This is a genomic window from Micromonospora cabrerizensis, assembly GCF_022230955.1.
Classification (GTDB): Bacteria; Actinomycetota; Actinomycetes; order Mycobacteriales; family Micromonosporaceae; genus Micromonospora; species Micromonospora cabrerizensis.
Genome location: NZ_JAKKFI010000100.1, coordinates 1 through 54,908 on the forward strand (window position 1 = coordinate 1; position 54,908 = coordinate 54,908).

45 protein-coding genes are annotated in these 54,908 nt (G+C 72.8%); 30 read left to right on the top strand and 15 right to left on the bottom strand.

From position 1 onward, the window contains the following. Nucleotides 1-503: phage shock envelope stress response protein PspM (pspM, locus tag LADH09A_RS26545; RefSeq protein ID WP_443677161.1), on the top strand; the 503-nt coding region annotated here is incomplete at its 5' end. Between the two features lie 32 nt (nt 504-535). On the opposite strand, the gene LADH09A_RS26550 is transcribed toward pspM, so the two are convergent. Continuing rightward, entirely contained in the window at nt 536-4,138 is a 3,603-nt protein-coding gene (locus tag LADH09A_RS26550) for a hypothetical protein (protein WP_238648328.1), read from the bottom strand. Nucleotides 4,139-4,304: 166 nt separating this feature from the next. Next, a complete protein-coding gene (locus LADH09A_RS26555) occupies nt 4,305-5,141 on the bottom strand; it encodes a DNA-formamidopyrimidine glycosylase family protein (protein WP_238648329.1) in 837 nt (278 codons plus the stop codon). Nucleotides 5,142-5,250: 109 nt separating this feature from the next. Between LADH09A_RS26555 and LADH09A_RS26560 the strand changes: the two genes are divergently transcribed. Then, entirely contained in the window at nt 5,251-6,516 is a 1,266-nt protein-coding gene (locus LADH09A_RS26560; RefSeq protein WP_238648330.1) for a DUF8814 domain-containing protein, read from the top strand. A gap of 62 nt (nt 6,517-6,578) precedes the next feature. On the opposite strand, the gene LADH09A_RS32005 is transcribed toward LADH09A_RS26560, so the two are convergent. Beyond that, a complete protein-coding gene (locus tag LADH09A_RS32005) occupies nt 6,579-6,821 on the bottom strand; it encodes a CPCC family cysteine-rich protein (protein ID WP_110566168.1) in 243 nt (80 codons plus the stop codon). Nucleotides 6,822-6,903: 82 nt separating this feature from the next. After that, nucleotides 6,904-7,401, bottom strand: coding sequence for a GNAT family N-acetyltransferase (locus tag LADH09A_RS26570; protein WP_238648331.1), 498 nt, complete (start codon nt 7,399-7,401; stop codon nt 6,904-6,906). Nucleotides 7,402-7,547: 146 nt separating this feature from the next. Here LADH09A_RS26570 and LADH09A_RS26575 point away from each other — a divergent pair, with 146 nt between their 5' ends. Next, entirely contained in the window at nt 7,548-8,123 is a 576-nt protein-coding gene (locus tag LADH09A_RS26575) for a hypothetical protein (RefSeq protein ID WP_238648332.1), read from the top strand. Nucleotides 8,124-8,190: 67 nt separating this feature from the next. Here the strand turns inward: LADH09A_RS26575 and LADH09A_RS26580 are convergent, their stop codons facing one another. Then, nucleotides 8,191-12,858 (bottom strand): Lhr family helicase, encoded by a 4,668-nt coding sequence (locus tag LADH09A_RS26580; RefSeq protein WP_238648334.1) that lies wholly within the window; start codon nt 12,856-12,858, stop codon nt 8,191-8,193. A 178-nt stretch (nt 12,859-13,036) separates the two neighbouring features. Here LADH09A_RS26580 and LADH09A_RS26585 point away from each other — a divergent pair, with 178 nt between their 5' ends. The 10 genes from LADH09A_RS26585 (at nt 13,037) to LADH09A_RS26630 (ending at nt 23,488) form a co-directional block, all read left to right on the top strand. Then, nucleotides 13,037-13,426: a hypothetical protein gene (locus LADH09A_RS26585; RefSeq protein WP_238648337.1), complete on the top strand. Its 390-nt coding sequence runs from the start codon at nt 13,037-13,039 to the stop codon at nt 13,424-13,426. A 253-nt stretch (nt 13,427-13,679) separates the two neighbouring features. Further along, on the top strand, nt 13,680-16,514 hold the full coding sequence (locus LADH09A_RS26590) for a Na+/H+ antiporter subunit A (RefSeq protein WP_238648338.1): 2,835 nt from the start codon (nt 13,680-13,682) through the stop codon (nt 16,512-16,514). A gap of 55 nt (nt 16,515-16,569) precedes the next feature. Next, a complete protein-coding gene (locus LADH09A_RS26595; protein ID WP_238648340.1) occupies nt 16,570-17,049 on the top strand; it encodes a Na(+)/H(+) antiporter subunit C in 480 nt (159 codons plus the stop codon). Beyond that, nucleotides 17,049-18,554 carry a Na+/H+ antiporter subunit D gene (locus LADH09A_RS26600; protein WP_238648341.1) on the top strand — a complete coding sequence of 502 codons (1,506 nt, stop codon included), beginning with the start codon at nt 17,049-17,051 and terminating at the stop codon, nt 18,552-18,554. The genes LADH09A_RS26595 and LADH09A_RS26600 overlap by 1 nt, the downstream gene beginning before the upstream one ends. Continuing rightward, a complete protein-coding gene (locus LADH09A_RS26605) occupies nt 18,551-19,162 on the top strand; it encodes a Na+/H+ antiporter subunit E (protein ID WP_238648342.1) in 612 nt (203 codons plus the stop codon). Before LADH09A_RS26600 ends, LADH09A_RS26605 begins: the two co-directional genes overlap by 4 nt. Further along, entirely contained in the window at nt 19,159-19,422 is a 264-nt protein-coding gene (locus LADH09A_RS26610; protein ID WP_179782637.1) for an MrpF/PhaF family protein, read from the top strand. The genes LADH09A_RS26605 and LADH09A_RS26610 overlap by 4 nt, the downstream gene beginning before the upstream one ends. Further along, nucleotides 19,422-19,781, top strand: a complete 360-nt coding sequence (mnhG, locus tag LADH09A_RS26615; RefSeq protein WP_238648381.1) for a monovalent cation/H(+) antiporter subunit G — start codon at nt 19,422-19,424, stop codon at nt 19,779-19,781. Before LADH09A_RS26610 ends, mnhG begins: the two co-directional genes overlap by 1 nt. A gap of 183 nt (nt 19,782-19,964) precedes the next feature. Continuing rightward, nucleotides 19,965-21,320 carry a hemolysin family protein gene (locus tag LADH09A_RS26620; protein ID WP_238648343.1) on the top strand — a complete coding sequence of 452 codons (1,356 nt, stop codon included), beginning with the start codon at nt 19,965-19,967 and terminating at the stop codon, nt 21,318-21,320. A gap of 52 nt (nt 21,321-21,372) precedes the next feature. Beyond that, entirely contained in the window at nt 21,373-22,437 is a 1,065-nt protein-coding gene (locus LADH09A_RS26625) for a hemolysin family protein (protein ID WP_238648344.1), read from the top strand. 121 nt (nt 22,438-22,558) lie between these two features. After that, entirely contained in the window at nt 22,559-23,488 is a 930-nt protein-coding gene (locus tag LADH09A_RS26630; RefSeq protein WP_238648345.1) for a sporulation protein, read from the top strand. Between the two features lie 20 nt (nt 23,489-23,508). Here the strand turns inward: LADH09A_RS26630 and leuE are convergent, their stop codons facing one another. Both leuE and LADH09A_RS26640 read right to left on the bottom strand, forming a co-directional pair. After that, nucleotides 23,509-24,180 carry a leucine efflux protein LeuE gene (gene leuE / locus LADH09A_RS26635; RefSeq protein ID WP_238648346.1) on the bottom strand — a complete coding sequence of 224 codons (672 nt, stop codon included), beginning with the start codon at nt 24,178-24,180 and terminating at the stop codon, nt 23,509-23,511. Next, complete coding sequence (locus tag LADH09A_RS26640; protein ID WP_238648348.1) at nt 24,180-25,421, bottom strand: bifunctional pyridoxamine 5'-phosphate oxidase family protein/GNAT family N-acetyltransferase; 1,242 nt, start codon at nt 25,419-25,421, stop codon at nt 24,180-24,182. The genes leuE and LADH09A_RS26640 overlap by 1 nt, the downstream gene beginning before the upstream one ends. Nucleotides 25,422-25,457: 36 nt before the next feature. Here LADH09A_RS26640 and LADH09A_RS26645 point away from each other — a divergent pair, with 36 nt between their 5' ends. The 8 genes from LADH09A_RS26645 (at nt 25,458) to rny (ending at nt 34,810) form a co-directional block, all read left to right on the top strand. Beyond that, nucleotides 25,458-26,798, top strand: a complete 1,341-nt coding sequence (locus tag LADH09A_RS26645; RefSeq protein ID WP_238648349.1) for an aminotransferase class I/II-fold pyridoxal phosphate-dependent enzyme — start codon at nt 25,458-25,460, stop codon at nt 26,796-26,798. 355 nt (nt 26,799-27,153) lie between these two features. After that, complete coding sequence (locus LADH09A_RS26650; RefSeq protein WP_238648351.1) at nt 27,154-27,858, top strand: UdgX family uracil-DNA binding protein; 705 nt, start codon at nt 27,154-27,156, stop codon at nt 27,856-27,858. Nucleotides 27,859-28,249: 391 nt separating this feature from the next. Then, nucleotides 28,250-28,729 carry a hypothetical protein gene (locus LADH09A_RS26655; protein ID WP_238648353.1) on the top strand — a complete coding sequence of 160 codons (480 nt, stop codon included), beginning with the start codon at nt 28,250-28,252 and terminating at the stop codon, nt 28,727-28,729. Nucleotides 28,730-28,949: 220 nt separating this feature from the next. After that, entirely contained in the window at nt 28,950-30,320 is a 1,371-nt protein-coding gene (locus tag LADH09A_RS26660) for an MFS transporter (RefSeq protein WP_238648355.1), read from the top strand. Nucleotides 30,321-30,325: 5 nt separating this feature from the next. Further along, a complete protein-coding gene (locus tag LADH09A_RS26665; protein ID WP_238648357.1) occupies nt 30,326-30,526 on the top strand; it encodes a DUF3046 domain-containing protein in 201 nt (66 codons plus the stop codon). A 184-nt stretch (nt 30,527-30,710) separates the two neighbouring features. Beyond that, complete coding sequence (gene recA, locus LADH09A_RS26670) at nt 30,711-31,757, top strand: recombinase RecA (RefSeq protein ID WP_007456801.1); 1,047 nt, start codon at nt 30,711-30,713, stop codon at nt 31,755-31,757. 14 nt (nt 31,758-31,771) lie between these two features. After that, entirely contained in the window at nt 31,772-32,461 is a 690-nt protein-coding gene (locus LADH09A_RS26675; protein ID WP_238648358.1) for a regulatory protein RecX, read from the top strand. Nucleotides 32,462-33,043: 582 nt separating this feature from the next. Next, nucleotides 33,044-34,810 (top strand): ribonuclease Y, encoded by a 1,767-nt coding sequence (gene rny, locus LADH09A_RS26680; protein WP_238648359.1) that lies wholly within the window; start codon nt 33,044-33,046, stop codon nt 34,808-34,810. 39 nt (nt 34,811-34,849) lie between these two features. Here the strand turns inward: rny and LADH09A_RS26685 are convergent, their stop codons facing one another. The 5 genes from LADH09A_RS26685 to LADH09A_RS26705 all read right to left on the bottom strand — a co-directional run bounded on the left by LADH09A_RS26685 (nt 34,850) and on the right by LADH09A_RS26705 (nt 38,660). After that, nucleotides 34,850-35,179 carry a hypothetical protein gene (locus LADH09A_RS26685; protein ID WP_238648361.1) on the bottom strand — a complete coding sequence of 110 codons (330 nt, stop codon included), beginning with the start codon at nt 35,177-35,179 and terminating at the stop codon, nt 34,850-34,852. Nucleotides 35,180-35,258: 79 nt separating this feature from the next. Next, nucleotides 35,259-36,227, bottom strand: coding sequence for an amino acid ABC transporter permease (locus LADH09A_RS26690; RefSeq protein ID WP_238648363.1), 969 nt, complete (start codon nt 36,225-36,227; stop codon nt 35,259-35,261). Further along, on the bottom strand, nt 36,224-36,931 hold the full coding sequence (locus tag LADH09A_RS26695) for an amino acid ABC transporter permease (protein ID WP_238648365.1): 708 nt from the start codon (nt 36,929-36,931) through the stop codon (nt 36,224-36,226). The genes LADH09A_RS26690 and LADH09A_RS26695 overlap by 4 nt, the downstream gene beginning before the upstream one ends. A gap of 41 nt (nt 36,932-36,972) precedes the next feature. After that, nucleotides 36,973-37,848, bottom strand: coding sequence for a glutamate ABC transporter substrate-binding protein (locus LADH09A_RS26700; RefSeq protein WP_238648366.1), 876 nt, complete (start codon nt 37,846-37,848; stop codon nt 36,973-36,975). Between the two features lie 56 nt (nt 37,849-37,904). After that, the gene (locus LADH09A_RS26705) at nt 37,905-38,660 is read right to left on the bottom strand and encodes an amino acid ABC transporter ATP-binding protein (protein ID WP_238648368.1); all 756 of its coding nucleotides are present in this window, start codon (nt 38,658-38,660) and stop codon (nt 37,905-37,907) included. Between the two features lie 195 nt (nt 38,661-38,855). Between LADH09A_RS26705 and selD the strand changes: the two genes are divergently transcribed. Beyond that, entirely contained in the window at nt 38,856-39,845 is a 990-nt protein-coding gene (gene selD, locus LADH09A_RS26710) for a selenide, water dikinase SelD (protein WP_238648369.1), read from the top strand. 250 nt (nt 39,846-40,095) lie between these two features. Next, on the top strand, nt 40,096-40,575 hold the full coding sequence (locus LADH09A_RS26715; protein ID WP_238648370.1) for a hypothetical protein: 480 nt from the start codon (nt 40,096-40,098) through the stop codon (nt 40,573-40,575). Between the two features lie 60 nt (nt 40,576-40,635). Here LADH09A_RS26715 and LADH09A_RS26720 read toward each other — a convergent pair whose 3' ends face one another. Continuing rightward, nucleotides 40,636-40,890, bottom strand: coding sequence for a DUF2277 domain-containing protein (locus LADH09A_RS26720; RefSeq protein ID WP_238648371.1), 255 nt, complete (start codon nt 40,888-40,890; stop codon nt 40,636-40,638). A gap of 152 nt (nt 40,891-41,042) precedes the next feature. Between LADH09A_RS26720 and fxsA the strand changes: the two genes are divergently transcribed. The 6 genes from fxsA to fxsT all read left to right on the top strand — a co-directional run bounded on the left by fxsA (nt 41,043) and on the right by fxsT (nt 50,207). Further along, complete coding sequence (gene fxsA / locus LADH09A_RS26725) at nt 41,043-41,222, top strand: FxSxx-COOH cyclophane-containing RiPP peptide (RefSeq protein WP_238648372.1); 180 nt, start codon at nt 41,043-41,045, stop codon at nt 41,220-41,222. Between the two features lie 63 nt (nt 41,223-41,285). Beyond that, on the top strand, nt 41,286-43,553 hold the full coding sequence (locus LADH09A_RS26730) for an FxsB family cyclophane-forming radical SAM/SPASM peptide maturase (RefSeq protein WP_238648373.1): 2,268 nt from the start codon (nt 41,286-41,288) through the stop codon (nt 43,551-43,553). Further along, complete coding sequence (locus LADH09A_RS26735; protein ID WP_238648374.1) at nt 43,537-44,361, top strand: AAC(3) family N-acetyltransferase; 825 nt, start codon at nt 43,537-43,539, stop codon at nt 44,359-44,361. Before LADH09A_RS26730 ends, LADH09A_RS26735 begins: the two co-directional genes overlap by 17 nt. A 52-nt stretch (nt 44,362-44,413) precedes the next feature. Then, nucleotides 44,414-45,073: a TIR-like protein FxsC gene (locus LADH09A_RS26740; protein WP_238648375.1), complete on the top strand. Its 660-nt coding sequence runs from the start codon at nt 44,414-44,416 to the stop codon at nt 45,071-45,073. Then, nucleotides 45,070-46,341: a TIR-like protein FxsC gene (locus LADH09A_RS26745; protein ID WP_238648376.1), complete on the top strand. Its 1,272-nt coding sequence runs from the start codon at nt 45,070-45,072 to the stop codon at nt 46,339-46,341. Before LADH09A_RS26740 ends, LADH09A_RS26745 begins: the two co-directional genes overlap by 4 nt. Beyond that, nucleotides 46,338-50,207, top strand: coding sequence for an FxSxx-COOH system tetratricopeptide repeat protein (fxsT, locus tag LADH09A_RS26750; RefSeq protein WP_238648377.1), 3,870 nt, complete (start codon nt 46,338-46,340; stop codon nt 50,205-50,207). Before LADH09A_RS26745 ends, fxsT begins: the two co-directional genes overlap by 4 nt. A gap of 65 nt (nt 50,208-50,272) precedes the next feature. Here the strand turns inward: fxsT and LADH09A_RS26755 are convergent, their stop codons facing one another. After that, the gene (locus tag LADH09A_RS26755; protein ID WP_238648379.1) at nt 50,273-51,181 is read right to left on the bottom strand and encodes an alpha/beta fold hydrolase; all 909 of its coding nucleotides are present in this window, start codon (nt 51,179-51,181) and stop codon (nt 50,273-50,275) included. A gap of 220 nt (nt 51,182-51,401) precedes the next feature. Between LADH09A_RS26755 and miaB the strand changes: the two genes are divergently transcribed. Continuing rightward, complete coding sequence (gene miaB / locus LADH09A_RS26760) at nt 51,402-52,895, top strand: tRNA (N6-isopentenyl adenosine(37)-C2)-methylthiotransferase MiaB (RefSeq protein ID WP_308194694.1); 1,494 nt, start codon at nt 51,402-51,404, stop codon at nt 52,893-52,895. A gap of 110 nt (nt 52,896-53,005) precedes the next feature. Here miaB and LADH09A_RS26765 read toward each other — a convergent pair whose 3' ends face one another. Continuing rightward, on the bottom strand, nt 53,006-54,595 hold the full coding sequence (locus LADH09A_RS26765; RefSeq protein ID WP_238648380.1) for a cellulase family glycosylhydrolase: 1,590 nt from the start codon (nt 54,593-54,595) through the stop codon (nt 53,006-53,008). Nucleotides 54,596-54,908: the final 313 nt, after the last annotated feature.

The window sequence follows — 54,908 nt, forward strand, 5'->3', positions numbered from 1 at the left end:
CGGGGGGGCGGGCCCGGGTCGGCCCGGGCGTGCTGGCCGAGGTTCGCCGGGTCCGATCCCGGATAGCCCTGCGAGGCACCAGCGCGGGCGAGCAGTGGGCCCGACTGGATCGGGCGGCACTCACCCTGGCCGGGATGGCCCCCCGGCTCACCGGGCTGGCCGGGCCCGCCGTGCAGGAGGCCGCCGCCGCGGACGCTTCGCTGCGCGACCTGGCCGCACGGGTGGCCAGCGTCGAACGTGCGCTGCGGCTGGCCCCGGCCGACGCCCGGGCGCCGCTGGCCGAGGCGCACGCCGTGCTCACCGCCCAACTGGAGGGCGGGGTGGCCGCCTATGAACGGCTGGTGGTCGCCGCCGCCGGTTACCTGGCCGAGGACGCCCGACCGGAGACCGCCCACCCGGCCGCCGACCGGCTCACCGAGGCGACCGACCTGCTGCACGGCGTTGCCGGCGCCCTGGCCGAGCTGCGCGCCGTCGGCACGCCGCTGCGCGCGCCCACCCGCTGAGAGCAGCGCCGACGGCGGGCCCGTCGGGCCGGTCACGGTGGTGTCGTGACCAGCACCGGGCCGGTGTACGGCGAGTTGCCCACGACGTTGAACGACCGGATCCGGTAGTGGTAGGTCACGCCCCGCGACAGCCCGGTGTTGGTGAAGCCCCGACCGGTCACGGTGAAGGTGGCGACCTCTTGGTCGAACGCCGGGTCCAGTGCCCGCTGCACGGTGAACCCGGCCCCGGGGCCGGTGGGTGTGCTGGCCGCCCAGGCCAGGATCACCGTCGCCGTGTCCGGCCCGGGCGCGCTGGCCGTGGCGCTCACCTCGCTGGGGGTGCCGGGCGCGGGTGGGCAGCTCACCGTGGCGACTGTCGACCAGGCCGAGGCGGCACCCAGGTAGGTGGTGCGTACGCGGTAGTAGTACGTGGTGTCCGGTGCGACGGTGACGTCGAGGTGGTTGTCGCTGACCCCGATCGCCGTGGTGCCCGGGCCGCTGGTGAACGTCGGGTTGGTCGCCCGCTGCACGTCGATGCCGGTGGCGAACGACCGGTTCGCCCAGCGCAACGCCACCCGCAGGGGCGCGGCGGGCGGCAGCGCCGCGACCAGGCCGCTCGGGGCCGCCAGGTGCACCGATGCGGGCACCCCGTTCGACCAGGACGAGTAGCTGACCGCGTTCTCCGCCCGGATCCGGTAGTGGTACGTCACCCCGGGGGTGACGGTCGCATCGGTGTACCGGGTGGCGGCGGCCGCGACGGTGATCGTGGTGACCTCGCCACCGAAGGTCGCGTCGGTGGCGCGTTGCAGCAGGTGGCTGGTGGCGGGTGGTCGTCCGCCGTTGCTGGTCCAGGCCAGGGCGATCGCGGGTAGCGCGGTGGCCGAGCCGGGCGCCGGTGTGGCGGTCAGCCCGGTCGGTGCCTTCGGGGCCACCCGCAGCACCAGCGGCCGGGTCATCCCGCCGTCGCGGTGACCGGCGAGGTGGCTGTGCCAGCGGTACTCCCAGCCCAGGTTGACCAGTTGGTTGACCACCATGGCGGGCCGCCCGTCCGCCGGGCTGACCGGCGTCGACCCGGTGCGGGCCCCGGCCGGGAGACCCGGGTCGAGCAGCCGGACGCTGTCGCCCAGCTTGAACGGCAGCACCGGGGCGACCGGGCGCAGCGCCACCACGACGTCCTCCCGGGGGTTGACCCGGACGACGTCCTTCCAGCCCAGCTCCGTGCCGTGCGGCGGCCGCAGCGTGCCGTCCCAACCGACGCGGTTGACCACCTGCACGTCGCAGCCGCCGAAGTGCAGCGGCTCGGTCTGCCGGACGTTGCCACTGATCCGCCAGAGCTGGGTGCCGTCGGTCGGGGTGCCCACCGGCACGGCGGGGTCGGTGGCGAAGAGCACCTCGGTCACCGGGTCGGCCGGGCCCAGCGGCAGCGTCGTCGGGTTGAGCGGGCCGGCGTGCGGGTGCCCGACGCCGAGCCGGCCGGCCCACCGGCCGTGATCCGGCTCGAAGACCTGCTGAGCGGCCTTGACCGCGATCGGCAGGGTTACCGGGCCGGCACCGCCCGCCGGGGTGAACGTCACAGTGGTGGCGTGCACCGGCACCGCCGTCTCCGACGCCGTGCGCGTGCCGAACGCCGGGTCGTACGCCGGCTGCGGCACGATCGGCGGGCGCTGGCTGGCCGCGTACGCCAGGGGCAGCCGTTCGCGCAGGCGGGCCAGGTCGTACGGCGGCGCGGGCGTCCCGGTGACCCGCAACTGGAGCAGGGTGCGGGTGTTCGGGCCGTACCCCGGCTCGGTGGGGGGCGGGCCACCCTCGGCGCTCCGGTCCGCCGCGTCGGTGTGCTGGTCGTAGCGGGGGTCGTAGCCCGGCAGCGGAGCCGGGGCGTCGTTGTACAGGATCAGCGTGCTGCCCGGCGGCACGGCGGAGAAGTCGACCAGCACGTCGGCCCGCTCACCCGGGGCAAGCAGCAGGGTGTGCCCGTCGACGTTCAGCACGGTCGGGTCGAGCCGGTCGTACCGGTAGCCGATCGGCCGGTTCGGCAGCACCACCGGGGCGGGCAGCAGCCCGGCCTCGTTCCCGATCTGGATGAACTCGGGCCCTGCCGTGCGCGGGTCCGGCACACCGCCGTCGCGTCCGTCGGTCGGCCACCCCGGCGGCCGGTCCGCCGCCCGCACGGCGGGCACCATCGGCACCTCGCCGGCGTCGGCGTCGGCGAGCACGCCGTCGGCCGTCCACATCGCCGCGTCGGAGCAGGCGCGGTAGAGCTGGAGGTTGAGGCTGCGGTCCAGGCAGGCGTTGAGGATTCGGAACCGGTACGCCCGCGGGCGGACCTCCAGGTAGGGGTAGGCGACGCCGTTGACGAGCGGGGTGTCGCCGTACGCCTCGGGGACCGCCGACGGGTGCGGCAGTCCAGGGCTCAGCGGCGGTTCGTCCGGGGCGTCCACCGGGTCGTGGTGCGGGTTCGGGGCCCATCCGTCGGTGCGGGTGTCCGGGGTGGGGTTGCGCGACCAGGGGCCGTAGTCCCACCGGCCGGTCGGGTTGCGTCCGCCGGAGCGGTACGGGTTCTGCCGCGGTTGGTACACGTGGGGGTGCCAGAGGCTTCCCCGGGCACCCCAGCGTTCCCGGTCCCAGGTCGGGTCCTCGGCGGCGAGCTGGGTGTCGTCCGGCACGAACGTCTTGTCCTCGATCACCAGCGGCAACTGGTCGGCCGGCAGCACGTCGTCGGCGACGAGCTGGTCCTCGGCCGGGTCGGTGAGCAGGTAGAGCGCGAGCTGCCCGCCGTAGACGGTGAGCCGGGCCAGGCCGAGGGTGTTGTCGTGCAGCCACAGCAGCCGTCCGCTCTGCTCGTTCGGGTAGTAGAGGGTGGTGGCGCCGGCACCCGGCGCCGGCATGTCCGGCACGTGCGTCACGCCCACCCCGGTCGGGTACGGGGTGATCTCCCCGGCCGGAGTGATCCACTGACCGGGGTTGCCGGCGCTGGTCCAACCGGTCTGCGCCCCGGCCAGGTGCAGCACCGCCCGGTTCTGCGGGTACGGGGCCGGCCCGTCCAGCGGGCCGGGTCCGGCGCCCGCGAGCGTGTCGTCCACGGGCAGGAACAACTCGCCGGCCCGGCCGGTGGGGAGCTGGTTGATGAACTTCACCCGGACCGGTCGACCCCGGCGGGCGAGGATCATCGGGCCGAGGTGCCAGGGCCGTTCGGGGGGCGCCACGGTGTTGTGGCCCGTCGCGTCGGTGCCCACGTTGAGCTGCCGGTAGCCGCGCAGCCGGGTGGCCGGCAGGTCCCGGTGCAGCCGCTGCGCGTACTCCTGGAGGCCGATCTCGTAGTAGTCGCACCCTGGGTAGCTGATGGTGTCCGGGGCTGCCACCGGCAGGTGGCTGCCGAGGTCGGTGCGGCCCTGCTGGCCCGGAACGGGCAGCGGGTCGATGAACTTGCGCAGCCCGGTGCCCGGCACCACCCGCCCGGCGGGGTCACGCGTGGGGCGGGGACTGTGGGCGAAGTTCGGCACGGGACCGAAGCTGCGCGGCACCACGGCCGGGTCCAGGCTCGGTGCCGGCGCGGCCTCCTCGGCGGTACGCGCGGCGGGCACGGACGCCGCCCGGCCGTTGGTCTCGCGGGTGGTCCGCTCGAAGAAGGTGGAGCGGAGCCTGCGGAACATCGCCATGACTCTCCCCGGGGTCGGGGCACGACGTCCGCCACCCCGACGTGGCGAACCTCGGCACTCTGCTGACGGTCGGTGAGGGTTCAACCGCAGCATGCGACTCCGGAGGCCGGATAGGAATTACCCAATCGTCCGTTTCTGGCGCGACGTTGGCGAATCGCCTGCCTGGTCAGCCCGGCTCAGGCCGGCCCGCGTGCTCAGGCTGGCAGACCGGGCACCAGTAGGTGACCCGCTCGCCCAGCTCCTCCTTGCGGATCGCCGTGCCGCAGCGGCGGCATGGCTGGGCGCGGCGGCCGTACACGTAGCTGGTCTGCCCCCGGTGCAGGGACCCGGTGCTGCTCTGCGTCCACCGACCCCGGTTGGCCGCCAGCAGCCGTTGCGCGAGGGCCACCATGCCGGGCAGGTCCGACACCGCGCCGACCGGGGTCCACGGCGACACACCCCGCAGGAACAGCACCTCGCACTTGTAGAGGTTGCCCACCCCGGCCAGGTTGCGCTGGTCGAGCAGCGCCTCACCGATGGTCTGCTCCGGGTGGTCGCCGAGCCGGCGGGCCGCCTCGTCCGGGTCCCAGTCCGGCCCGAGCAGATCGGGGCCGAGGTGGCCGACCAGCCGGTCCTCCTCGGCGGTCGGCAGCAGGGACATCTCGTGCAGGTGGTAGCCGACCGCGACGGCGGCGGGGCTGTGCAGCACCACCCGGATCAGGTGCGCGGGCCGTCCGCCCCACCGTTCCCCCGGGGCGTACGCCCGCCAGGCGCCGTCCATCCGCAGATGTGAGTGCAGGGTCCAGAGGGTGTCGGTCGCGGGTTGCCCGGCGGGGCTCCGGCCGGGGGAGCTGAGGCGCAGCAGCAGGTGCTTGCCCCGGCTGGCGGACTCGCGCACCGTCCAGTCGCTGAGGTCGGTGGTCGCCAGTTGCGGCACCCGGAAGTCACTCCTGGTGATCCGCGCGCCGGCCAGCGCGCGGTGCAGCACGCGCGCGGTGTTCCAGACGGTGTCGCCTTCGGGCACCCTGCCATCCTCCCTCTTTTGAGCAGGATTCGCATGTGTCGCTATTTGTACAGAGGTTCCTCATGATCTCCCGACATGCGAGGGTCAGAGAGTTCTGAGGAGAATGCCCATGAAGCGACCTCATTGTCGTATCCCATCCGTCGCCCTCGTCGCCACTCTCTCCCTGTTGCTCGCCGCCGCGCTCCTGCCCGCCACCAGCGCAGGCCGCAGCACCCCCGCCGCCGGCACTCCGATCATCCTCACCGCCGGGGCACCCGGTGGCGAACGGTGGAACGCCGACATCTCGGTCGTCGACCGGGACGACGTCAACGTCCGCCGCGCCGCTGCCGGGCTGCGACTGCGGGACGTCCGGCCCACCGGCCACCGCGCTCGAAGCCCACACAGCGCCGTCGCCGAGGGAATGCTGCTGACCACACCCCGCACCCTGGCCCGGCCGGCCACCCGGGTCCACGCCGAGATCAGCGCCTCCATCCCCGCCGGGGCGACCGTGGAGGCGCAGGTCCGCGGCTGGCGGACGGCCGGCTGGACGGAGTGGCGGGCCGCCACCGACGGCGCGGTCTTCGACCGGCCGGTCACCCAGGTGCAGACCCGGGTGGTGCTGACCGCGCCCGACGGCGGCGCCACCGCGACCGTACGCGGCGTGCGGCTCACCGCCGACGCGACCGCCGCCGCCTCCGCCGCCACGCCCGGCCGCACCTACCGGGTGTACGCCACCCGCATCGGCCTGGTCGGCGAGGTGACCGCCAACGGCCGCACCGTGCAACCCCGGGACCACTTCGTGGCACTCCCGTCGCGGCGCGGCCTGTCCCCGCTCAACACCGGCGACTACACCGTGCGGGTCTGCACGACCAGCGGTGCCCGCTGCGAGTACGCCCCCGTCTGGGACGTCGGTCCGTGGAACACCCGCGACGACTACTGGAACCCCTCGTCAGTGCGGGAGAACTGGAAGAACCTGCCGCAGGGCCGGCCCGAGGCGCAGGCCGCGTACCAGTCCGGCTACAACGGCGGGCGGGACCAGTTCGGGCGTACCGTGCTCAACCCGGCCGGCATCGACCTGGCCGACGGCACCTTCTGGGACGGTCTGCGGCTCACCACCAACGCCTGGGTGGACGTCGCCTACCTGTGGACCGGCGGCGGACCGCGTGGTGTGGTCGGTGACGGCCCGCTCAACATCCGCTCCGGGGCCAGCACGTCGTACGCGGTCCGTGGTCTCGCCGCCCGGCTGGCCCACGTGCCGATCCAGTGCTACGTCACCGGCCAGTCGGTCGCCGGTCCCTACCGCACCACCACCCGCTGGAACCGCCTGGCGACCGGCCAGTACGTCAGCCACGCCTACATCTCGGGCGTGTACGGCGGCAGCGTGCCGGTCTGCTGACCCGTACCCGCCCCGTCGGGCGCTGCGTCAGGGGCGCTCGTCGGGGCGGGCCGGGCGCTGCGTCAGGGGCGCTCGTCGGGGCGGGCCGGGCGCACCATGTCCTGGTAGCGCGGGTGGCTGGCACCGTAGACGGCGTAGTTGAGTCGAGCGTGCGAGAGGCTCAGGTCGCCGTTGGGGCCACCCCGGACGGCGTCGGCGTCCGCGTCGGTCTGGCCGTCGTCGGTCCAGAAACAGACCGGGCAGGTCCCCCCGCCGGTCCGGGATGCACAGCAGGGACAACCCACGGGAACCACTTGTTCACCCACCGGGGCAGCATTCCACAGTCGAACATCAGCCCGATACCCGCAGGAGGTCCCTCGGGGCCGCCCCGGGGAGGCCCACCGTGGGCTAACGCTCGACGTTGGCGCGCCACTCCAGGACGAGCTCGTCGTGCAGGGGGATCCCGTCATCGCCCACCTCCGGGATCTCCGGCTTGAGCAGGCGGGCCCGATCCACCGCGCCCCGGTCCACGCCGACCAGCCGCATACCGCGCCGCTGGTAGAACCGCAGCGCCCGCAGGTTGTCGTTCGAGGTGACCAACCACACCCGGGACAGGCCCCTCGACACGGCGGTGGCCGTCGCCGCCGCGAGCAGCGCCGTGCCGCCCCCACTGCCGGGCACGGCCGCGACCAGGCTGACGACCTCCAGGCCGTCCCCGTCCGCGTGGTAGGTCAACGCGCCGGCCACCGCCCCGGTGTCGTCGACCGCCACCAGGGTCGGCAGGGTACGCAGGTCGTGGCGGCTGTCGTGGGCGACCACGTACGGGCCGCCCCACTCGCGCTCGTGCAGCGCGTCGACCGCTGTCCGTTCGTCGGGTCTGATCGCCCGTACCTCGAACTCACCCACGCCCCGGCCTCCGCTCGTCGCAGTGTCGCCCTGCCGGCCGGGATCGTACCCGCGTCGAGTGGTCCAGCGGTGGGTGCCGGATACGGGACAGCGCAGTGACCGACCGGCCCCTCCCGTCGCCGGAAGCCGTTGGGCAGACTGCTCTGGTGACAATTCGGAGCCTGCCCGCCGTCGGAGCCCTGCTGGTCGCCGTTGCCCTCACCGCCGGTTGCGGCAGTGACGACGACGGCCGGTCGAGCGCAGCCCCGTCGGCCTCGTCCGAGGTGACCCCCACCGGCCTTCCGAGCGCGCCGGGGTCCGCAGCGTCCCCCACCACCAGCGCGCTGGTCGCCCCGGGGGCGCCGTCCGCCGGGGCACAGGGTCCGACCCAGCGGCGGCCGGCCAGCCCGCCCCCGGTAGTGCTGCCCAAACGTCCGGCCAGTGCGCCCGGGGCGAAGCAGGTCGTCGACGCCTTCCGCGCCGCCGGCCTGAAGGTGCCCAACCCCAAGGACCGCTCCGTCGACTGTGGCCCGGACGGTCTCGGTCTGGGCTGCTCCGAGCTGATCGCCACCGGTGCCGTCACGGTCTACGTGTTCCCGGACGAGACCAGCGCCAGTGACATCGCGCAGACCTGGGGTGGCCAGTCGTACCAGCGTGGGGCGGTGGTGCTGAACTACCTGGAGGCGAAGACCCCGGCCGCTGACCGCCCGCGCTACGAGAAGGTGCTCGACGGCCTGCGCTGAGCACCGAACCTGGCATCACGCTCGAAGCGGCATCGCTGGCCGGGCGACCGGCGGCGGGTGGGGCGGCTCAGCCGCGCAGGCGCAGGCCGCGGGGAGTGGCCCGGAAACCGGCGGCGGTCAGCGCGTCGCGCAGCGGTGAGGAGTGCACCGCCTCGCCGTCGGCCCGCTCCACCGACATCGCGCCCAACGCCCCGGAGTGGACGGCGTCGGCGAGCGCCTTGCCGGCTGCGGCCAGGGTGTCGGTGTCGTCGCTGAAGGAGAGCAGCGTGCGGCCGCCGCGCTCGACGTAGAGGACGAGGTCGCCACCGACCTGCACCACCAGCGCACCGGCCTTGCGGCCGGCCCGGTGCCCGGTCGACGGAGCGGCACCGTCGCCGGAGTCGAGCACCCGTTCCGGCCAGGGCAGTGCCGCGCCGTACGGGTTGGCGGGGTCGGTGGCCGCGAGCACGGTGGCCGGAGTGCCCCGGCCCCGGGCACCGTCGGCGGGGTCGGCCAGGGCGCGCAGCCGGTCCACCGCCCCGGGCACCGCGAACTGCGCCGCGCCCAGCCCTTCGACGAAGTAACCCCGGCGGGCCGCGCCGCGCTCCTCCAGCGCCGACAGCACCGGGTAGACCGCCGAGAACCCGCCGACCACCTGCTCGGCCATCACCGCGCCGCGGGTGACCACCCCGTGCCGCTCCAGCAGGACGTCGGCGAGCGCGGCGGCACGTCGGGTCGGGTCGACGTCCCGCTCGGGGAGGCGCGACCAGCGGCCGGCGACGGTCGGCGGACCACCCCGGGTGGGCAGCGCCACCCGACCGGGCCGCCGGTAACGGGTGCGTGGCGCGGACGGCCGCGAGCGGTGCGCCCCGCCCGCGCCGAGCACCGCCCGCAGCGGGGCCAGGGTGTCGTTGGTGAGGTGCCCGGCCCACACCAGATCCCAGATCACGGTGGTCAACGCCGCGTCGTCGGTCGAGCCGACCCGGTCGGCCAGCGGCCGGAAGAACAGCGCCTGCCCGTCGCCGAGGGCGTCGAGCACCGCGTCGTGCAGCGGAGTGCGGGTCAGCGCCTCGTCGGGCGGCGGGAGCAGCAGCGGTGCGGCGTCCGCGTACGCCAGGGTGACCCAGCCGTCGCCGCCGGAGATCGCACCCGACCCGGCCCAGAGCACCTCCCCGCTGGCACACAACTCGTCGAGCTGGGCGGGGGAGTAGTCGGCGACCCGGCCGGGCAGCACCAACCGTTCCAGCGCGGACGCCGGCACGGCCGCGCCCTGCAACTGCTCCACCGTCGCGGCCAGCGCCTCCACCCCTCGGGCGGACGAGCCGATCTGCTGCCAGCGGGGCAGGAACGTGGCCAGCGCCCGGGGCGGCACCGGCTCGATCTCCCGGCGCAGCGCCGCGAGCGAGCGGCGGCGCAGCATCCGCAGCACCTCGGCGTCGCACCACTGTGGGCCGGCCGAATCCGGGGTGAACTCACCAGAGACCACCCGCCCGGTGGCGCCGAGCCGGCGCAGCGCCTGCTCGACGACGAACACGCCCAGCCCGAAGCGGGCCGCGCAGCTGGCCGCGGCGAACGGCCCGTGGGTGCGGGCGTAGCGGGCCACCAGGTCACCGAGCGGATCGACCACCGGGGCGAGGTACGCCTCGGCCACCCCGACCGGCAACGCCACGCCGAGGGCGTCGCGCAGACGGGCGGCGTCCTCGACACCCACCCAGCGCTGCTCTCCGGCGATGCGGACCCGCAGCACGCGGCGGGTCGCCTCCAGCTCGGTCAGCCAGGCCTCCGGCACACCCCGCTCGGTCAACTCGGCGTCGCTCAGGTCACCGAGCACCCGCAGCAGCTCGACCACGTCCTCCGCATCGCGGGGGCGGCGCTGCTCGGTCAGCCAGCGCAGCTGCCGATCGGTCTCGGTGAGCACGGCCGGGTCGAGCAACTCGCGCAGGTCGACCCGGCCGAGCAGCTCACCGAGGAGAGTGGAATCCAGGGCGAGCGCGGCGGCGCGACGCTCGGCGAGCGGCGCGTCGCCCTCGTAGAGGAACGCGCCGACATAGCCGAAGAGCAGCGACCTGGCGAACGGCGACGGCGCGCTGGTCTCGACCTCGACCAGCCGCACCTTGCGGGTGGCCAGGTCGCGCATCAGGCCGGCCAGCGCCGGCTGGTCGAAGACGTCCTGGAGGCACTCCCGGGCAGCCTCCAGGGTGACCGGGAAGTCCGCGTACTCGCGGGCGACGTCGAGCAGTTGCGCGGCGCGTTGGCGCTGCTGCCAGAGCGGCTGGCGGCGGCGCGGGTCGCGGCGGGGCAGCAGCAACGACCGGGCGGCGCACTCCCGGAAGCGGGCGGCGAAGAGCGCGGAGGTGCCGACCGACTCCTCCACGAGCTGGGTGATCTCGTCCGGCTCGAAGACCACCACGTCGGCGCCGGGCGGCTCGTCGGCGGTGTCCGGAAGCCGGACCACGATGCCGTCGTCGGAGGGCATCACCTGGGCGTCCACCCCATAGCGCTCGGCGAGCCGGCGGCCCACGGCGAGCGCCCAGGGCCCGTTGACGCGCGCGCCGAGGACGCTGTGCACGGCGAGCCGCCAGTCGCCCAGCTCGTCGCGGAACCGCTCGACCACGACCGTGCGGTCGTCCGGCAGCGAACGGGTGGCCTCTCGCTGCTCGCGCAGGTAAGCCATCAGGTTGCTGGCGGCCCAGTCGTCCAGACCACCGTCACGCAGGGCGGCCAGCGCCGCCTCGTCGGTCTGCCGCAGCAGGGTGCGCACCCGGGCGCCGATGGCCCGGCCCAGCTCCACCGGCCGGCCCAACTGGTCGCCCTTCCAGAACGGCATCCGCGCGGCCTGACCGGGGGCGGGCGAGACCAGCACCCGGTCGGGCGTGATCTCCTCGATGCGCCAGGAGGAGGAGCCGAGCAGGAAGACGTCCCCGACCCGGGACTCGTAGACCATCTCCTCGTCCAGCTCGCCCACCCGGGCGGCCCGCTCGGCACCGGCCAGGAAGACCCCGAACAGGCCCCGGTCGGGAATCGTGCCGCCGCTGGTCACCGCGAGCCGCTGCGCGCCGGGACGGCCGGTGAGCAGGTCGGTGGCCCGGTCCCACACCAGCCGGGGGCGCAGCTCGGCGAAGGCGGTGGACGGGTAACGACCGGAGAGCATGTCCAACACCGCGTGCAGCGCGGAGTCGGGCAGCTCGGCGAAGGGTGCGGCCCGGCGGACCAGCACGGCCAGGTCGCCGAGCGGCCACGGCTCCAGGGCCACCATCGCGACGATCTGCTGGGCCAGCACGTCCAGTGGGTTGCGCGGGTAGTGCAGCTCCTCGATCGCGCCGTCGGCCATCCGCTCGGCGACGACCGCGCAGGAGAGCAGGTCGCCGCGGTGCTTGGGGAAGACCACCCCGCGGGAGATCGCGCCCACCTGGTGCCCGGCACGGCCGACCCGTTGCAGACCGGAGGCCACGCTGGGCGGCGCCTCGATCTGCACCACCAGGTCGACCGCGCCCATGTCGATGCCCAGCTCCAGGCTGGAGGTGGCCACCACCGCCGGCAACTGGCCGGACTTGAGCGCCTCCTCGATGTGCTTGCGCTCCTCGCGGGAGACGCTGCCGTGGTGGGCGCGGGCGATCACCGGCGCCGCGCCGCTGGCCGCGCCGGCCTGGGCCATCACCTCGGCCGGCGGCCGGTTGCGCACCGGACCGGCCGGGCCACCCCACAGCTGCGCGCCGGAGGCCGGGTCGTCGTCACCCGCCGGCTCGTCGCCGGCCGGCAGCCCCTCCGGTACGCCGATCGCGCCGTCGCCCGACGCGGCGGCCACCGCCTCGGCGGCCAGCTCGTTGAGCCGGGCGCAGAGGCGCTCGGCGCTGCGGCGGGAGTTGGTGAAGACGATGGTCGAGCGGTGCTGCCCGATGAGGGTGAAGACCCGCTCCTCGACGGCCGGCCAGATCGAGGCGCGGCGTGGCCCGGGGCCGCCGAGGTCGTCCTCCGGTGGTTGCTCCTGCTCGTCCAGGCGGGTCATGTCCTCCACCGGGACCTGCACGCTGACCTCGATGGTCTTCGCGGTGGCCGGCTGCACCACGTCGACCGGGCGGGCCCCGCCGAGGAACTGCGCGCAGGCGTCGATCGGGCGGACGGTGGCGGAGAGCCCGATGCGCTGCGCCGGAGCGGGCAGCAGCTCGTCGAGCCGTTCGAGGGAGAGGGCGAGGTGGGCGCCGCGTTTGCTGCCGGCCACCGCGTGCACCTCGTCGACGATCACCGTCTGGACGCCGCGCAGCGAGTCGCGGGCCGCGGACGTGAGCAGCAGGAACAGCGACTCGGGAGTGGTGATGAGGATGTCCGGTGGGGTGCGGGCGAAGGCGCGCCGCTCGTCGGCCGGGGTGTCGCCGGTGCGCATGCCGACGGTGATGTCGGGCGGTGCGACGCCCAGCCGGGTCGCCGCCTGCCGGATCCCGGCGAGCGGGGCGCGCAGGTTGCGCTCCACGTCGACGGCGAGGGCCTTGAGAGGGCTGACGTAGAGCACGCGACACCGCTGGCGGGCCTCGGCCGGTGCCGGCTCGCGGGCCAGCCGGTCCAGTGACCAGAGGAAGGCCGCGAGCGTCTTGCCCGAGCCGGTGGGTGCCACCACGAGGGCGTTGCGACCTGCGGCGACCGAGCGCCAGGCGCCGGTCTGTGCGGCGGTGGGGGCGGCGAAGGCGGCGTCGAACCAGGCGCGGGTGGCCGGGCCGAACCCGGCGAGCACCGCGCCGGCGTCTGCATCTGCCCCGGTCACCGGTCCATCGTGCCCCGCCGGTACGACAACCACGAGCGACCTGCGGCGGAATGTGCACCGACATCAGTAAAAAGCGTGGAAGGTGCGCTTGATCCGTTAAGTCTCACTTAACTGCTTGCTTCTATGGAGCAACATAAAGTAACTTCACTCGCAACGCGAACCGGGGTGAGGGGATTTGATGACCGGCGAGCAGCGCACCATCGAACCGGGCACCGACGTGCTGATTCGCAAGGTCGACAGTCATCTTGCCGCGCTCCGCGGTGGCGGCCTGCACGGTCCCGAGCTGGAGCTTGCCGAACGCCTCGCCCGGTGCCTGCGTGAGCTGGTCCTCTGTACCGCCCAGGCGAGCGCCGCCGATCGCGGCCAGGTGCGCGTCGCCGTCCACTACTTCGTGCTGCGCCGGGAGAGCCGAGGTCGGTTGCTGTCGGTGCGGTCGCTGGCCGCCGCGGAACGGGTGGTCGACCGGGTCGCGCGTCAGCTCGGCCGCCTCGACCTGCTGGCCGACCTCCGCCGCGACCACCCCACCCCCGACACCCCCCACCCCCTCGCCAACACCCTCTTCCACTAAACCCGCCCCCCACCGCCCCCGGCCCCCACCCCGCACCGCACCCCCACCCGGGTCGATCATGGAGTTGTGGTGGGTGACAAAGGCCCCGGCGTGGAACGAAACCGGCACCACAGCTCCATGGTCGGCGAGGTGGCAAGGATCTTTGCCTGCGCACGAATTCCGGCAAAACCGCCCGGAGAGCCACGAACTGGCGTCTGATCGCTGCTAGGCGCCACCGCTGCACGGGCGTCGGCCACCTCGATCGGGAGCGCAGGTGCTGGTACTGCTCGTCCTCCACCTCGTGGCGGCTCTCGCCGCACCTCTGTTCGTCCGGTGGTGGGGACCCAGGGCGTGCTACCCGCTGGCGCTCGCGCCGGCCGCCGCGTTCTGCTGGGCGCTGGCCCGCACTCCGGCCGTCAGCGACGGCGGGGCGGTGGTCGAGACGTACCCGTGGATCGGGCAGTTGGGCCTGGACATCGCGTTGCGGCTCACCACGTTGTCCTGGTTGATGACGCTGCTGATCGGCGGCATCGGTGCGCTGGTGCTGGTCTACAGCGCCCGTTACTTCCATGCCGGCTCGGTCGGGCTCGCGCAGTTCGCCGGGGTCCTGGTCGCGTTCGCCGGCGCGATGCTCGTCCTGGTCCTCGCCGACGACCTGCTGCTGCTCTACGTCGGCTGGGAGTTGACCACGATCTTCTCGTACCTGCTGATCGGGCACAGCACCGAACGGCGTTCCAGCCGGTGGGCGGCGGCGCAGGCGTTGACCGTCACCACGCTGGGCGGGCTCTCCATGCTGGTCGGGTTCATCATGCTGGGCGAGCACGCCGGCACCTACCGCTGGTCGGAGATCGCGGCTCAGCCACTGCCCGGCGGCGGGTACCTGGTGGGCGCCGTGCTCCTCATCCTGGCCGGCGCGCTGTCCAAGTCGGCGATCCTTCCGTTCAGCTCCTGGCTGCCGGTCGCCATGGCGGCACCGACGCCGGTCAGCGCGTACCTGCACGCCGCCGCCATGGTCAAGGCCGGCGTCTACCTGGTCGGGCTGCTGGCGCCGGCGCTCGCCACGGTCGGTCCGTGGCGGCCCGTGGTGCAGGTCGCCGGCGTGGCCACCATGCTGGTCGGCGGGTGGGCCGCGTTGCGGCAGACCGATCTGAAGCTGCTGCTGGCGTACGGGACGGTCAGTCAGCTCGGCCTCCTGATCGCGGTGACCGGGTCGGGCACCCCGGACGCCGCCCTGGCCGGCGCGGCGATGCTGCTGGCGCACGCGTTGTTCAAGGCGGCGCTGTTCCTGGTCGTCGGCATCATCGACCACGGCACCGGCACCCGTGACCTGCGCGAGCTGTCCGGGCTACGGAACTGGTCCCGGCCGCTGTTCGTGGTGGCGGTGCTGGCCGCGGCGTCGATGGCCGGGGTGCCGCCGTTGGTCGGCTTCGTGTCCAAGGAGGCGGTGTTCGGGGCGTTCACCGATCAGCCGGTGCTCCTCACCGGCCTGGTCGCCGGGACGGTGCTCACCGTCGCGTACAGCGCCCGCTTCCTCTGGGGCGCGTTCGCCGACCGGTCGGGGGTGGAACCGGTCCAGTCGGGACCCATCGCCGCGTCCCTGCTGGTCCCGCCGGCGGTGCTCGCCGGGGTCGGTCTGCTCGCCGGCCCGGCCGCGAGCGTGCTGGACGAGCTGCTGCGTCCGTACGCCGATCTGCTCGGTGGGGTCGACGCGCACCTGGCGCTCTGGTCCGGGCCGACCCCGGCGCTCGGCCTGTCCGTGCTGGCGCTCGTCGGCGGCGGCCTGCTGTTCGCGGTGCGCGGGCCGTTGGCCCCGGTGCTGGCCCGGCTCCGCTCGCCGGTGAGCGGCAACCAGGGGTACGAGTGGGTCGTGGGCCGGTTCGACCGGGCGGCCATCGAGGTCACCGGCGCGACCCAGCGCGGTTCCCTGCCGCAGTATCTGGGCATCATCCTGGTCACCCTGGTGCTGGTGCCCGGGGCGGCGATGATCTCCGCCGGCCCGTGGCGGGCCCGGATCCCGCTCTGGGACAGCCTGCTGCAACCGGTGGTCGTGTTGGTGATCACGGTCGCCGCGGTGCTGGCGGTCGGTGCCCGCCGTCGCCTGACCGCGATGCTGCTGGTCGGGATGACCGGCTACGGCACCGCGATGCTCTTCGTCCTGCACGGCGCACCGGACCTGGCGCTCACCCAGTTCCTGGTCGAGACCGCGACGATCGCGGTGTTCGTGCTGGTGCTGCGGCGTCTGCCGCAGCGGTTCTCGGCCCGTCCGATGCGGCGTACCCGCTGGGTTCGCCGGGCGATCGGGGTGGCGGTGGGTGTGGTGGCCGCCGGGCTGGCCCTGACCGCCGCCGGTGCCCGCCGGGCACCGGACATCAGTGCGGCCTTCCCGGATCTGGCGGTGGTCGAGGGGTACGGCCGCAACGTGGTCAACGTGACCCTGGTCGACATCCGGGCCTGGGACACCATGGGCGAGCTGGCGGTGCTGGTGGTGGCCGCGACCGGGGTGGCCAGCCTGATCTTCGAGCGGTCCCGCACCGGGCCGCGACCGCGCCGACCGGAGTCGGGTCAGCGGTCGGACGAACCCGGCCGGCCGGTGTGGCTGCGCGGCGGTCCCACTCTCTACGAGGAGCGCCGGTCGATCGTGTTGGAGGTGGTCATCCGGCTGATCTTCCACACCGTGGTGCTGTTCTCCCTCTTCCTGCTCCTCTCCGGGCACAACGCGCCGGGCGGTGGCTTCGCCGGCGGTCTGGTGGCGGGTCTCGCCCTGGTGGTCCGCTATCTGGCCGGCGGCCGGTACGAGCTGACCGAGGCGGCGCCGATCGGCGCCGGCGCGATCCTCGGCGCCGGGCTGGCCATGGCGGTGGGCAGCGGCGTGGTGGCACTGCTGGTCGGCGGGTCGGTGCTGGAGAGCGCCAAGGTCGACCGGGTCCTGCCGCTGGTCGGCGACGTCCACCTGGTCACGTCGCTCTTCTTCGACATCGGTGTGTACCTGGTCGTGATCGGGTTGGTGCTGGACATCCTGCGCAGCCTCGGCGCCGAGGTGGACCGGCACATCGAGGCCACCGGGACGGCCACGGGTGGCCTGGCCGTCGACAAGGGGGACCGGGCGTGAGCGCGAGGACTGAGCCGGGTTTGCGAGCCCCGCAGTCGCGAACAGAGGCGGAACAGTGACGGCGAGCGGCGCGGGCCCGACGCTGGTGCTGGTGCTGGCCGTCGCGGTGCTGGTCGGTTGCGGCGTGATCCTGCTGTTGGAGCGCAGCCTGACCCGGATCCTGCTCGGGGTGATCCTTCTCGGCAACGGGGTGAACCTGTTGATCCTGCTGGGTGGGCGCTCGGGTGGGGCGCCGATCGTCGGCACCGGTGCGGTGGACCAGATGAGTGATCCGCTGCCGCAGGCGATGGTGTTGACCGCCATCGTCATCACCTTCGGGTTCACCGCGTTCCTGCTGGCGGTGGCGTACCGCAGTTGGTATCTCACCGGCGACGACGAGGTGCCCGACGACCTGGAGGACCGGCAGATCATCCGCCGGGCGGTCCGCAACGAGGAGAGCGCTGTCGACCACGGTGGGGAGGGGCCGAACGGCGACCCGGAGCAGGTCGATCCCGAGCCCGCCCGCCGTCGGCTCCGGCGCGGGGAGGAGGCGTGATGAGCGCGCTGGTGCCGCTGCCGGTGGTGGTGCCGCTGCTCGGTGCGGCACTGACACTGCTGCTGGCCGGACGGCCCCGACTCCAGCGCGCGATCAGCGTGCTCTGCCTGGGCGGCACTCTCACCGTGGCCCTGCTGCTGCTCGTGCAGGCGTACCGGCACGGGCCGGTGGTGGTGGCGGTCGGTGGGTGGCCGGCCCCGGTCGGCATCGTGCTGGTCGCCGACCAGCTCGCCGCGCTGATGGTGGTGGTCTCGTCGGCGGTGACCCTCTGCGTGCTGCTGTACTCGATCGGCCAGGGTCGCAGCGAGAGCAGCGAGTCCACACCGGTGGAGATCTTCCACCCGACGTACCTGGTGCTCACCGCCGGCGTCACCAACGCGTTCCTGGCCGGTGACCTGTTCAACCTCTTCGTCGGGTTCGAGATCCTGCTGGCCGCGAGCTTCGTGCTGATCACGCTGGGGGGCACGGCAGCCCGGATCCGGACCGGGTCGACGTACGTCGTGGTCAGCATCCTCTCCTCGATGATGTTCCTGATGGCGGTGGGACTGGTCTACGCGGCCACCGGCACGCTCAACCTGGCCCAGCTCGCCCAGCGCCTCGACGACCTGCCCGACGGCGTCCGACTGGCCCTGGAGCTGATGCTGCTGCTGGCGTTCGCCATCAAGGCGGCGGTCTTTCCGCTGTCGGCCTGGCTGCCGGACAGCTACCCCACCGCACCCGCCCCGGTCACCGCCGTCTTCGCGGGCCTGCTCACCAAGGTGGGCGTGTACGCGATCATCCGCACCGAGACGTTGCTGTTTCCCGGCGGGCACGCCGACACGTTGCTCATGGTCGTCGCCGGTCTGACCATGGTGATCGGCATCCTCGGGGCGGTGGCCCAGTCCGATCTGAAGCGGCTCTTCTCGTTCACCCTGGTCAGCCACATCGGCTACATGATCTTCGGGGTGGCGCTGAGCACCGTCGCCGGTCTCTCCGGCGCGATCTTCTACGTGGTGCACCACATCACCATCCAGACCACGCTGTTCCTCGTCGCCGGGCTGGTCGAGGAGCGCGCGGGCAGCACCGACCTGCGGCGCATCGGTGGGCTGGCCCGGGTGGCGCCGCTGCTCGGGGTGCTGTTCTTCGTCCCGGCCATGAACCTCGCCGGGGTGCCGCCGTTCTCCGGGTTCCTCGGCAAGCTCGGCCTGCTCCAGGCCGGGGTGGCAGCCGGCGGGCCGCTGCCCGGGGTGCTGGTCGCGGCCGGCACGGTGACCAGCCTGCTCACGCTCTACGTGGCGTCCCGGGTGTGGAACATCGCCTTCTGGCGTGCGCCCCGCTCGGCCACCAGCGAGCCGGCCGTCCCGCTGCCGAAGCTGATGGTCGGGGCCACCGTGGCCCTGGTCGCCCTCGGGCTGGCGCTGACCCTGCTGGCCGGTCCGCTCTTCGACGTCACCACGGACGCGGCCGCCGACCTGCGACTGCGTACCCCGTACGTGCAGGCCGTGCTGCCGGGCGGTGTGCCGTGACCGGCCCCCCTGAGCCGGCGCCCGACGCCCCCGGGCCCGCCACCGTGGGGCGCGGACGGCTCGGGCGCTGGCGCGACCAGGTGGTGGCGCTCGGGTGGCTGGTGGCGGTCTGGAGCCTGCTCTGGGGCGACCTCAACTGGGCCAACCTGGTCGGCGGCCTGCTGGTGGGCGGCGCGGTGCTGGTGTTCTACCCGCTGCCGGCGGTCAGCTTCGGCGGTCGGCTGCGGCCCGGGGCGCTGCTGGTCTTCGCCGGCCGGTTCGTGATCGAGCTGGTCAGTGCGAGCCTGCACGTCGCCCGGATCGCCGTGCAGCCCGGCTACCGGCCCCGCGGGGCGATCGTCGCGGTCCGGTTGCGGGTGCCCAGCGACCTCAACCTGGCGCTCACCGCCGAGGCGGTCTCGCTGGTGCCGGGCACGTTGATCCTCGAGGTGGACCGGGATTCCGGAACGCTCTACCTGCACGTGCTGGACACCCACGGCCCGGGGGACCTGGAGGTCGCCCGGGACCGCACGCTCACCGTCGAACGGCGGATCGTCCGGGCGGTGGGCTCCGCCGCCGAACTGCGCCGCATCGAGACCGACTCTCCCGCGAAGGGAACCCGCTCGTGACCACGTTCCTGGCCGTCGTCCTCACCGTCCTGCTGTCGGTGACCGCGCTGCTCGCGCTGCTGCGCCTCTACCGTGGCCCGTCACTCGTGGACCGGGTGATCGCCGCGGACATGCTGCTGGCCACCATGGTCGGCGCGGTGGGCGCCGAGGCGGCGGTCAACCGCCACGCCACCACACTGCCCGTGCTGGTGGTGCTCTCCCTGCTCGGCTTCGTGGGCTCGGTGTCGCTGGTCCGCTTCGCGGTCCGGGAGCAGCAGTGATCGCCACGATCGCCGACTGGCTCGGGGCCGGTTGTCTGGTGGCCGGCGCCCTGCTCGGCCTGGCCGCCGCGATCGGCGTCCTGCGATTCCCGGACGCGCTGAGCCGGATGCACGCCGCCACGAAACCGCAGGTGCTCGGGGTGATGCTGTTGCTGCTGGGCATCGCGTTGCGGCTGCGGTCCCCGGCGGACCTGGGCATGATCCTGCTGGTGGCGGTCTTCCAGTTGGCGACCGCACCGGTCGCGGCCCAGATGATCGGGCGGGCCGCGTACCGGTCGGGGAGGTTCGACCGGGGCCTCCTCGACGCCGACGAACTGGCCGAACGGGGTTCCGGCAGTGGGCCGGCGGGGCCGGCATGACGACCTGGCGAGTGGCCGGCGAACCGGACGATCCGCTCCTTCGGCCCACCCCCAGCGGAGTCCCAGCCAGCGCCGATAAAATAGCGGCATGATCGACTCTTCTGCCCAGGAGGGCAGCAGTAGCCAGCCGGGTCGTGCCCGGCATATCCCCGTACCGACGACCCCGGGAGCCCTGAGCGACCCGTGTTGATCGTCGTTGGTCTCCTTCTGATCATTTTCCTCACTGCCGCCACCGGCTACTTCGTGGCGCAGGAGTTCGGCTACGTCGCCGTGGACCGGGGCAAGCTGCGCCAGCTCGCCGACGACGGCGACCCCGCCGCCGCCCGGGCCCTGACCGTCACCAGCCGGCTCTCCTTCATGCTCTCCGGCGCCCAGCTCGGCATCACCGTCACCGCCCTGCTCGTCGGTTACGTCGCCGAGCCGTACCTGGGCGGGGGCCTCGCCGACCTGCTCGGCGTGGCGGGTGTCAGCGAGGCCGTCAGCCTGCCGCTCTCGGTGGCGTTGGCCCTGGTCATCGCCACCATCGTGCAGATGGTCCTCGGTGAGCTGGCCCCGAAGAACCTGGCCATCGCGCGGGCCGAGCAACTGGCCCGGGCGCTGAGCCGCTCCACCCTGATCTACCTGGCCGTCGCGGGGCCGCTGATCCGGCTCTTCGACCGGGCATCGGTACGCCTGCTGCGCCGGCTCGGCATCGAGCCGATCGAGGAGCTGCCCAGCGGCGCCACCCCGGCGGACCTGGAACAGATCATCGCCGAGTCCCGCGAGGAGGGCAGCCTCGACGCCGAGATGTCCACGCTGCTCGACCGAGGTCTGGACTTCCGCGAGCTGACCGCCGGGGAGGCCATGGTGCCCCGGGTCGACGTGCACACCGTGCGGGCGCACGAGCCGGTCAGCCGGGTGGTCGAACTGCTGGACACCGGTCACTCCCGCTTCCCGGTCCGGGGAACGGAGGGCGTCGACGACCTGGTCGGCGTCGTCGGCATCGCCGACGTGCTCGGCGTACCCCCGGGGGAGCGGGCGACCACCCCGGTGAGCGCGGTGGCGGGGCCACCGCTGCTCGTACCGGAGACGTTGCCCCTGCCCACGGTGCTCGACCGCCTGCGCTCCGGTCACCGGCAGATGGCGTGTGTTGTCGACGAGTACGGCGGCTTCGCCGGCGTGATCACGTTGGAGGACATCGCCGAGGAACTGGTCGGCCCGATCCGCGACGAGGACGACCCACCGGAGCGGGCGCCCGCCCGGCAGGACGACGGGTCCTGGGTGGTGCCGGCGCGCTGGCGGATCGACGAGGTCGCCGACAGCACGGGCATCGCGCTGCCCGAGGCCCCGGAGTACGACACCCTCTCCGGGCTGGTGATGCGGGAGCTGGGTCGCGTGCCGGAGGTCGGTGACCGGCTGGAGATCAGCCTGCAACCCGAGGGCGCGGACGGCGAGGTCAACGAGGCGGAGCCCCGCGCGCTGGTCGAGGTGCTGGCCGTGGACCGGCACGTGGCCGACTCGGTGCGGCTTCAGCTCACCAAGCCGGGGGTGACCGCATGAGCGCGAAGAGTGAGCTTGCGAGCCCCGCAGTCGCGAATGAAGGAAAGCGCCGATGAGCCCCGGTATCGCGCTGTTCAGCTCGGTGATCCTGCTGGCGCTGAACGGGTTCTTCGTGGCCGCCGAGTTCGCCCTGGTGGCCAGCAAGCGCTACCGCCTGGAGCAGGCGGCGGCGAACGGTGGTCGGGCGGCACGCGCCGCGCTGGACGGCGTCCGCGAGCTGTCGCTGATGCTGGCCGGGGCGCAGCTCGGCATCACGCTGTGCACCCTCGGTCTCGGTGCGCTGGCCGAACCGGCGATCGAGCACCTGCTCAGCCCCCTGCTGCACGCGGTGGGCCTGCCGGACGCGGCCAGCCACCTGGTCGCCCTGATCTTCGCCCTCGGGGTGGTCACCTTCCTGCACCTGGTGGTGGGGGAGATGGCACCGAAGTCGTGGGCGATCACCGACGCGGAGCGCTCGGCGACGCTGCTCGCCCTGCCGTTCCGCGCCTTCGCCCGGGTGTCCCGGCCGGTGCTGTCCGCGCTCAACGCCCTGGCCAACGCGATCCTGCGGCTGTTCGGGGTCAACCAGCAGGACCAGCTCGCCCAGGTGCACGGCCCGGACGAGCTGCGGATCCTGCTGGAGCAGTCCCGTGAGCACGGGCTGCTCGGCGCCGAGCAGCACCAGTTGCTGACCAGCATGCTGGAGTTGCAGGGCACGTCGGTGGCGCAGGTGATGGAACCGTTCGCCACGATGGTCACCGTCCGTCGGGACGACCCGGCCGGGCGGATCGAGGAGGTCAGCCGGGCCAGCGGGCGGTCCCGACTGGCGGTGCTCGACGAGGCGGGCGACGTCTGCGGCCTGGTGCACGTCCGGGAGGCGGTGCGGGTGGTCACCACCGGTCGCGTCGCCACCGCGGGAGAGCTGATGACACCCGCGTTCACCCTGCCCGCGACGTCCTCGGTCACCGAGGCGGTGGCGGCGATGCGGGCGCGGCAGTCGCAGCTCGCGCTGGTGCGCAACGGCGGTGGCCCGGCCCGGCCGATCGGCTTCGTGGCCCTGGAGGACCTCCTGGAGGAGGTCATCGGCGAGTTCGACGACGAGACCGACACGGTCCCGCGCGGGCGGCGGTTGCGCTGAGGGGTCGACCCGGCCGCACCGACGAGGTGCGGCCGGGTCAGCGGCGCGCTTGAGATCACCCCGACGGGGTAGGCGCGGCTGGTGCGGGGCGGCGCTGCCCCGCTCCGGGAGGGGGCGCGCGGTGCGGCTGACGGGAGTGTCCCCGGAGTCCGGCGGGACCGGGCTGTCCGTGCAGACCACGCTCCCCAACCCGAGCACCCGCCCGGGCCTGCGCCTGCCGGGGCGGGTCACCCTCGCGGCCGGCCCGGAGGACGTGCTGGTGCGGCACATCCGGCTCGGCCTCGTCACCACCGTCGAACCGGACGACCCGGCGGCCGCCCGGCGTCTCATGCAGTTCCACCAGCTACCGATCGCCGGCCGGTTCGTCGTGCCGGCTGGTCGACGGCGGGCGGTCGACTTCGCGTTTCCGTTGCCCTGGGAGACCCCGGTGACCACGTTCGGTGGGGTGCCGCTGCTGAGCCTGCGGATGGGTCTGCGGACCGAGGTGTCACTCGACCCCGATCTCGACCAGGGCGCCATGGTGCCGGTCTTCGTACACCCGATCCCCACCCAGCAGCACGTGCTGGCCGCGCTGGACACGCTCGGTTTCATGATCCGCCAGTCCGGGCTGCTGCAGGGTGGGCTGCCCGGGGTGGAGCACACCCTGCCCCTGCACCAGCGCTGGGGCTACTGGGTGGGGCCGCTCTACGCCGGCCCGATCACCGAACTGGAGGTGATCTTCGTGACCAACTCGGCGGGCCTGGAGGCGATCCTCTGGATGGATCGCCGGCTGGCGCTGGCCGGGATCACCCACCAGAGCATCAGCCGGTTCCGGATCTGGCACGAGGACGCCGAACGGCGCGACTGGGTCGCCACCGTGGACGGCTGGATCCGGCAGGCGATCAACCGGCACGCCGCCGCGGCCGCGCACGCCGACTGGTCCGCGCAGATCGCGGGATCCGCCCACGTCAGCCGCCACCCCGACGAGCCGATCCAACCCGGCTACGGCCTGGGTGGCACCGCCGGCGGCGCCGGTGTCGGAGGAGGCGGCTCCGGCGGCGACGGCACCTGACCCGGAGCCGGGGCTGGGGGCTAGCCGGCGCTGGCTGTGGCCAGCTTGAGGCTGAAGGCGAGGAACAGGGCTGCCACGGCGGTGGTGCCGCCGGCTGCCAGGCGGCGACGTTGGCGGAACTGGGTGGCCAGGAAGGTGCCCGCGAAGATCAACGCGGTCAGGTAGAGCGCGCTGGTCACCTGCGCGATCATGCCGAGCAGCAGGAACGACAGCGCCGGCCAGGCATAGCCGGGGTCGACGAACTGGATGAAGAACGAGATGAAGAACAGGATCGCCTTCGGGTTCAGCAGGCTGATCACCAGCGCCTTGCGGAAGGGGCTGCGCATCGCCGCCGGCTCCGCGGCGTCGATGAGCCGCGGCGTATTCGGGTCGTTGCGGTCGCGCCAGCGCCGCGCGGCGCCGAGCAGCATCGTCACCCCGACATAACCGAGGTACGCGGCACCGGCGTACTTGATCACCATGAACAGCGGCGGGTACGCCTTGAGCAGCGACGCCACCCCGGCGGCGGAGAGGAACATCAGCACCCAGTCGCCGACGAACACCCCGGCGGCGGCCCGGTAGCCGACCGCGACGCCCCGTTTGGCCGCGGTGGAAAGCACGAAGAGTGAGTTCGGCCCGGGCAGCAGGATGATGGCCACGGTGCCCAGCACGTACGTCCAGATGTCGGTGATCCCCAGCACGCCCGCCATCATCACGCCACCGGTGCCGTCCGCAGAAGTCTTTCTCGCAGCGTGGCCTGTGCGTTCGGCCACTCGTCGACGGTCATCGCGTACTGCACGGTGTCCCGCCAGGAGCCGTCCGGGCGTTGCCGGTGCATCCGCAGCACCCCTTCCCGGGTCGCGCCGAGACGTTCGATGGCCTCCTGGGAGCGAACGTTGCGGATGTCGGTGTGCCAGGCCACCCGTACCGCGCCCAGATCGTCGAAGGCCCGGCTGAGCAGCAACAACTTCGCCTCGGTGTTGATCCCGGTACGCCACCAGGGTCGGCCGAGGAAGGTGTGCCCGATCGCCACCGACCGCCGTTCCGGGTCGATCTCGTAGAAGGACGTGCTGCCGACCACCGCCCCGGTCGCCGCACACCGCTGCACCCAGGCCACCCGCTCGCCGCGGTGCTGGGCGGCCAGGGCGGTGCCGATCACCTCGGCGATCCCGGCGGGGGAGGTGGGCGCTGCGACGCTGAGGTGCCGCCACACCTCGGCGTCCCCGGTGGCGGTGTGCAGCTCGTCGGCGTGCGCCAGGCCCAGGGGCTCCAGCCGGACGTGCTCGCCGTGCAGCGTCACTGGGTCGTGCCAGGGCGTACGGGCCGCCCGCAGGTACGCCGGCAGTGGTGCGGTGACCCCGGCGTCCGGCTCGGGTAGCCCGGCGGTCATCCGCAGCGGCAGCACGCCGGCCCAGTGCGGCAGGTGCAGGTCTTCCTCGTCCTCGCGGACCCCGCCGCTGCGGGTCCGGACGGACACCTCGTGCAGGGGCAGCGCCAGCACGGCGGTCTCCGCCAGCTCCCGCCGGCTGGGCGGGCGGGTCTGCGTGCTGCGCCCCGCGCCGACCTTCTCCACCAGCGCGGTGAGCATGGCGAGCTTCTCCCGCTCGTCGGTGACCAGTCGGGCGGTGCCGTGCGCGACGACCGAGCGGTAGTTGGCGCTGTGGTGGAACTGGGAACGGGCGTAGACCAGCCCGTCGAGCAGGGTCACGGCGACGCAGACCGGGAGACCCTCACCCCGGGCGGCGAGCAGTGGCCGGCTGCCGGTGGAGCCGTGCAGATAGAGCGTGTCGCCGATGCGGACGTGCAGGGTGGGCAGCACCCGTGGCTGGCCGTCGACGGTGAAGCCGAGCGCGCAGTCGTACGCCTCGTCGAGCACGGCGTGTGCGGCGGCCCGGTCGTAGCTCATCTTGTCGCGGGAACGGTGGGGTGTGGTCCGGGCGGTGGGTGGATACATGCGCGCGCCCCTTTGTTCTAGTACAATCTCTTGTTTGTGTCAGCACGCTATCAGCTCAGTGGTACGACGGCCGTCGAGATTTCGGCCAGCATCGAGTCGGGCATCCGTACGGGCGCCCTGTCCCCGGGGGCCGCACTGCCGCCGGTGCGGGCGCTCGCCGCCGAACTGGGCGTCAGCCCCGCCACCGTCGCCCGCGCCTACCAGGAGCTGCGCCAGCGTGGTCTGCTCGCCACCGCCGGGCGGCACGGCACCCGGGTGCGTTCCCGCCCACCGGTGGCCGCCCGCCGCTCCGCGCTGCGCCCTCCACCGCTGCCCGGCGCCCGTGACCTGTCCCGGGGGGAACCCGACCCCCGGTTGCTGCCCCCGCTCGGCCCGCACCTGGCGGCGCTCGCCGCCGACGCCGGCCCGTCGGTCGGCTACTCCCACGCCGGAGTCCTGCCCGAGCTGGCCGAGGCGGCTCGCGCCCGACTGGGCGCCGACGGCGTACCGGCCGGGGAGCTCACCCTCACCGGCGGCGCGCTGGACGGCATCGAGCGGCTGCTCGGCGCCCACCTGCGTCCCGGCGACGCGGTGGCCGTGGAGGACCCGGGCTGGGCCAACCTGCTGGATCTGGTCGCCGCGCTGGGGCTGCGCCCGATCGGCGTGCCCCTGGACGACGAGGGCCCGCTGGTGGCCGGTGTGGCCGCAGCGCTCGCCGCCGGAGCGCGGGCGCTGGTGGTCACCAGCCGGGCGCAGAACCCGACCGGTGCCGCCGTCTCCGCCGCCCGCGCCGAGGAGCTGCGGGCGTTGCTGGCCGGCCGGCGGGACCTGCTGCTGATCGAGGACGACCACGCCGCCGAGCTGGCCCGCGTACCCCTGCACCCGCTGGCCGGGGCGACCGCGAGCTGGGCCTTCCTGCGCTCGGTGAGCAAACCCTTCGGCCCGGACCTGCGGCTCGCGGTGCTGGTCGGCGACGAGACCACGGTGGCCCGGGTGGCCGGCCGGACGCGGGTCGGCGCCGGCTGGGTCTCCACGGTGCTGCAACGGCTGGTCCTCGCCCTCTGGCAGGACCCGGCGGTCGACGAGCTGGTGCGGCGGGCGGCGCAGAGCTACGAGCGGCGGCGCGACGGCCTGCTGACCGCACTGGCGGAGCACGGCCTGAGCGCGCACGGCCGCAGCGGCATCAACGTCTGGCTGCCGGTGCAGGACGAGACCAGCGCGGTCACCGCGTTGCGCGACGCCGGCTGGGCGGTGGCACCCGGTGCCCTCTACCGGATCGCCGCCCCACCCGCCCTACGCGTCACCGTCAGCTCCCTGGACATCGCGGACCTGGCCCCCCTGGCCGCCGCCCTGGCCCACGCCGCCAACCCCAGCCCACCCCCGGGCTTCCCCACCTGACCAGACCTCGTTCGGCGACACGACGGGCCGGTACGGGCAGAAAACGCGTGGTTGCGGTGATTCGGGGCGCAAGGGATGGGTATGCGGGCCGCCGGAGGTGGGGGCATGGCTTCAGGTGGGGCGCGCAAGGGAATCTGGATCGCGGTGGCGCTGGCGATCATCATCATCGTCATCGTGCTGATCGCGATCTCTTCCGGCGGGGACGGCGGCGGCAACGGGTACTGACCCGCGGCGGCGGGCGACACCGTGCGGCGGGGCGACACCGTGCGGCGGCGGACGACATCGCGCGGCGGCGGACGACATCGCGCCGGGGCGTACCCGGCAGGAAGCACCGAACGGGTATATAACAGTCGGCATGGCCGAGCAGACCGACAGCGCCCCCGGCGCCCAGCGGTTCATCCCGTCCGACGCCGACACCATCGACGACCTGCGTACCGCCTCCGGCGGCTGTCGGGGCTGCGAGCTGTATCGGGACGCCTCCCAGACGGTCTTCGGCCGGGGCGACGAGAGCGCCCGGGTGGTGCTGGTCGGCGAGCAGCCCGGCGACATGGAGGACCAGAAGGGGCTGCCCTTCGTCGGCCCCGCCGGCCGGCTGCTGCGCCGTGCCGTCGACGACGCCGGGCTGGACCCGGGTCAGCTCTACCTGACGAACGCCGTGAAGCACTTCCGCTTCGAGTTGCGCGGCAAGCGGCGGATCCACCAGACCCCGGACCAGACGCACATCACCGCCTGCCGCCCCTGGTTGGTCGCGGAATTCGCCCGCCTGCGTCCGGAGGTCGTGGTGGTGCTCGGCGCGACCGCCGCCAAGGCGCTGCTCGGTCCGTCCTTCCGGGTCACCCGGCAGCGGGGCGAGCTGCTGCCCTGGCCGGAGTCGGCCCAACGCCCCGCGGACTTCGAGCAGGTGCCGGTGGACGACGCCGGAAAGCGGGCCGACGCGCCGCCGGCCCGGTTGCTGGCCACCATCCACCCGTCCGCCGTCCTGCGGGCCGACGACCAGGACAAGGCGTACGAGGGTCTGGTCGCGGACCTCACCGTCGTCACCCGCGCCCTGCCCGAATAGCCGACGGCGCTGCTGGCCGCCCTGCCGCGCCGCCCCCTCGATCGCCGTGGCGATCCGGTCGCGCACGCGCCGGCCGCGGCCGGAACCTGGCGAGATCTTGGACAGTTTCCGTCAGTTGCGAACGGAAACTGTCCAAGATTGACGGTCCGGGCGGGATTTCGCGGCTGTCGTGGGCGGGTAGCAAGGGTCGATGGACGTTGACAGCGATGCCCGTCGTGCCGGTGAGCCTGCCGCCGCCGGTGAGCCCGTCGCGGGGCTTGCCGCGCACGGTGAGCCTGCCGCCGCCGGTGGGTCGGCTGCGGGCGGTACCGCACCCGGTGAGCCTGCTGCGCCCGGCGGACGTCGCCACAAGTGGAAGCGGTTCCTCGAGCGGGCGTCCGGGCTGCAGATAATGGCCGTCTATTGGGCACCGCTGACGCTGCTCATCGGGCTGCCGCTGCGCTGGCTCTTCGACCGACAGGAGCCGCTGGTCGAAGCCGCGCTGGGCGCGGCTCTGAACACCATCTGGATCGGCCTCTCGATCTACCTGACTCAGCGGATCCTGGGCGACGCTCGACCAGATCCCGAGGGGTACGCGCTGCGCGAGGCCGTGCGCACCGGCACCGTGCCCGAGGACGAGGCCACGCGGGCCGCGCTGCCCGGCTACCTGACAGAGCAGCGAAAGGCCACCTGGGCGGCGCTACTCGTCATCCTGGGCGTCTGTCTCGGGCTGGTCCTGCTCGCCCTGCTCGTCGCGCACAGCGAGGGCTTCGCGGTGATCTTCGGCGTGGTCGCGGCCGTCAGCGTGGGCGTCGCCGCGCTCACCCTGACCCGGATCCGCCGGCTGGCGTCCCTGCCGGCCGTGCCCAACCCTCCAGCACTGCCCGAGTAGAACGACCTCCCCCGGGCGCCCGCCCTCGCGCCCGAACCGCCGCCCGCGCAACATCGGGGAAACTGCTGCTTTCGGGCGCCCTGAGACAGCAACTTCGGGGAAGTTGCGCCGGCGCCCGGCGGCCGGCGGAGCAGGTCGTCGGTTCGGCTGTCGGCAAAACCCACTGCCGCTGGTCGGTGCGGGTGCGCGAGGATGGGGCACCCCTTCCTGAGGAGCGCCGATGGCGACCGACCTGACCGCGCCGCGTACCGTCGCCGGACCCGACGTCGCGTCGATCCAGCGGCGCACCCTGCGGCTGCTCTTCACCACCCAGATCATCGGTGGGATCGGCGTGACCATCGGCATCGCCGTGGGCGCGCTGCTCGCGGCCCGGATCGCCGGGACCGCGGTGGCCGGTGTCGCGCAGAGCGCCGGGGTGGTCGGCGCGGCGCTGCTCGCCGTCCCGGTCACCCGGATCATGGCGCGGCACGGTCGCCGCCCCGGCCTGGTGCTGGCGTACGCGATCGGCGCCGTCGGTGGCGTGCTGGTGGTGCTGGCCGCGGCCACCCGCTGGGTGCCGTTGCTCTTCCTCGGCATGCTGCTCTTCGGCGGGGGCACCGCCGCGAACCTCCAGGCCCGCTACACGGCGGTGGACCTCGCCGAGCCGGCCCGCCGAGGGCGGCAGCTCTCCCTCGTCGTCTGGGCCACCACCATCGGTGCGGTGGCCGCGCCGAACTTCGCCGCGCTGGCCGACCGGGTCACCACCGGTTGGGGGCTGCCCCCTCTGGCCGGCCCGTTCGCGTTCAGCGCGGCCGCGTTCGTGCTGGCTGCCGTCGTACTCCTCGGGTTGCTCCGGCCCGATCCGCTGCTGACCGCGCGCCGGCTCGCGGCGGCCGACGCGCCGGCGGCCGGCCCTCCGCTGGTCGCCGACGCGCCGGCGACCGCCGTGGCGGCCGAGACGCCGGCGGCGGTCGCGCCGGTCAAGGTACGCGCGCCGCGCACCGCCGGGATGCGGACGGCCTGGTCGGTGGTACGCGGGCGACCCGCGGCCCGGCTCGGCATCGCCGCCGTGGCGGTGGGTCACCTGGTGATGGTGGCGGTGATGGCGATGACCCCGGTCCGGCTCGGTGAGTCGCACGCGGACGCCGACGTGCTGCGGCTGGTCGGCATCGTGCTGAGCCTGCACATCGCGGGCATGTACGCGTTCTCCCCGGTGGTGGGTTGGCTCACCGACCGGCTCGGCCGACGGGCGGTGATCCTCGGCGGGGTCGGGCTGCTGCTGGCCGCCTGTGCGGTCGCCGGCACCGCCGGGCACCACACACCCCGGCTGTCGGTGGGTCTGGTGCTGCTCGGGCTGGGCTGGTCGGGGACGATGGTGGCCGGTTCGACGTTGTTGTCCGAGTCGGTGCCGGCCGGTGTGCGGCCGAGCGTCCAGGGGTTCTCCGACCTGATCATGGGGTTGGCCGGGGCGGCCGCCGCCGTGGTGAGCGGGTTTGTCATGCAGCTCGCCGGTTATCCGGTGCTCACCCTGCTCGCGGCGGTCGCCGCGGTGCCCCTGGTGGCGCTAGCGTTGCGGCCGGTGCCGACCGGGGCACCGGACGAGGAGGGCTGATCACTGTGCGGCTGACCGACTTCTGGACGCGGCTGGATGAGGCGTTCGGGCCCGGCTACGCGGCCAGCATCGCCCGCGACCAGGTGCTGTCCCAGCTGGGCGGACGGACCATCGAACAGGCACTGGCGTTGGGGGAGCAGACGCACGTGGTGTGGCGGGCGGTCTGTGCCGCGTACCCCGACCGAGTGCCTGCCCGACTACGCTGAGCAGCCTTTTCGCTCCTTCCGCGTGTCGCTTGTCGAGTCGTACACCTGTTCGGCTATTGTCCACAGCGGGGTGCTCGTCCACAGCTCGCGGCCCGTCGGCTGGTTTTCTGTCGGACCTAGCGCCTAGCGTGTCCGCGTGACGCGAAGCTCAGCAAAGACGCCGGCGAAGGCAGGGGTGGCAACCATGGCAGCAGGGCCTGACCGGGAGAAGGCACTCGACCTTGCTCTCGCTCAGATTGACAAGCAATTCGGCAAGGGCTCGGTGATGCGGCTGGGCGACCGGCCCGTCGTCCAGACCGCGATTATTCCGACCGGTTCCATCGCGCTCGACGTGGCCCTCGGCATCGGCGGCCTGCCCCGGGGCCGGGTGGTCGAGATCTACGGTCCCGAGTCCAGCGGTAAGACCACGGTGGCACTGCACGCGGTGGCCAACGCCCAGCGCAACGGCGGCATCGCCGCCTTCATCGACGCCGAGCACGCGCTCGACCCGGAGTACGCGAAGGCCCTCGGCGTCGACACCGACGCGATGCTGGTCTCTCAGCCGGACACCGGCGAGCAGGCGCTGGAGATCGCGGACATGCTGATCCGCTCCGGCGCTCTGGACATCATCGTGATCGACTCGGTGGCGGCCCTGGTGCCGCGTGCCGAGATCGAGGGCGAGATGGGCGACAGCCACGTGGGCCTCCAGGCCCGGCTGATGAGCCAGGCACTACGGAAGATCACCGGTGTGCTCAGCAACACCGGCACCACGGCGATCTTCATCAACCAGCTGCGGGAAAAGATCGGCGTCATGTTCGGCAGCCCGGAGACCACCACCGGTGGTCGGGCGCTGAAGTTCTACGCCTCGGTCCGGCTCGACGTGCGACGCATCGAGAGCCTCAAGGACGGCACCGACGTGGTCGGCAACCGCACCCGGGTCAAGGTCGTGAAGAACAAGGTCGCCGCACCGTTCAAGCAGGCCGAGTTCGACATCATGTACGGCAAGGGCATCTCGCGTGAGGGCTCGCTGATCGACGTCGGCGTGGAGCAGGCGATCATCCGCAAGTCCGGAGCGTGGTACACGTACGACGGCGACCAGCTGGGCCAGGGCAAGGAAAAGGCTCGGGAGTTCCTGAAGGAAAACCCGGACGTGGCCGCCGAGATCGAGAAGAAGATCCTGGAGAAGCTCGGCGTCGGGGTCGGCGCGGGTGACGCCGCCGGTGGCCCGGAGCTGCCGCCGGTCGACTTCTGACCGGTCGCTGACCGATGGCAGGACGACGTGCCCGTACGGGGCGGGGCTGGGATGCCAGTCCGCCTCGTACGGGCGACGCCAGTGACTCACCCCGTCCTCGACGGGGCCGCCAGGCCGAGCCACCGGCGGACAAGCCGCCGGCCCCACCCCGCGACGAGTCGGAGGTGGCCCGCGAGATCTGTCTGCGCCAGCTTGCCGTCCGGCCACGCACCCGGGCCGAGCTGGCCGGGGCGTTGGCCAAGCGGGGCATCTCCGAGCAGGTGTCGGCCGAGGTGCTCGACCGCTATGACGAGGTCGGCATCATCGACGACGCCGCCTTCGCCCGAGCCTGGGTGTCCAGCCGGCACACCGGGCGCGGCCTGGCTCGCCGGGCGCTCGCCAACGAGCTGCGCCGCAAGGGCGTGGACGGCGAGGTGGCCACCGAGGCGCTCGGTGAGCTGGACGAGGAGACCGAGGCCGACACCGCCCGCACCCTCGTGGAGCGCAAGCTGCGCACCGCCCGAGGTGAGCCCGACGCGATCTTCCGTCGGCTGGTGGGCATGTTGGCCCGCAAGGGCTACCCGCCCGGCGTGGCGATCCGGGCGGTGAAGGACGCGCTGGCCGCGCAGAGCGCCGAGGCGGCCGAGTTCGCCGAGCAGATCGACGCCGACGCGCTCGCCGACGCGGAGGGCGAAACGGACCGCGACAACCGCGCGTCCGACTGACGGCCGGGGCCGCCGGGTTGCTCGGCTCGGCGGTGACGGCGCGGGTGTGGGGTCGTGGTTGTCACAAAGTCGGCTCCGCGCGCGGTGTCGCCGTCGCTGAACAGGTACGACATCCGGATCGGGGCAGCCAGCTCGCCGTCTTTGTCCCCCCGTGTCCGCAACGGCATCAGCTTTGGGTGACGATTCAACTTCTCTCCGTTCGGGGGGTTTGATCATGAGTCCTTGACCAGAGCACCCCCGGCGACCTAGCCTCGCCATACAGGCTCACATTGCCCGACCATTGCAGGCTAAGCGCACAACATAGATCGCGTAACAAGACAGCATCACTTTGGCCGACTCCACGGCCTTTGGCGGCAACTCCGGACTGGCCGGTCCGGGACGCCGCGACAACTGCACCCGGTCGCCGACGTTGCCCGCAGGCACCGCCGGCGCAGAGAGCTACCCACGGCCAGCCGCTCCGGTCGGGCGTCCACAGCCGCAGGAGTGTGCCCCCGGCACGGTCGCTGCGGTCTCGACCTTAGGGGAGGCGGCCATGGCGGGGCGGCGGCACAGGTTCACCGGTAGACCCGACGGGGTCCCGGCATGAACGCCTTCGACGTCGTGCTCCTCGCGGCCGTCCTCGTCCTCGCGGTGGTGGTGATCGGGGCCGTGCTGGTGGGCATCCGGACACTGCGCCGGATGGGCGCCGCGCCGGCTCCGGAGGATCCCGCCTTCATCGCCGAGAAGGACCGCCAGGAGCAGTCTCTCGCTGCCCTGCGGACCGCCGCCGACGAGGCCAGCAGCACGATCGACGTGGCGAAGTCCGCCGCCGCGGCGGCCCGTACCGAGGCGGCGGCGGCGAAGGCCGAGGCGAAGGCAGCCCGTGCGGAGGCGCGCCGGGTTCTCGATGACGCCCGTGCCGAGGCGGACACCGTTCTGGAGCGCGCCCACAAGCAGGCCGAGGCGGACGCCGAGCAGTTGCGCACCACGGCCCGGCGCAGCGGCGAGCGGGAGGTCGCGGTGCTTGCCGCCACCACCCGGGAACAGGCCGCGGAGGTGGAACGCCGGGCAGCCCGGATGGACGAGCGGGAGCGGATGCACACCGAGGAGGTGGAGCGGTTCGCCGAGCGGGAGCGGCAGCTCACCGCGGCGAAAGCCGCCCTCGCCGCCCGGGAGTCCGCGCTCGCCCAGCGGGAGGCCGAGCTGACCGAGTCGGAGGAGCTGCGCCGCCGGGAGCTGGAACGGATCGCCGGGCTCACCGCCGACTCGGCGCGACTGGAGCTGGTCGAGGCGATCGAGACGTCTGCCAAGCGGGAGGCGGCGCTGCTCGTGCGGGACATCGAGTCCGACGCGCGCAACACCGCCGAGCAGCGGGCCCGACACATCGTGGTGGACGCCATCCAGCGGGTCGCCAGCGAGCAGACCGCGGAGAGCGTGGTCAGCGTCCTGCACCTACCCGGTGACGAGATGAAGGGGCGGATCATCGGCCGGGAGGGGCGCAACATCCGCGCCTTCGAGTCGGTGACCGGCGTCAACCTGATCATCGACGACACCCCCGAGGCGGTGCTGCTCTCCTGCTTCGACCCGGTCCGCCGGGAGGTGGGTCGGTTGACGCTGGAGAAGCTGGTGCTGGACGGGCGGATCCACCCGCACCGGATCGAGGAGGTCTACGACCTGGCCCGGCAGGAGGTGGAGCAGCTCTGCCTCCGCGCCGCCGAGGACGCCCTGGTCGAGGTCGGCATCACCGAGATCCACCCGGAGCTGGTGACCCTGCTCGGCCGGCTGCGCTACCGCACCTCGTACGGGCAGAACGTGCTCAAGCACCTGGTCGAGACCGCGCACATCGCCGGCATCATGGCCGCCGAGCTGCGGCTGGACGTGCCCATCATCAAACGGTCGGCGTTCCTGCACGACATCGGCAAGGCGCTCACCCACGAGGTGGAGGGCAGCCACGCCATCATCGGCGCGGACCTGGCTCGCAAGTACGGCGAGCACGAGGACGTGGTGCACGCCATCGAGGCGCACCACAACGAGGTGCCCCCGCAGACCATCGAGGCCGTCCTCACCCAGGCCTCCGACGCCTGCTCCGGCGGTCGGCCGGGCGCGCGTCGGGAGAGTCTTGAGGCGTACGTCAAGCGCCTGGAGCGGATCGAGGAGATCGCGGCGGGCAAGCTCGGCGTGGACAAGGTCTTCGCCATGCAGGCCGGCCGGGAGATCCGGGTGATGGTCAAGCCGGACGACGTGGACGACATCGGCGCGGCCGTGCTGGCCCGGGACGTGGCCAAGCAGATCGAGGAGGAGCTGACCTACCCGGGTCAGATCCGGGTCACCGTGGTCCGCGAGTCCCGGGTCACCGAGATCGCCCGTTAGTCTGTCGCGCCCGCCGGTCCGGCGGGCGGCCCGGCCCTCTCACCGGGTCGGGCTGGGCCTGGCCGTCCGGCGGGCGGATCGCACGGCCAGTGCCGTGCACGCCACCCCGACGGCGAGACAGAGGAACAGGATCGGGTTGACGTACGCGGGCACCAGCTCGCCGGTGGTGCCGTCGGCGTAGTGGCAGGTGTGCCGCAGCGGCAGCAGGTGGGCGCTGGTCGACGTCGACGCCAACGGCTTCGCGGGACAGTATCCGGTGGTGGCCCTCAGATCGAGGAAGTGGCCCACCCACACCCCGTGCGCGTAGACGACGGTGGCGGCGGCCAGCGCCAGCACCGCGCCGAGGACGGACCGGGCAACGGTGTTCATCGGTGGGAGTATGCCCCGTGTGGGAGCAGAACGGGGGCCAGCCCGGACACCGGACTGGCCCCCTACTGCGAGCTGCGCGTCAGCTGCCGGCGCCGCCCTCGGCCTGGGACATCAGTGCCGCCGGCGGCGGGTTCTGCGCCGGGGTGGCCGCGGTCTTGCGGCCCCGGGCGAGCCGTCGCTGGACGTACTGGGCGAGCTTCGACAGCGAGTAGTTCACCACGATGAAGAGCACGGCGATCACGACGTAGACCTGGATGGGGTTGCCCAGCACGCCGATGATCTGCTTGCCGATGTTCAGGGTCTCCTCGTAGCTGATGATGAACCCCAGCGAGGTGTCCTTGAGCACCACGACCAGCTGGCTGATCAGGGCCGGCAGCATGATCCGGAAGGCCTGTGGCAGCAGGATCATCCGGGTGGTCTGTGTCGGGGAGAGCCCGATTGCGGCCGCGGCCTCCGCCTGACCGCCCGGCAGCCCCTCCATGCCGGAGCGGAGGATCTCGCCGATCACCACCGAGTTGTAGATGGTGAGGCCGATGACCAGGTACCAGAGGTTGTCGAAGTAGAGGCCGAACTCGGGGAAGCCGCGGGCCACGAAGAAGATGGTGATCACAACGGGCAGGCCGCGGAACACCTCGACGCAGACGCGGGTGATCGCCGACAGCAGCGCGCTCAGCCCGCGCAGCAGGTACGCCAGCGGCGTCGCCATGCCGACGAACCGCCGTCTGGTCAGGCTCTTGAGCTGGATCCGCAGCAGGGCGAGCAGCGTGCCGATCACCAGTGAGGAGACGATGGCCAGGGCCGCCGCGATCAGGGTGTTCTTGAAGCCGAGGCCGATCCGGTCCCACACCTGGGAGAAGTTCTCGTTGGAGGGGTCGACCAGCGGGCCCCACAGCTCCATCGAGAGCTGACCGTTCCTGTCCAGGGGCCGGTAGATCAGGAAGTACGCCCCGACGAGCAGGACCACGCCGGCGACGATGCTGCTGATCAGGGTGATCCGCCGCTGCCGGGGGCCGGGGACGTCGTAGAGGACGCTGGTCTGCTGACTCATCGGGCCACCGCCTGTCGCTTCTCGATCCGGTCCAGCAGGGCGCCGAGCGGCACCGTCATGATCAGGTAGCCGATCGAGATGCCGATGGCGACCGGGACGAAGGCGTACCCCTCGGCTCCGGTGAGCTGATCGGCGGTGGCCGAGAGGTCACCGACCACCCCGAAGAAGCCGGCCAGCGCCGAATTCTTGATCATCGCGATGATCACCGATCCGAGCGGCACCACCGAGGCCTGCCAGGACTGCGGCAGCACGACGTGGCGCAGGTTCTGCCCGAAGGTAAGGCCCAGTGACCGCGCCGCCTCCGCCTGGCCGGCGGGCACCGCGTTCACCCCGGACCGCAGCGCCTCGCAGACGAACGCCGCGGTGTAGAGCACCAGGGCGATCAGCGCGAACCGGAAGTACGGGAGGTCGGTGCCGAGTCGGGTGAACAACGAGTCGATCACCGGGATGCGGAGGAAGTCCGCGTTGGAGCCGAGTGCCGGCAGGCCGAACGCGGCGAAGAACATCACCACGGTCAGCGGCATGTTGCGGAAGACGTTCACGTAACTGGTGCCGACCGCCCGCAGGGGCGGCACCGGCGAGATGCGGAGCACCGCCACGATGGCGCCCAGGATGAGGGCGCCGATCGCGGCGAGGATGCAGATCTGGAGGGTGAGCCAGAAACCACCCGCAAAGACGTCGAACTTGTCGATGAGCACGTTCACGGCTCGGTGTTCCTCCCCACCCTCCAGATCGAAGGATCAGATCAGTAGCGGTTGATGGTGGGCGCCGAGCCCAGTTCCGCGCCGAACTTGCCGGCGGTGTTGTCCCAGGCCTTCTTCCAGCTGCCGTCGGAGACCGCCTTGTCCAGCGTGTCGTTGATGAAGCTGCGGAAGTCCGCGTCCTCCTTCTTCACCCCGATGCCGTACGGCTCCTTGGTGAAGTTGCTGCCGGCCAGCTTGAAGGAGGCCTCGTCCTTGGCGATGTAGCCGAGCAGGATCACGTTGTCCGTGGTCACGGCGTTGACCTGGCCGCCCTTGAGGGCGTCCCGGCACTTGTCGTAGGTGTCGAAGAGCACCAGCTGGGTGCCGACGTCCTTGACGTACTGCTTGATCGTCTCGGCCGGGGTGGAACCGGTGACCGAGCAGACCTTCTTGGTGCCGTCCTTGAACGAGTCCGGACCGGTGATGGTGGTGTCGTCCTTCTTGACCAGGATGTTCTGGCCGGCCTCGTAGTACGGGCCTGCGAAGGCGATCCGCTCCTTGCGCTTGTCGTTGATCGTGTAGGTCGCGGCGACCAGGTCGACGGTGCCGTTGACGATCACGTCCTCGCGGACCTTCGAGGGGGCCTCGACCCACTCGATCTTGTCCTCGGGGATGCCGAGCTCCTTGACAATGATCTTGGCGACCTCGACGTCGAAGCCCTCCGGCTTGCCGGACAGGCCCTTCAGCCCGAAGCCGGGCTGGTCGAACTTCGTGCCGACCTTGATCTTCTGGGCCTTGTTCAGCTTCTCCATGGTGCTGCCGGCGGCGAAGGACTTGCTGCCCGCACCGGTGTCCCCGCCGTCGTCGCCACCACAGGCGGTGAGGCCGAGCGCCAGAGCGGCGACCGCGGCGACTGCCGCAACGCGCTTGATACGCATACTCTTCTCCTTCTTCAACGGAGCCCACCGAGTACGGCGCGCTCCACTACGGACGCCTAGTGCGTGAGGATCTTGGAGAGGAAGTCTCGGGCCCGCTCGCTGCGCGGGTTCGCGAAGAACTCCGCTGGCGGGGCGTCCTCGACCAGTTGCCCGTCGGCCATGAAGATGACCCGGTTCGCCGCGTGCCGGGCGAAGCCCATCTCGTGCGTGACCACGACCATCGTCATACCGTCGCTGGCCAGTGAGGTCATCACCTCGAGCACCTCGCCGACCATCTCCGGGTCCAGCGCGCTGGTCGGCTCGTCGAAGAGCATCGCCTTGGGCTGCATGGCCAGCGCCCGGGCGATGGCCGCCCGCTGCTGCTGCCCGCCGGAGAGCTGGGCGGGGAACTTGTCCGCCTGGTTGGCGATGCCGACCCGGTCGAGCAGGGCCAGGCCGCGCTCGCGGGCGGCGGCCGGCTTCTCCTTGCGGACCTTGATCGGGCCGAGGGTGACGTTCTCCAGGATGGTCTTGTGCGCGAAGAGGTTGAAGGACTGGAAGACCATCCCCACCTCGCTGCGCAGCTGTGCGAGGGGCTTGCCCTCGGCCGGCAGCGGCTGGCCGTCGAAGGTGATGGTGCCGGAATTGATCGGCTCCAGTCGGTTGATGGTGCGGCACAGCGTCGACTTGCCGGAGCCGGACGGGCCGATCACCACGACCACCTCGCCCCGACCCACCGACAGCGAGACGTCGTCCAGCACGTGCAGCGGCCCGAACCACTTGTTGACCGCGTCCAGCACGATGAGCGGTTCGCCCGTCGTCACGTCGTCCACCGTCCCCTGTCATCTCCCGGATCGGGGTCGGTTGACCCCCGGTGCGGCCACTGTAGGCGGCCCGAAGTGGCGGAATGCAACTCAGCGGGTCACGGAGCGGTAACACCGGTCACGATCGGCGTCGGCCGTCCGATTCCGGTCACGGTAAGGGCCACAACGGTGGCGATCGTGGCGCGTTGTCGCGATCATGGGTGGATGACCGAACCGGTACGGCTGACCCGTTACGCCCGCGGCGGTGGCTGCGCCTGCAAGATCCCGCCGGGCGAGCTGGAGATCATGGTGGCCGGTCTCGGCCCGGCGACCGGCACCGCCGAGCTGCTGGTCGGCCTGGATCACGGCGACGACGCTGCCGTGGTGCGCCTGGACGAGCGGACCGGCCTGGTCAGCACCGCCGACTTCTTCACCCCGGTGGTCGACGACGCGTACGACTGGGGTCGGATCGCCGCGGCCAACGCGCTCTCCGACGTGTACGCGATGGGCGGCACCCCGTTGATCGCGCTCAACCTGCTCTGCTGGCCGCGCGACGTGCTGCCGATGGAGTTGGCCGGCGAGGTCCTGCGCGGGGGGCAGGACGTGGCGCGGGAGGCCGGCTGCCACCTGGCGGGTGGGCACAGCGTGGACGACGACGGCCCGAAGTACGGCCTCGCGGTCACCGGCACGGTCCGGCCGGAGGAGCTCATCACCCTCGACGCCGGGCGGGCCGGTGTGCCGTTGTCCCTGACGAAGCCCCTCGGGGTCGGTGTGCTGAACACCCGGCACAAGACCACCGGTGAGAGCTTCCCGGAGGCGGTGGCCTCGATGAGCGCGCTCAACCGGGACGCGGCCCGTGCGGCGGTCGCCGCCGGCATCCGCTGTGGCACCGACGTGACCGGGTTCGGGTTGCTCGGGCACGCCTCGAAACTGGCCCGGGCCAGCCAGCTCACCGTGGCCATCGACACGGCCCGGGTGCCCTATCTGGCGGGCGCGCGGGAGGCGCTGCGCGACGGCTACGTCAGTGGCGGCAGCCGGCGCAACCTGGAGTGGGTGACCCCGTGGACCGACTTCGGGGCGGCGGGCGAGGACGAACGGCTGCTGCTGGCCGACGCGCAGACCTCCGGCGGTCTGCTGGTGGCCGGAGAGGTGCCCGGCGCGCCCGTGGTGGGCGAGCTGCTGCCCCGAAGTGAGCACCTCGTCGTCCTGCGCTGAGGGCCCCGGCCGACGCGCCGTGCGACCTGCGGGGATGGTCGACGGACACGCGGCCGTGGTGGTGCGGACGGGGCACCATACCCGATAAACTGTCACCTTCCCGCTACTCCGAGCAATGGTGCTCAGGGAAATTTTGCCCGGAATGGTCACAGACCGGTAACTTGCGCCCGGCTGGGGTCAAATGCCCCCCACCATCGTGTGTAAGGCCCGATCCGGAGGCCGGTGGGGACGAACGCAGCGAGGAGGCGGAATGACCGAGCTGTGGAACTGGAGAATCGACGGGGCTCAACCCGTGGAGGTCTACCCGGCGCTGGCCGAGGCGCTTGGCCGGGTGGTGATGCCGCTGGCGGTGGCCGATCCGGCGCGGTTGCCGGCGTACGCGGTGGTGTGTGACGTCTGGCAGGCGCCGGGCGAGTTCGCGACGGTGGTGGACTGCTACGGGGTGCCCGAGCGGCTCCCCGAGCACGCCAGCATCGCCGCGCTCGCGCGACTGCTGGGCCGCAACTGCCTGTTGCGCGACGACACGCTCGACGCGGGCCGGCACCTGCTCGTGGCCCCGGACGGGACGGTCCGCCCGGTGCACTTCGACGTGCGGGACACCGACGACGGTGAGGTGCTCAGCAGGCGGCGGCTCTGCACGCTGGGCGACCCGGGCTGCCGGGGCTGGTCGCAGTGTCACCGCTCGCGTTGGGCGCCCGACACGGTCGCCCCGGCGCTCGCCGCGGCCTGACCTCTCGCAGGTCAGGCCCCGGCCGGGTGCTCGGGCTGGTGAGTCGGTCCGCGCTGGTCGTCAGTGGGAGTGGGAGGCGGTGGCCTGCCGGTCCGGGGTGCCCGAGCCGGCACCCCGCACCACCAGTTGGTCGAGCAGGGTGCGCGTCGCCTCGGCCACGGAGGCCACCGCGGCGTCGAACGCGGCGGCGTTGTGCGAGGCGGGCGCCCGGAAGCCAGAGATCTTCCGGACGTACTGCAACGCCGCCGCCTCGACGTCCGCGTCGGTCACCTGCGGGGTGAACGGCTCACGCAACGTCTTGATGCTCCGACACATGTGCGCTCCTCTCGGGTTACCACTCGTGGTGCCGACGGCTGTACCGACGGTGACACTGGGTCGATATTTGTCTATCCTGGTCACGGACCAGAGCCTTTCGAGCCATTCTCGCCGCTCGCGCCCCCAGCGCCCCGGGCCCCCGGAGACTCATTGTGGACCATGCCCCCACCCGCTCACCCCGTCCCGACCCAGATGACCTCGCACGCAGCCTGCACACCCCGCTGGATCAGATCACCGTCGAGCACGCCGATCTGATCGAGGCGGTCCGCCGGCGCGTCGTCGTGGGCCAGTCGGTGCCCGTGCCGGTCGCCGCCTTCAACTCGTCCATCTGAGCGATGGTCTGCCGGTGCGGTGCACCCGGAGCGGGCGGATCCTGCCGGCGGATCAGCCAGTTCGTGCTGAAGGTGCACAGTCGGTGCGACCTCAGCTGCGACCACTGCTACGTCTACCAGCATGCCGACCAGACCTGGCGGGGCCGACCGGTGCGGATGCCACCGGCGACGGTGCGCGCCGCCGCACGGCGCATCGCCGAGCACGCCCGCGAGCACCAGCTGCCGGACGTGCACGTCGTGCTGCACGGGGGTGAGCCGCTGCTGCTGGGCGCCGCCGGGCTGCGTGAGGTGCTGGCCGAGCTGCGGGCGACGATCACCCCGTGGACGCGGCTCGACCTGCGTATGCAGACCAACGGTGTGCTGCTCGACGAGGAGCTGTGCCAGGTGCTCGTCGACCACGACGTGCGGGTGGGTGTGTCGTTCGACGGCGACCGTGCCGCCAACGACCGCCACCGGGTCTTCGCCCACGGCGGTAGCAGCCACGAGCAGGTCCGGCGGGCCCTGGCCCTGCTCCGGCGACCGGCGTACCGCAGCAGCTACGCCGGCATCCTCTGCACCGTCGACGTCCGCAACGATCCGGACCGGGTCTACGAGGCGCTGCTGGCCGAGAGCCCGCCCCGGGTCGATCTGCTGCTGCCCCACGCCACCTGGGACCACCCACCGCAGCGTCCCGGCCCCGGCGCCACCCCGTACGCGGACTGGCTGGGGCGGATCCACCGGCGGTGGGTGGACGACGGGCAGCCCGGCTCGATCCGGCTGTTCGAGGCGCTGCGCCCGGGTGGCGGCGGCACCGAGGCGTTCGGCCTCGCGCCGGCCGACGTACTGGTGGTCGAGGCGGACGGCACCTGGGAGCAGGTCGACTCGCTGAAGACGGCGTACCACGGCGCGGCCGGCACCGGGTTCGACGTGTTCGACCACTCGGTGGACGAGGCCGCCGGTCATCCCGGGGTCGCCGTCCGACAGGACGGCGTGCAGGGGCTCTGCGCCACCTGCCGGGCCTGCCCGGTGGTCGACCGGTGCGGCGGAGGCCTGTACGCCCACCGCTGGCGCACCGGCTCCGGCTTCGACAACCCCTCGGTCTACTGCGCCGACCTTTTCCGCCTGATCGACAGCGTGGACGCCTACCCGGGGCCCGCGCAGGCCCCGCCCAGCGAGTGGTCCACCGCGTCGCCGCTCGACGACCTGCTGGACGACCTGGCGACCGGGCACGGGTCGCCGCAGACGGTCAGACGGCTCGCCGACGACCAGCTGGCCATCACCCGGATGCTCCTGGCGGCCTGCCGGGAGATGTCCGACAGCGCGGCCGCCTGGGAGACGCTCGCCGACCTTGAGCTGACGGCGCCGGAGGCGGTCCGAGCGGTCCTGGAGCACCCCTTCGTCCGCCCGTGGCTGGTGCACCGCCTCGACCCGGCGGCCCGGTCCGACGTCGGCGCGGCGGCCGACCCGCTGCCGGCCCTCGCCGTCGCGGCGGCCGTCCGGGCGGGAGTCCCCGTCACGGTGGACGTCCCGGTGCGGGCCGACGCGATCACGGTGCCCACGCTCGGCAGCCTGCTGTTGCCCGGCCTGGGCGAGCGCGCCGAGGTGACAGTGCTGCCCGGCGGCTTCCGCGTGCGGGGCGGGTCGGCGGACCGGACGGTCCTCCTCGACGCGGGCGAGCCGTCGGCCGGCTGGCGACCGGTGCGAAACGTGCCGGCTGGCCGGCTGCTCATCGAGGACGGCGACCCGTACCGGGACTGCTACGGCCAACCGGTGGCGGCGCGCCTGGACGACCCGGCCGTGCAGGCGCTGGGCCGTACCCTGGTCGAGGCCTGGCGGGTCGTGTGCCGGGACGTGCCGGCGCACGCCGCGTCGCTCGACGGCGGTCTGCGCGTCGTCGTGCCGCTGGCACCCGACCCGGCGCGACCACTGCGCAGCGCGACCGCCCGGCACGCGTTCGGCGCGGTCGCCGTCACCCCCCATCCGGACCCGGAGACGGTGGCGGTGCTGCTCGTGCACGAGTGGCAGCACGCGAAGCTCGGCGCCGTCCTCGACCGGTACGACCTGGTGACCCCCGGGCAGGGCACCCGGATCACGGTGCCGTGGCGCCCCGACCCGCGGCCACCCGAGGGGGTGCTCCAGGGGGTGTACGCCCACCTGGCCGTCACCCAGGTGTGGCGGTCCCGGGCGGCCACCGACAACGGGGACGCGTCGGCGCACGCCGCCCGTTTCCTGGCGTGGACACGGGAGGGCGCCGACGCGCTGCTGGCCAGCCGGTCGCTCACCGCGGCCGGTGAGCGCTTCGTCGGTCAGCTGCGCCACGCCCTGGAGGAGACCCGTGTCGGGTCCGGATGAACGGCATCCGCCCACCCTGGGCCGTTCCCACCTCGTCGACGACCTGCGGGCGTTGGGCGTACGCCCGGGTGTGTGCCTCCTGGTGCACTGCGGTCTGCGCCGGGTGGGCCCGCTGGAGCACGGCCCCGCGACCCTCGCCGGCGCCCTGCGCGACGTCCTCGGCCCGGCCGGCACGCTGCTGGTGCCCACCCAGACCGACGGCAACTCGACCACCTCCCGGGCCCACCTCGCGGCCGTCGCCGAAATGGATCGGGCGCAGCGTGACCGGTACGAGGCGGCACTGCCGGGCTGGGACCGCCAGACCACGCCCTCGCAGCGGATGGGCGTGCTCGCCGAGTACGTCCGCTGTGCCCCCGGTGCGGTGCGCAGTGACCATCCGCAGACCTCGTTCGCCGCGCTCGGCCCTCGGGCCCGGCAGCTCACCGACGGCCACGACCTCACCTGCCACCTGGGACAACGCTCACCGGTGGGTGGCCTGTACGCGGCCGACGGGCAGATCCTGCTGCTCGGCCTCGGCTACGAGGCGTGCAGCGCCCTGCACCTGGCCGAGTACCGGCTGCCGGTGCCGACGCCGGAGCGCGACTACCACTGCTTCCGGCTCGTCGACGGCCGCCGCGTACGCCTCGACTTTCGCGGGCTCGACCTGGACGACCGCGATTTTCCCCAGGTGGGTGCCGCGCTCGACGGCACACCGTTCGTTCAGCGCGGTCGGGTCGGGCGCGCCCAGGCCCGCCTGCTGCCGGCGCGAGCCGCCGTGGACTTCGCGGTCGGCTGGTTCGCCGCGAACCGCTTGGCGGCGCAGCGTTGACGCGGGGACTACGCTGATGTTCCGGCCGCGTGGGGAGGGCGGAGGGGCAGCGGTGAGCACAGTGGACGCACCCTCCAGAATGCGCGCCCCGCTCTTCTTCATCAGCTACTCCCGGGCCCCGGTGGGCCGCGCCACCGGCAAACCGGCCGAGTACGTCTCCCGGTTCTTCGAGGACCTCTCCGTCCACGTCAGTGAGTTGGTCGGCCCGGTGACCGGAGTGGACGCCGGCTTCCTGGACAGCTCCATCGCGGGCGGTGAACGGTGGAGCCCGGAGCTGCTCCAGGCCGCCGGCACCTGCCAGGTCTTCGTCCCGCTGGTGTCCAGCGCGCTGCTCGGCAGTGACTGGTGTGGTCGGGAGTGGGACGCGTTCTCCCGCCGGACGATCGTCCCGCGGCACAGCTCCGCCTCGCCCCACGAGACGGCCATCGTGCCGGTCACCTGGTCGCCGACGAACGGCACGGCACTGCCCCGGGTGCTCCGCGACATCCAACGGTTCACCCCGACCGCCGTGCCGGATCCCGACATCGCGGTGCACTACCAGCGGGATGGGGTCTACGGCTTGCTGACCATGCAGTGGGAGAACGCGTACCGGGCGGTGGTCTGGCGGCTCGCCCAGCGGATCGTGGCGATCCACCGGTCGTACCTGGTGGAGCCCTGGGTGCCGGCGAGTGTGGACGAGCTGTGCAACCGGTTCGCCGAGGAGCCGGGATGAGCCCGCCGACGGACCGGCGTCGGCCGGCGGCGCCAGGGACGTACTTCTTCCTCAGCTATGCCCACTCGGCGCCCCCGCCGGGCGCCCGCGCCGACGCCGACGTGTGGGTCGGCCAGTTCTTCGCCGACCTGACCGACGAGGTGCGACGGCAGGCGCGACCGGTGGCGGGCATGAGGATCGGCTTCTTCGACCAGCAGATCCCGTTGGGCGCCGACTGGAAGGCGGCTCTCGCCGAGGCACTGGGCGACGCCGAGGTGTTCGTTCCGCTCTACTCGCCCGGCTACTTCAGTCGCCCGTGGGCGTTGGGGGAGCAGGAGTCCTTCCGGGCCCGGCTGGCCGCCGCCGGGTCGGCCCGGCTGACCGCCGGCCACCTCACCCCGGTGCTGTGGATCCCGTTCCCACCGTGGGAGACCCACCCCGAGCTGGACGGCGCGCTGGACCTGGGCCGGGACGTCCCGGAGTACGCCGAGGACGGCCTGCGGGCGTTCTGCATGTTGGCCTCCTACCGGTCGCAGTACGAGCTGCTGCTGAACCGTCTGGCCAGCCGGATCGTGCACACCGCCGAGCGGCGACCGCTGGGCCCGTCCCGCGCGCCCGGCCTGGACGAGGTCGTGCGCCCGGGGCCGACCGACCCGGACTTCGTCGTCGCCGTCCTGGCACCGACCCGGGACCATCTGCCGACCGACCGCGACCCCGCCGGCTACGCGGCCAGCGGTCGGCTCTGGCGACCGTACGGGCGCCGCCAGGAGCTGCCCGCCGCCGAGTATGCGGTCAGCACCGCCGAGCGACTCGGGCTGTCCGCCCGTACGGCGGACTTCGCGCAGGCGGCCGCGTTGCTCGACCGTCGACCGGCCGTGCTGCTGGTCGACCCGTGGGTCGCGGCCGCGCCGGACGCCGCCGTGATCCTCGCCGACATGCTGCACGGCCTGCGGGAGTGGGTCGTTCCACTGGTGGTCACCGACGACGACGACACCCAGGACGCCAGCCGGTGGGCGACCGAGGTGACGCAGCTGCTGCACGACGCCGGTATGCCCCAGGTCAAGCGCGCGTGCACCATGCCGGAGTTCGTCGACCTGATGCCGGCGCTGGTCACCGAGGCCCGCCGTCAGTTCCTCAAGTACGGCCCGGTGGTCCCGTTCGAACCGCCGCCGGAGCCGGTGCCGAGCCTGCGTGACGGCCTGCCCCCGGCCGGCTCGACCACCACCGGAGATCCCGCGTCCACGCCTGACGATCCGGCCCCATTGCGTCCCCACGGAGAAAACCGATGAACAACGATCGTGAAGGCCAGGTCGTCACCTTCTACTCGTTCAAGGGTGGGACGGGCCGGACGATGGCGCTGGCCAATGTGGCCTGGATCCTCGCGGCCAGCGGCCGGCGGGTGCTCGTCGCCGACTGGGACCTCGAGTCACCCGGCCTGCACCGCTTCTTCCACCCGTTCCTCGACGCCGAGGCGATCCAGGGCACCAGCGGTGTGATCGACATGATCCGCGACTACGAGTGGGAGACCACGCGGGTCGACGACCGGCCGGACCGCTGGATGGAGCAGTACGCCCGGGTCGGGCGGCACGCCTTCTCGCTGCGCTGGAACTTCCCCAACGGCGGCGGTCTGGACTTCCTCTCCGCGGGCCGGCAGAACAGCGACTACGCCGTCTCGGTGAGCGGGCTGGACTGGGACAACTTCTACAACCGGCTGGGCGGCGCGCAGTTCTTCGAAGCACTGCGGGCGGACATGAAACGCCAGTACGACTTCACCCTGATCGACAGCCGGACGGGGTTGAGCGACGTCGCGGACATCTGCACCCTGCACCTCCCGGACACGCTGGTCGACTGTTTCACGCTCAGCGACCAGGGCATCGACGGCGCGGCCCGGGTGGCGCACTCGGTACGCGACCGGTACCGGCGGCGCGACATCCGGGTCCTGCCGGTGCCGATGCGCGTCGACCAGGCCGAGAAGGAGCGGGCCGAGGCGGGTCGTCTGCTGGCCATGCGGCGGTTCGCCGGGTTGCCGGCGGGCATGACCGAGGCCGAGCGGCGGCGCTACTGGGCTGCCGTCGAGGTCCCGTACCGGCCGTTCTACGCGTACGAGGAGACACTGGCGACATTCGGGGACCCGCCCGGTTCGCCGACGTCGCTGCTGTCCGCGTTCGAGACGTTGACCGGGATCCTCACCGACGGCGCGGTGACCGCGCTGCCGCTGATGGACGAGTCGGTGCGGGAGCGGGGCAAGGCCCGTTTCCGTCGACGCACCGAGGCGATCGACGACCAGATCGTGCTCCGGTGTGCGCCGGAGGACGCCATCTGGGCCGAGTGGCTGGAGCGGGTGCTCAGTTCGGCCGGGTTGCGGGTGGTGGAGCCCACCGCTGCCGTCGGGTCCGCCGGTACGCCCGCGCCGCGCACACTGACCGTGGTCTCGCCGGCCTACGTGGCGACGCCGTCCGGCGGTCTGCCCGACCGGGACACCAGCACCGGCTCCACGGCGCTCGCCGTGTACGTCGCCGACCTGCGCCCGCTGGCGGAGTTTCCCTCGCAGAGTTCCACCAACCTGGTCAATGTGAGCGCGGCGACCGCCGTGGAGCGGGTGTTGCGGCTGGTCGGCCGGCCGGTGCCGTCGTCGGCGGACGGCCCGGCGGGCGGCAGTACCCGTTTCCCCGGCACCGAGCCATTGATCTTCAACGCCCCCAACCGGAACGCCCGGTTCACCGGCCGGGAGGACGACCTGGCCCGGCTGCGCGCGCAACTGCAGAGCGGCGGCAGCGCGGTGGTGCTGCCGGTCGCCCTCCAGGGCATGGGCGGCGTCGGAAAGACACAGGTGGCCCTGGAGTACGTGCACCGGTTCAAGGCCGCGTACGACGTGGTCTGGTGGATCGTGGCGGACCCGCCGCAGTTCGTCGACACCGCCCTGGCCGACCTCGCCAGCCGCCTCGGCATCCTCGCCGGGCCCACCCTGCCCGACACGGTCCGGTCCGTGTTGCAGGTGCTGGGCCGGGGCGAGCCGTACGAGCGGTGGCTCGTCGTGCTCGACAACGCCGAGGAGCTCGACCAGATTGAGCCCTTCCTGCCCCAGGGCCCCGGGCACGTCCTGCTGACCTCGCGCAACCGCGCCTGGGGTGACCGGGCGAACCCGATCCAGGTGGACGTCTTCAACCGCACCGAGAGCGTCGCGCACCTCGCCCAGCGGGTGCCCACGATCAGCGCCGAGGAGGCCGACCGGGTGGCCGAGGCGCTCGGCGACCTGCCCATCGCGGTGGCGGCGGCGGGCGCGTGGCTCGCCGACACGGGCACGTCGGTCGCCGACTACCTGCGGCAGATCGAGCGGCACGGGCCCAGCGCGCTCTCCGTCGAGGCCACCTGGGACCTGTCACTCAACCGGCTGCTCGACCAGGCGCCCGCCGCGTACCGGCTGTTGCAGCTCTGCTCGGTGCTGGCTCCGGAGATCGCGCTGGAGCTGATCTACAGCGACGAGATGGCGGCGGCCCTCGTGCCGTTCGACCCGTCGGTGTCGGAACGGCTCGTCCGCGGTGCGCTGGTCCAGCAGATCAACCGGCTCGCCCTGCTCAAACTCGACGTCCAGGGCGGCCGGGTCCAGGTGCACCGGTTGTTGCAGGCCGTCGTACGCGACCGGATGACCGAGGACGAGATCGACGCGGCCCGACACCAGGTGCACCTGGTGCTGGCGGCGTCCCGGCCCCGTGGTGACGTGGACGACCCGACCACCTGGGCCCGCCTGCGGATGCTCTGGCCGCACCTGGAGGTCTCCGAGGCACTGACCTGCCCCGACGAGTCGGTGTGTCAGTTGCTCATCGACCGGGTCCGTTACCTGTGGCAGCGCGGCGGTCTGGACCAGGCCGACGGCTTCAGCCAGGAGGTGGACGACACCTGGTCCGCCCGGCTCGGTGACACGCACGACGAGGTCGAGGCGTCCGCGCTGGGTCGACAGTTGCTGCACCTGCGCTTCAACCGGGCAAACATCCTGCGCAGCCTGGGCCGGTTCGACGAGGCCCGGGACCTGGACGAGGCGGTGCTGGCCGAGCAGCGCCGTCTGTTGGGCCCGATGCACCCGCACAGTCTGATGACCGCCGGCAGCCTCGGCGGTGACCTGCGCGCGCTGGGCCGCTACGCCGAGGCGCTGGAACGGGACCGGTCCACCTACGCCTCCTGGCTCCAGGTGTTCGGCGAGGACCACCCCCGGACGTTGAGCGCGGCCAACAACCTCGCCGTCTCCTACCGGCTGGTCGGCGACTACCGGTCCGCCCGCAGGTGGGACGACGAAGTGCACCAGCGGCGGCGGCTGGTGCTCGGCCCCACGCACCCCTACACCCTGGTCTCCGCCGTGCGGCTGGGCAGCGACCTGCGGGAGGCCGGCGAGTACGAGAGGTCGGCCACCCTGCTGCGCACCGTGTACGAGACGTACTGCGAGGTGCTCGGGCCGGACGACGGTCAGAGTCTCGCCGCCCAGGTCAACCTGGCGGTGTCCCTGCGCAGCGCCGGTCGGGGCGCCGAGGCCGCGCCGATGTTCGAGACGGCCTACCGCGAGCTCGACGAACGCTTCGGGCAGGACAACCCGGACACGGTGGCGTGCCGGTCGAGCCGCGCGGCGAACCTGCTGGCCGTCGGCGACGCGGCCCGGGCGTTCACCGAGATGACCGCCGTGAGCCAGGCGTACGAGGAGCAACTGCGCCTCGGCCCGGAGCACCCGCACACGCTGGCGACGCTGAGCAACATCTCCGCCGCCGAGCGGGCGCTCGGGCGCAGGTCGGACGCCCGCGCGTCGGCGGCGCGGGCCTCCGGCGAGTTGCGCAAGGTGCTCGGCCCCGACCACCCGCACACCCTCGCCGCGGACGTGAACCACGCGGTGTGCCTCGCCGAGGAGGAGGAGTGGGACTCGGCGCGGGAGCGGCTGCGGGAGACCTCCGGTCGCCTGGCCGCGGTGATCGGCGCGGAGCACCCCGACACGCTGCGCTGCCTCGGTGATCTCGCCCTGGTGTCGAGGCGGGCCGGTGGCGATGCCCCCGCCGAGGCCGTCGGCGCCGTGGCGGACCGGTTGGCCGAGGTGATCGGCCCGGAGCACCCGACCGTGCAGACCCTGCGTGAGCGGCGGTTCGTCGTCCGGGTGATCGACCCGCACACGATCTGACCGTCGTTGGTCCGGCGGGGTGGGTCAGGCCCGTCCCGCCGGGCCGGCCACTGCGCGACGGTCGGTCAGAGCCGTGGGGTGGTCGCGAGGTCCGGTGTGGCCAGCCAGGTGAGGGTCTGCGGCAGGATCTCCACCGCGCCGAAGTGCGCGGCGCCGGGCTGCACCTGGACCTCGGCCCGCGTGATCCGCGAGGCGAGCCAGTGGGAGTGCTCCACCGGTGAGAAGCGGTCCTGCTCGCCGTGCCAGAGCCGGACCTCCGCGCGGATGGCGCCCAGGTCGAACCCCCAGCCGCGTCGTATCGCCAGCACGTCGTCGATCCACCCCTCGGGGCCGTGCCGCAACGCCTCGGAGTACATGTCGGTCAGCAGTCGGCGGATCGCCACGTCGTCGACGACCCGGATGTCCTCGTCGGGCAACTGGGGGCGCAGGAAGTCCAGCAGCGTCATCGGGTCCCGTCGGGCCTCCTCCGCGCGGACCTTCAGGTTGAGCGTGAGCTCGGCCAGGTCCTCGTCGGCCTGCCCGTAGTCCTCCACGTTCGACTCGGCCATCCCGGCGTACCAGTCGAGGTCGGGTGCGCCGGCCGGGGCGAGCCCCACCAGGACGGCGGCCCGGGTGACCCGGTCGGGCAGCAGTGCCGCGCAGGCCAGGGCGTGTGGCCCACCACCGGACCGGCCCACCACCGCGAACCGCTCGATGCCGAGGTCGTCGGCGATCGCCGCCACGTCGGCGGCGGCGTCGGCCACCCGCCGACCCTCGTGCCGGTCGGAGTCGCCGTAACCGGGTCGGTCGTAGCAGACGAGGTGCACGCCGAGGCGGTAGACGACGATGCCCCGGGGCCGGGGGCCGCTGCGGCTGCCCGGGGTGCCGTGCAGCAGGAAGACCGCAGGCCCGTCCGGCGAGCCGGAGGTCTCCACCGCGAGGCGCCGCCCGTCCGGGGTGGTGACGGTGCGCTGTGCCGCATCTTGTCGCGTCACGGTTGGCCTCCCGCGGGTCGTCATGTGCTCCCCCGTGACCGGAGCCGCGCATGGTCGGCGCTGAGTGCAAAGCCCCCGAAATCGCCCAGAACACATTCTTGTTGTGCAGCGTACTGCCCGCCGTGGATGCCCGCCATGGGCCGCCGGGTCAATGCCGGTGGGTCGGGGCCGCCGAACGGGCCGCTACCCTGGTAGCCCGAGGGGAAGGGGCACCAAGAGGGTGGCTAGGACCTACAACGTCGTGACGTACGGCTGCCAGATGAACGTGCACGACTCTGAGCGCATCTCCGGCCTGCTCGAACAGGCCGGCTACGTGCGCGCGGTGCCCGCCGACGACACCCCGGACATCGTCGTCTTCAACACCTGCGCGGTCCGGGAGAACGCCGACAACCGCCTCTACGGCAACCTCGGTCGGTTGCGCCCGGTGAAGGACAAGCACCCCGGGATGCAGATCGCCGTCGGCGGCTGCCTGGCCCAGAAGGACCGGGGCGAGATCGTCCGCAAGGCCCCCTGGGTGGACGTGGTCTTCGGCACCCACAACATCGGCGCGCTGCCGGTGCTGCTGGAGCGGGCCCGACACAACGCCGCCGCCGAGGTGGAGATCCTGGAGTCCCTCGACGTCTTCCCCTCCACGCTGCCCACCCGCCGCGAGTCGACGTACGCCGGGTGGGTGTCGATCTCGGTGGGCTGCAACAACACCTGCACGTTCTGCATCGTGCCCGCGCTGCGCGGCAAGGAGAAGGACCGCCGTCCCGGCGACATCCTCTCCGAGGTGCGCGCGCTGGTCGACGAGGGCGTGCTGGAGGTGACCCTGCTCGGGCAGAACGTCAACTCCTACGGCGTGGAGTTCGGCGACCGGTACGCGTTCGGCAAGCTGCTGCGGGCCTGCGGTGACATCGACGGGCTGGAGCGGGTCCGCTTCACCAGCCCGCACCCGAAGGACTTCACCGACGACGTGATCGCCGCGATGGCCGAGACGCCGAACGTCTGCCACTCGCTGCACATGCCGTTGCAGTCCGGCTCCGACGACGTGCTCCGGGCGATGCGCCGGTCCTACCGCTCCGAGCGCTACCTGGGGATCATCGAGAAGGTCCGGGCGGCCATGCCGGACGCGGCGATCACCACCGACATCATCGTCGGCTTCCCGGGGGAGACCGAGGCCGACTTCCAGCGCACCCTGGACGTGGTCCGCGAGGCCCGGTTCTCCTCGGCCTTCACCTTCCAGTACTCGAAGCGCCCCGGCACCCCCGCCGCGACCATGGACGACCAGTTGCCCAAGCAGGTCGTGCAGGAGCGCTACGAGCGGCTGATCGCGACCGTCGAGGACATCACCTGGGCGGAGAACAAGCGCCAGGTGGGCGAGACCGTCGAGGTGCTGGTCGCGGTCGGCGAGGGCCGCAAGGACGAGCGCACCGGCCGGATGTCGGGCCGCGCCCGCGACGGTCGACTCGTGCACTTCGCGACCGACACCCCCGGCGGGGAGTCGATGGCCGGCCAGATCCGCCCGGGCGACATCGTGCACACCACGATCACGTACGCCGCGCCGCACCACCTCAACGCCGACGGCCCGCTGGTGGCGCACCGGCGCACCCGGGCCGGCGACGCGGCCGAGGCGGGGCGCTCCCCGCGTACCCCCGGGGTGTTGCTCGGTCTGCCCACGATCGGCGCGCCGCCGGTCGCGCCCGCACCCACGGCCGGCTGCGCCACCCACTGAGCGCGTGGGAGGCCCCCTGTCGCGCGACGGCAGGGGGCCTCCCGTTCAGACGGTGAGCCGACCCGCGTCGGCGGACGGCCGACGCCGAGAGCGCCGGCCGTCCCTACACCTCAGCAGCTGGCGCCGCCGAGCTTCACCGCACCCGGTGCGCTGGCGGTGCCGTTGGCGGTGAAGCCCACGGTCACCGACCCGCCGGCCGACAGCGACGGTGCGTGCCCCGGCGCGGCCGCGGTGATCGTCGTGCCGGACTGGGAGACCGTGGCGTTCCAGCCACTGCCCAACGTCACCCCGGACGGCCAGGTCCAGGTGACCGACCACGGGTTCACCGCGGCGGAGCCGGTGTTCTTGATGGTCACCTCACCCTGGAATCCGCCCTGCCAGGCGTTGACCTGCCGATAGGTGGCAGTGCAGGCGCCGGTGGGCGGGTCCGTCGGTCCGTCGGGCGGTGGCGTGGTGGTGCCGCCACCGGTCGGCGCGATCAGGTACGGCTGGAGGATCGCCTGCTTGGCGGTGTTGACGTTCGTCCAGTCGTCCAGCGCGATGCCGCCGGTGTCACCCGAGTTCGGGTTCCACGACCAGTAGGTGAAGGACATACCGGTCACCCCGGTGCCGGTGTAGGCCATCAACCTCTCCAGCCACACCCTGTCCTTCGGGTCGGCCAGCGTGCTGCCGAACTCACCCATCATGATCGGCGCGATGTTCTGCTTGTACAGGTAACCCCAGTACTTGTCCCAGATGGCCGGCATGTTCGCCGGGTAGTCCGGTGCGTCGAACCAGCTCTGCCGGTAGACCGAGGTGGCGTACTCGTGCGGCGAGTAGACCAGCCGGTTCGCCACGTTCAGCCTCACCGGAAACTCGCCGGCCCTGGACAGGTTGCCACCCCACCAACCGCAGTCCTCGTCGTTGCTGGTGTCGCCGTCCCACACGTTGGAGAGACCGCCGCTGGGGCAGCTCACCCCCTCCACGAAGATCAACCAGTTGGGCTGGACGCCGAGGATCGCGTTGCCGGCCCGCTCGGCGGCGAGCCGCCAGTCCCGCGTCGTGTCGCCGCAACCCCAGCACGCGCCGGTGGCCGCCGGGTTGGTGCCCTCGGCGTGCGGCTCGTTGTGCAGGTCCGCGCCGATCACCGTCGGGTTGCCCGCGTACCGCTGGGCCAGCATCTTCCAGTCGTTGATCCAGGTCGCCTCGGAGACCGTCGGCGTATACCACAGCGGCGACTGCCCGGCCGCCGTCGGCCGGTGCCGGTCCAGGATGATCCGCATCCCCTTGCTGCCGGCGTAGTCGATCACCTTGTCCAGGATCTGCAACGGCGACAACCCGACCAGATCCGGGTTGACGAAGTCGTTGACCCCGCTGGCCGTCGCGCCCGGCTTCAGCGCGTCGTTCGAGTACGGCACCCGCAACGTGTTGTAACCCAGCCGGGCCATCGTGTCGAGCTGCCCCCTCCACGGGTTGTTCGACCACAACCCGTGGAAGGTCTTGTTGTCGGTCTCCATGCCGAACCAGTTGATACCGGTCAACCGGACCGTGGCGCCGGTGCTGTCCACGATCTGGTTGCCGCTGGTGTGCAGGTAGCCGGTGCCGGTACCACCCGGCGCGGCGACCGCCGGGCCGGTGCTGACCGCGACGGCGACGAGCGCGCCGGCCGCGGCGGTGGCGAGCGCGGCCAGCGCGCCGCCGAAAGAGGTGGGACGGTGCATGCGAGCTCCACTTCGGATGCCCGACGCCGCCGTGGGCGGGCGCGGGCGGAAGAGGCCGTCCGCCGGTCACGCTCCCTCAGGAGTACGCGCACAGCGCGGAACGACCCATGTCACGCGGACGTGGTCACTCGCGTAACGCACACCGACGATCCCCGACGACGTCGTACCGCCGTCGGCGCCCTCACGTCGATGCTTGACCTGGCTCCGTCGCTCATTCTGATCAGCGGTCCTCAATGCGTCAACCAGCCGTCCGGCCGGCCCCGCCCGCCGTCCCACGCCCGCGCCCCGCGCGCGCCCCGCGCCCCGCGCGCGC

Excerpts from the sequence above, each read along its gene's own strand:
- LADH09A_RS26625 (WP_238648344.1), top strand. The coding sequence starts at position 21,373 with ATGAGCCCCGGTATCGCGCTGTTCAGCTCGGTGATCCTGCTGGCGCTG.
- LADH09A_RS26700 (WP_238648366.1), bottom strand. The coding sequence starts at position 37,848 with ATGCGTATCAAGCGCGTTGCGGCAGTCGCCGCGGTCGCCGCTCTGGCG.
- LADH09A_RS26585 (WP_238648337.1), top strand. The coding sequence starts at position 13,037 with ATGACCGGCGAGCAGCGCACCATCGAACCGGGCACCGACGTGCTGATT.
- LADH09A_RS26655 (WP_238648353.1), top strand. The coding sequence starts at position 28,250 with ATGGCCGTCTATTGGGCACCGCTGACGCTGCTCATCGGGCTGCCGCTG.
- LADH09A_RS26660 (WP_238648355.1), top strand. The coding sequence starts at position 28,950 with ATGGCGACCGACCTGACCGCGCCGCGTACCGTCGCCGGACCCGACGTC.
- LADH09A_RS26685 (WP_238648361.1), bottom strand. The coding sequence starts at position 35,179 with ATGAACACCGTTGCCCGGTCCGTCCTCGGCGCGGTGCTGGCGCTGGCC.
- LADH09A_RS26600 (WP_238648341.1), top strand. The coding sequence starts at position 17,049 with ATGAGCGCGCTGGTGCCGCTGCCGGTGGTGGTGCCGCTGCTCGGTGCG.
- LADH09A_RS26715 (WP_238648370.1), top strand. The coding sequence starts at position 40,096 with ATGACCGAGCTGTGGAACTGGAGAATCGACGGGGCTCAACCCGTGGAG.
- LADH09A_RS26550 (WP_238648328.1), bottom strand. The coding sequence starts at position 4,138 with ATGGCGATGTTCCGCAGGCTCCGCTCCACCTTCTTCGAGCGGACCACC.
- LADH09A_RS26675 (WP_238648358.1), top strand. The coding sequence starts at position 31,772 with ATGGCAGGACGACGTGCCCGTACGGGGCGGGGCTGGGATGCCAGTCCG.
- rny (WP_238648359.1), top strand. The coding sequence starts at position 33,044 with ATGAACGCCTTCGACGTCGTGCTCCTCGCGGCCGTCCTCGTCCTCGCG.
- recA (WP_007456801.1), top strand. The coding sequence starts at position 30,711 with ATGGCAGCAGGGCCTGACCGGGAGAAGGCACTCGACCTTGCTCTCGCT.
- LADH09A_RS26560 (WP_238648330.1), top strand. The coding sequence starts at position 5,251 with ATGAAGCGACCTCATTGTCGTATCCCATCCGTCGCCCTCGTCGCCACT.
- leuE (WP_238648346.1), bottom strand. The coding sequence starts at position 24,180 with ATGATGGCGGGCGTGCTGGGGATCACCGACATCTGGACGTACGTGCTG.
- LADH09A_RS26745 (WP_238648376.1), top strand. The coding sequence starts at position 45,070 with ATGAGCCCGCCGACGGACCGGCGTCGGCCGGCGGCGCCAGGGACGTAC.
- fxsT (WP_238648377.1), top strand. The coding sequence starts at position 46,338 with ATGAACAACGATCGTGAAGGCCAGGTCGTCACCTTCTACTCGTTCAAG.
- LADH09A_RS26640 (WP_238648348.1), bottom strand. The coding sequence starts at position 25,421 with ATGTATCCACCCACCGCCCGGACCACACCCCACCGTTCCCGCGACAAG.
- LADH09A_RS26720 (WP_238648371.1), bottom strand. The coding sequence starts at position 40,890 with ATGTGTCGGAGCATCAAGACGTTGCGTGAGCCGTTCACCCCGCAGGTG.
- selD (WP_238648369.1), top strand. The coding sequence starts at position 38,856 with ATGACCGAACCGGTACGGCTGACCCGTTACGCCCGCGGCGGTGGCTGC.
- LADH09A_RS26650 (WP_238648351.1), top strand. The coding sequence starts at position 27,154 with ATGGCCGAGCAGACCGACAGCGCCCCCGGCGCCCAGCGGTTCATCCCG.
- LADH09A_RS26690 (WP_238648363.1), bottom strand. The coding sequence starts at position 36,227 with ATGAGTCAGCAGACCAGCGTCCTCTACGACGTCCCCGGCCCCCGGCAG.
- LADH09A_RS26765 (WP_238648380.1), bottom strand. The coding sequence starts at position 54,595 with ATGCACCGTCCCACCTCTTTCGGCGGCGCGCTGGCCGCGCTCGCCACC.